Source organism: Phaeobacter sp. BS52 (genome assembly GCF_045040595.1).
GTDB lineage: Bacteria > Pseudomonadota > Alphaproteobacteria > Rhodobacterales > Rhodobacteraceae > Phaeobacter > Phaeobacter piscinae.
Window position 1 is genome coordinate 573,399 of the sequence record NZ_CP090662.1, and the last position, 57,671, is coordinate 631,069.

At 60.7% G+C, this 57,671-nt stretch carries 43 protein-coding genes, 2 tRNA genes, 1 other RNA gene and 10 pseudogenes (2 of these 56 cut by a window edge); 27 read left to right on the plus strand and 29 right to left on the minus strand.

Annotated elements, in window-relative coordinates:
- The 6 genes and pseudogenes from L0Z65_RS02790 to L0Z65_RS02815 all read left to right on the plus strand — a co-directional run.
- Positions 1-951, plus strand: the 3' end of a protein-coding gene (locus tag L0Z65_RS02790) for a bifunctional salicylyl-CoA 5-hydroxylase/oxidoreductase (protein ID WP_405110572.1). Its footprint begins 1,344 nt before the window's first position; only the last 951 of its 2,295 coding nucleotides appear in the window; its start codon lies off the left edge, out of view; its stop codon occupies positions 949-951.
- Entirely contained in the window at positions 948-1,721 is a 774-nt protein-coding gene (locus L0Z65_RS02795; protein ID WP_405110575.1) for an SDR family NAD(P)-dependent oxidoreductase, read from the plus strand. Before L0Z65_RS02790 ends, L0Z65_RS02795 begins: the two co-directional genes overlap by 4 nt.
- Positions 1,721-2,178: pseudogene (locus tag L0Z65_RS02800) on the plus strand (MarR family winged helix-turn-helix transcriptional regulator). The gene L0Z65_RS02795 and the pseudogene L0Z65_RS02800 overlap by 1 nt, the downstream one beginning before the upstream one ends.
- Positions 2,175-2,978 carry an enoyl-CoA hydratase family protein gene (locus L0Z65_RS02805; RefSeq protein ID WP_405110578.1) on the plus strand — a complete coding sequence of 268 codons (804 nt, stop codon included), beginning with the start codon at positions 2,175-2,177 and terminating at the stop codon, positions 2,976-2,978. The pseudogene L0Z65_RS02800 and the gene L0Z65_RS02805 overlap by 4 nt, the downstream one beginning before the upstream one ends.
- Positions 2,979-3,083: 105 nt before the next feature.
- Positions 3,084-4,244, plus strand: coding sequence for an acyl-CoA dehydrogenase family protein (locus L0Z65_RS02810; protein WP_405110580.1), 1,161 nt, complete (start codon positions 3,084-3,086; stop codon positions 4,242-4,244).
- Between the two features lies 1 nt (position 4,245).
- Positions 4,246-5,863: pseudogene (locus tag L0Z65_RS02815) on the plus strand (AMP-binding protein).
- Between the two features lie 32 nt (positions 5,864-5,895).
- On the opposite strand, the gene L0Z65_RS02820 reads toward L0Z65_RS02815, so the two are convergent.
- Together L0Z65_RS02820 and L0Z65_RS02825 are read right to left on the minus strand one after the other, a co-directional pair.
- Entirely contained in the window at positions 5,896-7,017 is a 1,122-nt protein-coding gene (locus L0Z65_RS02820; protein ID WP_405110583.1) for a glycosyltransferase family 2 protein, read from the minus strand.
- Positions 7,018-7,020: 3 nt separating this feature from the next.
- Positions 7,021-10,338 carry a glycosyltransferase family 2 protein gene (locus tag L0Z65_RS02825; RefSeq protein WP_405110586.1) on the minus strand — a complete coding sequence of 1,106 codons (3,318 nt, stop codon included), beginning with the start codon at positions 10,336-10,338 and terminating at the stop codon, positions 7,021-7,023.
- A 443-nt stretch (positions 10,339-10,781) separates the two neighbouring features.
- Between L0Z65_RS02825 and L0Z65_RS02830 the strand changes: the two genes are divergently transcribed.
- Positions 10,782-11,462, plus strand: a complete 681-nt coding sequence (locus L0Z65_RS02830; protein ID WP_405110589.1) for a hypothetical protein — start codon at positions 10,782-10,784, stop codon at positions 11,460-11,462.
- A 272-nt stretch (positions 11,463-11,734) separates the two neighbouring features.
- Here the strand turns inward: L0Z65_RS02830 and L0Z65_RS02835 are convergent.
- The 5 genes and pseudogenes from L0Z65_RS02835 to L0Z65_RS02855 form a co-directional block, all read right to left on the minus strand.
- Positions 11,735-11,808: transfer RNA gene (locus L0Z65_RS02835), tRNA-Cys, on the minus strand.
- A gap of 257 nt (positions 11,809-12,065) precedes the next feature.
- Positions 12,066-12,815 carry a sirohydrochlorin chelatase gene (locus L0Z65_RS02840; RefSeq protein ID WP_405110592.1) on the minus strand — a complete coding sequence of 250 codons (750 nt, stop codon included), beginning with the start codon at positions 12,813-12,815 and terminating at the stop codon, positions 12,066-12,068.
- 197 nt (positions 12,816-13,012) lie between these two features.
- Positions 13,013-15,282, minus strand: a pseudogene (locus L0Z65_RS02845) (PAS-domain containing protein).
- Complete coding sequence (locus tag L0Z65_RS02850; protein ID WP_102896666.1) at positions 15,279-16,532, minus strand: FIST N-terminal domain-containing protein; 1,254 nt, start codon at positions 16,530-16,532, stop codon at positions 15,279-15,281. The pseudogene L0Z65_RS02845 and the gene L0Z65_RS02850 overlap by 4 nt, the downstream one beginning before the upstream one ends.
- A 17-nt stretch (positions 16,533-16,549) precedes the next feature.
- Complete coding sequence (locus tag L0Z65_RS02855) at positions 16,550-17,266, minus strand: response regulator transcription factor (RefSeq protein ID WP_102896667.1); 717 nt, start codon at positions 17,264-17,266, stop codon at positions 16,550-16,552.
- A gap of 348 nt (positions 17,267-17,614) precedes the next feature.
- On the opposite strand from L0Z65_RS02855, the gene L0Z65_RS02860 reads away from it, so the two are divergent.
- The 5 genes and pseudogenes from L0Z65_RS02860 to L0Z65_RS02880 all read left to right on the plus strand — a co-directional run bounded on the left by L0Z65_RS02860 (position 17,615) and on the right by L0Z65_RS02880 (position 23,505).
- Positions 17,615-18,118 carry a CoxG family protein gene (locus L0Z65_RS02860; RefSeq protein WP_405110596.1) on the plus strand — a complete coding sequence of 168 codons (504 nt, stop codon included), beginning with the start codon at positions 17,615-17,617 and terminating at the stop codon, positions 18,116-18,118.
- 167 nt (positions 18,119-18,285) lie between these two features.
- A tRNA-Gly gene (locus L0Z65_RS02865) sits at positions 18,286-18,359 on the plus strand.
- Positions 18,360-18,560: 201 nt separating this feature from the next.
- Positions 18,561-20,360: an ABC transporter transmembrane domain-containing protein gene (locus tag L0Z65_RS02870; protein WP_405110599.1), complete on the plus strand. Its 1,800-nt coding sequence runs from the start codon at positions 18,561-18,563 to the stop codon at positions 20,358-20,360.
- Between the two features lie 181 nt (positions 20,361-20,541).
- Positions 20,542-22,439: pseudogene (locus L0Z65_RS02875) on the plus strand (acyl-CoA synthetase).
- 139 nt (positions 22,440-22,578) lie between these two features.
- Positions 22,579-23,505, plus strand: a complete 927-nt coding sequence (locus L0Z65_RS02880; protein ID WP_405110602.1) for an alpha/beta hydrolase — start codon at positions 22,579-22,581, stop codon at positions 23,503-23,505.
- Positions 23,506-23,513: 8 nt separating this feature from the next.
- On the opposite strand, the gene L0Z65_RS02885 is transcribed toward L0Z65_RS02880, so the two are convergent.
- The 15 genes and pseudogenes from L0Z65_RS02885 to L0Z65_RS02955 form a co-directional block, all read right to left on the minus strand.
- On the minus strand, positions 23,514-24,077 hold the full coding sequence (locus L0Z65_RS02885; protein WP_405110605.1) for a DUF4453 domain-containing protein: 564 nt from the start codon (positions 24,075-24,077) through the stop codon (positions 23,514-23,516).
- Positions 24,078-24,133: 56 nt separating this feature from the next.
- Entirely contained in the window at positions 24,134-24,970 is an 837-nt protein-coding gene (locus L0Z65_RS02890) for an alkaline phosphatase family protein (RefSeq protein WP_405110608.1), read from the minus strand.
- 132 nt (positions 24,971-25,102) lie between these two features.
- A complete protein-coding gene (locus L0Z65_RS02895; RefSeq protein WP_405110611.1) occupies positions 25,103-26,734 on the minus strand; it encodes an ABC transporter ATP-binding protein in 1,632 nt (543 codons plus the stop codon).
- Complete coding sequence (locus tag L0Z65_RS02900; RefSeq protein WP_040170368.1) at positions 26,731-27,546, minus strand: ABC transporter permease; 816 nt, start codon at positions 27,544-27,546, stop codon at positions 26,731-26,733. Before L0Z65_RS02900 ends, L0Z65_RS02895 begins: the two co-directional genes overlap by 4 nt.
- A complete protein-coding gene (locus tag L0Z65_RS02905) occupies positions 27,543-28,499 on the minus strand; it encodes an ABC transporter permease (protein WP_040180303.1) in 957 nt (318 codons plus the stop codon). The genes L0Z65_RS02900 and L0Z65_RS02905 overlap by 4 nt, the downstream gene beginning before the upstream one ends.
- Before the next feature lie 30 nt (positions 28,500-28,529).
- Entirely contained in the window at positions 28,530-30,101 is a 1,572-nt protein-coding gene (locus tag L0Z65_RS02910) for an ABC transporter substrate-binding protein (RefSeq protein WP_405110615.1), read from the minus strand.
- Between the two features lie 455 nt (positions 30,102-30,556).
- Positions 30,557-31,003, minus strand: a complete 447-nt coding sequence (gene dtd / locus L0Z65_RS02915) for a D-aminoacyl-tRNA deacylase (protein ID WP_096871757.1) — start codon at positions 31,001-31,003, stop codon at positions 30,557-30,559.
- 27 nt (positions 31,004-31,030) lie between these two features.
- The gene (locus L0Z65_RS02920; protein ID WP_096871756.1) at positions 31,031-31,705 is read right to left on the minus strand and encodes a nitroreductase; all 675 of its coding nucleotides are present in this window, start codon (positions 31,703-31,705) and stop codon (positions 31,031-31,033) included.
- Positions 31,706-31,767: 62 nt separating this feature from the next.
- Positions 31,768-32,923 (minus strand): annotated as a pseudogene (locus L0Z65_RS02925) (TFIIB-type zinc finger domain-containing protein).
- A 9-nt stretch (positions 32,924-32,932) separates the two neighbouring features.
- A complete protein-coding gene (locus L0Z65_RS02930; RefSeq protein WP_405110620.1) occupies positions 32,933-33,460 on the minus strand; it encodes a cytochrome b in 528 nt (175 codons plus the stop codon).
- 86 nt (positions 33,461-33,546) lie between these two features.
- Positions 33,547-34,740 carry an SPFH domain-containing protein gene (locus tag L0Z65_RS02935; RefSeq protein WP_096869838.1) on the minus strand — a complete coding sequence of 398 codons (1,194 nt, stop codon included), beginning with the start codon at positions 34,738-34,740 and terminating at the stop codon, positions 33,547-33,549.
- A 98-nt stretch (positions 34,741-34,838) separates the two neighbouring features.
- A complete protein-coding gene (locus tag L0Z65_RS02940) occupies positions 34,839-35,723 on the minus strand; it encodes a DUF2927 domain-containing protein (protein ID WP_405112438.1) in 885 nt (294 codons plus the stop codon).
- A gap of 86 nt (positions 35,724-35,809) precedes the next feature.
- Positions 35,810-37,006: a toxic anion resistance protein gene (locus L0Z65_RS02945; protein WP_405110623.1), complete on the minus strand. Its 1,197-nt coding sequence runs from the start codon at positions 37,004-37,006 to the stop codon at positions 35,810-35,812.
- A gap of 22 nt (positions 37,007-37,028) precedes the next feature.
- Positions 37,029-37,946: a 5-bromo-4-chloroindolyl phosphate hydrolysis family protein gene (locus L0Z65_RS02950; protein ID WP_405110626.1), complete on the minus strand. Its 918-nt coding sequence runs from the start codon at positions 37,944-37,946 to the stop codon at positions 37,029-37,031.
- A 190-nt stretch (positions 37,947-38,136) separates the two neighbouring features.
- A pseudogene (locus tag L0Z65_RS02955) lies at positions 38,137-39,442 on the minus strand (pseudouridine synthase).
- A 62-nt stretch (positions 39,443-39,504) separates the two neighbouring features.
- Between L0Z65_RS02955 and L0Z65_RS02960 the strand changes: the two are divergent.
- Both L0Z65_RS02960 and L0Z65_RS02965 read left to right on the plus strand, forming a co-directional pair.
- On the plus strand, positions 39,505-39,966 hold the full coding sequence (locus L0Z65_RS02960) for a nucleoside deaminase (RefSeq protein ID WP_405110629.1): 462 nt from the start codon (positions 39,505-39,507) through the stop codon (positions 39,964-39,966).
- 74 nt (positions 39,967-40,040) lie between these two features.
- Positions 40,041-40,664, plus strand: coding sequence for a DNA-3-methyladenine glycosylase I (locus L0Z65_RS02965; protein WP_405110632.1), 624 nt, complete (start codon positions 40,041-40,043; stop codon positions 40,662-40,664).
- 38 nt (positions 40,665-40,702) lie between these two features.
- On the opposite strand, the gene L0Z65_RS02970 is transcribed toward L0Z65_RS02965, so the two are convergent.
- Positions 40,703-41,395 (minus strand): metal-dependent hydrolase, encoded by a 693-nt coding sequence (locus L0Z65_RS02970; RefSeq protein WP_102896678.1) that lies wholly within the window; start codon positions 41,393-41,395, stop codon positions 40,703-40,705.
- Between the two features lie 195 nt (positions 41,396-41,590).
- Here L0Z65_RS02970 and gatC point away from each other — a divergent pair, with 195 nt between their 5' ends.
- The 6 genes from gatC (at position 41,591) to rpmG (ending at position 45,767) form a co-directional block, all read left to right on the plus strand.
- A complete protein-coding gene (gene gatC / locus L0Z65_RS02975) occupies positions 41,591-41,878 on the plus strand; it encodes an Asp-tRNA(Asn)/Glu-tRNA(Gln) amidotransferase subunit GatC (protein ID WP_008561736.1) in 288 nt (95 codons plus the stop codon).
- A 3-nt stretch (positions 41,879-41,881) separates the two neighbouring features.
- Entirely contained in the window at positions 41,882-43,369 is a 1,488-nt protein-coding gene (gene gatA, locus L0Z65_RS02980; RefSeq protein ID WP_405110637.1) for an Asp-tRNA(Asn)/Glu-tRNA(Gln) amidotransferase subunit GatA, read from the plus strand.
- 39 nt (positions 43,370-43,408) lie between these two features.
- A complete protein-coding gene (locus tag L0Z65_RS02985; RefSeq protein ID WP_405110640.1) occupies positions 43,409-44,182 on the plus strand; it encodes a hypothetical protein in 774 nt (257 codons plus the stop codon).
- 16 nt (positions 44,183-44,198) lie between these two features.
- Positions 44,199-44,912: an N-acetylmuramoyl-L-alanine amidase gene (locus tag L0Z65_RS02990; protein ID WP_405110643.1), complete on the plus strand. Its 714-nt coding sequence runs from the start codon at positions 44,199-44,201 to the stop codon at positions 44,910-44,912.
- Between the two features lie 159 nt (positions 44,913-45,071).
- An RNA gene (gene rnpB, locus L0Z65_RS02995) (RNase P RNA component class A) lies at positions 45,072-45,492 on the plus strand.
- A gap of 107 nt (positions 45,493-45,599) precedes the next feature.
- Positions 45,600-45,767 carry a 50S ribosomal protein L33 gene (gene rpmG, locus L0Z65_RS03000; RefSeq protein ID WP_007814563.1) on the plus strand — a complete coding sequence of 56 codons (168 nt, stop codon included), beginning with the start codon at positions 45,600-45,602 and terminating at the stop codon, positions 45,765-45,767.
- A 401-nt stretch (positions 45,768-46,168) separates the two neighbouring features.
- Here rpmG and L0Z65_RS03005 read toward each other — a convergent pair whose 3' ends face one another.
- The 4 genes from L0Z65_RS03005 to L0Z65_RS03020 all read right to left on the minus strand — a co-directional run bounded on the left by L0Z65_RS03005 (position 46,169) and on the right by L0Z65_RS03020 (position 48,762).
- Positions 46,169-46,642, minus strand: a complete 474-nt coding sequence (locus L0Z65_RS03005) for a GNAT family N-acetyltransferase (protein WP_102896679.1) — start codon at positions 46,640-46,642, stop codon at positions 46,169-46,171.
- 124 nt (positions 46,643-46,766) lie between these two features.
- On the minus strand, positions 46,767-47,543 hold the full coding sequence (locus L0Z65_RS03010; protein WP_040170397.1) for a Bax inhibitor-1/YccA family protein: 777 nt from the start codon (positions 47,541-47,543) through the stop codon (positions 46,767-46,769).
- Positions 47,544-47,898: 355 nt separating this feature from the next.
- Entirely contained in the window at positions 47,899-48,270 is a 372-nt protein-coding gene (locus tag L0Z65_RS03015; protein ID WP_102896680.1) for a hypothetical protein, read from the minus strand.
- Between the two features lie 276 nt (positions 48,271-48,546).
- Positions 48,547-48,762, minus strand: a complete 216-nt coding sequence (locus L0Z65_RS03020; protein ID WP_096869080.1) for a DUF1127 domain-containing protein — start codon at positions 48,760-48,762, stop codon at positions 48,547-48,549.
- A 127-nt stretch (positions 48,763-48,889) separates the two neighbouring features.
- Here L0Z65_RS03020 and L0Z65_RS03025 point away from each other — a divergent pair, with 127 nt between their 5' ends.
- A complete protein-coding gene (locus L0Z65_RS03025) occupies positions 48,890-49,783 on the plus strand; it encodes a LysR family transcriptional regulator (RefSeq protein ID WP_096873163.1) in 894 nt (297 codons plus the stop codon).
- Between the two features lie 119 nt (positions 49,784-49,902).
- Here L0Z65_RS03025 and L0Z65_RS03030 read toward each other — a convergent pair.
- Positions 49,903-50,875 (minus strand): annotated as a pseudogene (locus tag L0Z65_RS03030) (NADPH:quinone oxidoreductase family protein).
- A gap of 366 nt (positions 50,876-51,241) precedes the next feature.
- Here L0Z65_RS03030 and L0Z65_RS03035 point away from each other — a divergent pair.
- The 3 genes and pseudogenes from L0Z65_RS03035 (at position 51,242) to L0Z65_RS03045 (ending at position 53,925) form a co-directional block, all read left to right on the plus strand.
- Complete coding sequence (locus L0Z65_RS03035) at positions 51,242-51,613, plus strand: helix-turn-helix domain-containing protein (RefSeq protein ID WP_014875187.1); 372 nt, start codon at positions 51,242-51,244, stop codon at positions 51,611-51,613.
- Positions 51,614-51,720: 107 nt separating this feature from the next.
- Positions 51,721-52,472: pseudogene (hisN, locus tag L0Z65_RS03040) on the plus strand (histidinol-phosphatase).
- Positions 52,473-52,584: 112 nt separating this feature from the next.
- Positions 52,585-53,925, plus strand: a complete 1,341-nt coding sequence (locus L0Z65_RS03045; protein ID WP_405110652.1) for an 8-oxoguanine deaminase — start codon at positions 52,585-52,587, stop codon at positions 53,923-53,925.
- Positions 53,926-54,054: 129 nt separating this feature from the next.
- Here the strand turns inward: L0Z65_RS03045 and guaD are convergent, their stop codons facing one another.
- A complete protein-coding gene (guaD, locus tag L0Z65_RS03050) occupies positions 54,055-55,341 on the minus strand; it encodes a guanine deaminase (protein ID WP_405110655.1) in 1,287 nt (428 codons plus the stop codon).
- Positions 55,342-55,477: 136 nt separating this feature from the next.
- Between guaD and mgtE the strand changes: the two are divergent.
- The 3 genes and pseudogenes from mgtE to L0Z65_RS03065 form a co-directional block, all read left to right on the plus strand.
- Positions 55,478-56,867, plus strand: a pseudogene (gene mgtE, locus L0Z65_RS03055) (magnesium transporter).
- A gap of 63 nt (positions 56,868-56,930) precedes the next feature.
- On the plus strand, positions 56,931-57,494 hold the full coding sequence (locus L0Z65_RS03060; protein ID WP_096871741.1) for a 5-formyltetrahydrofolate cyclo-ligase: 564 nt from the start codon (positions 56,931-56,933) through the stop codon (positions 57,492-57,494).
- A gap of 113 nt (positions 57,495-57,607) precedes the next feature.
- Positions 57,608-57,671 (plus strand): annotated as a pseudogene (locus L0Z65_RS03065) (TIGR00282 family metallophosphoesterase) (it continues 751 nt past the right edge of the window).

Genomic DNA, 57,671 nt, shown 5'->3' on the forward strand with positions numbered 1-57,671 from the left:
GAAATGACCTGTGTCTCGGCTGAAGGGCGGATAACGCCCGGCTGTCCCGGCCTATACGCCCCAGAGCATGAGACGGCTTGGACGCGGCTGACGGATTTTATTCATGCTGAGACCGACGCGAAGATCTGCTGTCAGATTGGCCATTCCGGTCGCAAGGGATCCACCCAATTGGGCTGGGAGACCATGGACGCACCGCTGCGGGACGGGAACTGGGAAACGGTCTCCGCCTCGGCCATTGCGTGGTCTGATGGCAACCCGGCCCCGCGGGAGATCACGCGGGCGGAAATGGACGCAATCAAGGATGAATTCGTTGCCGCAGCGCAGATGGCTGAACGGGCGGGGTTTGACATGATCGAACTCCATGCGGCGCATGGCTATCTGATTTCTTCCTTCATTTCTCCAAAATCCAACATTCGGACCGATATCTATGGCGGGTCGCTGGAGAACCGGCTGCGCTATCCGCTGGAGGTGTTTGACGCCATGCGCGCGGTTTGGCCTGCGGACAAACCAATGTCCGTCCGTATTTCCGCCAATGATTGGGTTGGCGATGAAGGGGTGACGCCAGAGGAGGCGGTGGAGATCGCACGGGCCTTCACCGCGGCGGGGGCGGATATCATCGATGTGTCTGCGGGGCAGACATCAACGGAGGCGCAGCCGGTCTATGGCCGCATGTTCCAGACGCCGTTTTCGGACCGGATCCGCAATGATGCCGGGATCGCGACCATGGCGGTGGGCAATATCTATGAGGCGGATCACGCCAATTCCATCCTGATGGCCGGGCGGGCCGATCTGGTCTGTGTTGGGCGTCCGCATCTGGCGGATCCCTATTGGACCCTGCATGAGGCAAGCCGGATCGGCGACCGTCATGCAGATTGGCCGCTGCCGTATCTGGCGGGGCGGGATCAGGCCTGGCGTCTGGCAGACCGCGATGCAGAGGTGATCCGGGCATGAGCGATCTGGCGGGTAGAGAGCTAGCGGACAAACATGTGGTGATCACCGGTGGTGGCTCCGGTGTTGGCGCTGCATTGGCGCGCAGCTTTGCCGGGCGCGGCGCGCGGCTCACGCTACTTGGTCGGCGGATCGAACCGCTGCAGGAGGTGGCCGCTGAAACGGGCGCCCTGCCAGTTGCCTGTGACGTGACCGAGGCAGAGGCGGTGCGGGCGGCACTTGATACGGCGCGACAGCTGCATGGGCCGGTGAGTGTTGCTATTGCCAATGCAGGTGCTGCGCCGTCGAAACCCTTTGCCAAGATGGATCTGGCGGATTTCGAGGCGGCTTTGGCTGTCAACCTGTCGGGGGTGTTCAACCTGTGGCAGGCCGCGCTCCCTGATATGAAGTCGGCAGGCTGGGGGCGGATGATTGCCGTTGCCTCAACTGCCGGGCTCAAGGGGTATCCTTATGTTTCGGGGTATTGCGCGGCAAAACATGGGGTTCTGGGCCTCACGCGGTCGCTGGCGCTGGAACTGGCGCGCAGTGGGATCACCGTAAATGCAATTTGTCCGGGTTTCATTGAGACGCCGCTGCTTGAGCGTTCGATTGCGACCATTGTGTCCACCACCGGGATGAGCGAGGAAGCGGCGGCAAAATCGCTGCGCGCAGGCAACCCGCAAGGCCGCTTTATCCAGCCGGAAGAGGTGGCGGATGCGGCGCTGTTCCTTGCCTCCTCTTCAGCAGCGTCCATCAATGGCAGCGCGCTGCCCATCACCGGAGGTGAGATCTGATGCAAACCGACCGCTCCAAAGACCGGCTGCGGCTGTGGCTGAAAGTGCTCAAGGCAACCCGCGCCGTTGAAAGCGAAATTCGCGAGAACCTGCGACAGGAATTTACCACCACGCTGCCGCGGTTTGACGTGATGGCAGCCCTGAGCCAGCATCTTGATGGGCTGAAGATGAGCGAGCTGTCTGGCGTGCTGAAAGTGTCCAATGGCAATGTCACCGGGATCGTCGAACGGCTGGTGGATGACGGCCATGTGCAGCGCGAGAAGGTCCCGGAGATCGCCGTGCCAGCCGGGTAAGGCTGACGGAGGCGGGGATCGCGGAATTTTCCCGTCAGGCCGCCGCCCATGAGGCCTGGATTGACCAGATGTTTGACAGCGTGCCCGAAGCCGAGGTTCAGACGCTCTCTGATGCGTTGGATCAGGTGGCCAGACGGCTTGAAAATGAAGGACGCGACAAATGATTTCGACGGATACCAAGTATTTTCTGTGCAGTGTTGAGGACGGTATCGCCACCGTGGCGCTGGACCGCCCCGAGCGAAAGAACCCTCTGAGCTTTGACAGCTATGCAGAGCTGCGGGACTGGTTTCGCGACCTGCACTATGACGACGATGTGAAAGCGGTGATCTTTGCGCCCAATGGCGGCAACTTCAGCTCTGGCGGCGATGTCCATGATATCATTGGACCCTTGACCAGAATGTCGATGAAGGAGTTGCTGGCCTTTACCCGGATGACCGGCGATCTGGTCAAGGCAATGGTGAATTGCGGCAAGCCGATCATCGCAGCGCTGGACGGTGTTTGCGTGGGGGCTAGCGCGATCATTGCTATGGCGTCGGACATCCGGATCGCCACGCCGGACACCAAGACGGCGTTTCTATTCACCCGTGTTGGGCTGGCGGGCTGCGACATGGGGGCCTGTGCGATCCTGCCGCGCATCATTGGCCAGGGACGGGCGGCAGAACTGCTTTATACCGGGCGGTCGATGAGCGCTGAGGAAGGGCAGGCCTGGGGGTTTCACAACAAGGTGGTGTCGGCAGTTGCCTTGCTGGGTGAGGCACGCAGCTGGGCCGAGCGGATCGCGGCGGGGCCGAATTTTGGTCACATGATGACCAAGACGATGCTGGCACAGGAGTGGTCGATGTCGATTGAGCAGGCCATCGAGGCAGAAGCACAGGCGCAGGCGATTTGCATGCAGACCGCTGATTTCGAACGTGCCTACCAAGCCTTTGTAAAAAAAGAAAAGCCCTTGTTCGAAGGGGATTGATCTGGCCCTTGCAGGCCGCAGCACCGGAGGAGGGTGCGGTGGCCTCCGGCGGGAGTATTTGGAGAAAGATGACAGGCGGCGGATGCCGCTGCCGGGAGGAGCGATATGGCGGATAAGACCTTTCTGAGCTGGCCGTTTTTTGAGGACCGCCACCGCGCACTGGCGGCGGATCTGGACAGTTGGGCACAGGACGCGCTGGCAGATATTGACCACAGCGATACTGATGCTGCCTGCCGCGCGCTGGTGTCGGCCTTGGGGTCTGCGGGCTGGGCGCAGCATTCCGGTGCCATGACCGGCGAGGCGCTGGACGTGCGCACATTGTGCCTGATCCGAGAGACATTGGCCCGCCACGATGGGCTGGCGGATTTTGCCTTTGCCATGCAGGGGTTGGGAACCGGGGCGATTTCACTGTTTGGGACTGATGCACAGCAGGCGGAATGGCTGCCGCTCACACGCAGCGGCAAGGCGATTTCAGCCTTTGCCCTGACCGAACCGCAATCAGGATCCGATGTAGCCAATTCCACCATGACCGCGGTGCGGGATGGGGATCACTATGTTCTGAATGGTGAGAAGACCTGGATCTCCAACGGCGGTATTGCTGATGTCTATACGCTGTTTGCCCGTACCGGCGAGGGGCCGGGGGCCAGGGGGCTCTCGGCTTTTGTTGTGCCTGCAGGGCTGCCGGGCTTTGAAGTGGTGGAACGGTTGGAGACGCTGGCGCCACACCCTCTTGCGACCCTGCGGTTCAGTGATTGTCGGATCCCGCGCAGCGCAGTGCTGGGCGAGGCGGGCGCGGGCTTCAAGATTGCGATGTCGGTGCTGGATGTGTTCCGATCCACCGTGGCGGCGGCCGCACTGGGGTTTGCGCGCCGAGCCTTGGATGAGGCATTGGCACGCGTGACAAGCCGCCATGTGCAGGGGGCGCCGCTGGCAGATCTGCAGATGGTGCAGGGACATATCGCAGATATGGCGCTGGATGTGGATGCAAGTGCCCTGCTGGTCTATCGCGCAGCCTGGGCCAAGGACAGTGGTGCTGCGCGCATCACCCGGGAGGCCGCGATGGCGAAGCTGTTCTCCACCGATCAGGCGCAGAAGGTGATCGACAAAGCCGTCCAGTTGCATGGCGGAGATGGCGTGCGGCAGGGTCAGAAGGTGGAGGAACTCTACCGCGATATCAGAGCGTTGCGGATCTACGAAGGGGCATCTGACGTCCAACGTGTGGTGATTGCCCGTCAGGCGATTTCCACATTCCAGAAGGGAGCCTGAGATGCTGGGTCCAAGCGCACATATCGATACATTCACCCGTGATAACCTGCCGCCGAGCGGATCAGTGGCCGGAGTTCCTGACCGGCGAATACGCCTACCCTGAGCGATTGAATGCGGCGGTGGAACTGACCGATGCCATGGTGGAGAAAGGGTTCGGGGATCATACCGCCCTGATCGGCAATGGGCGGCGACGGACCTACAAGGAGCTGGCGGATTGGACTAACCGGCTTGCCCATGTGCTGGTCGAGGATCTGGGGGTGCAGCCCGGCAACCGGGTGCTGATCCGTTCCGCCAATAACCCGGCGATGGTGGCCTGCTGGCTGGCGGCGACCAAGGCGGGCGCTGTGGTGGTGAACACCATGCCGATGCTGCGGGCAGGTGAGCTGGCGAAGATCATCGACAAGGCAGAGATCAGCCATGCGCTGTGTGATACACGGCTGATGGAGGAACTGGTGGCCTGTGCCAAAACCTCGGCGCATCTGAAGTCCGTCGTTGGGTTCGACGGCACCTCCAACCACGATGCGGAACTGGACCGGCTGGCGCTGGAAAAACCGGTGCGGTTCGAGGCGGTGGCAACGGGCCGAGATGATGTGGCTCTCCTGGGGTTTACTTCAGGCACCACGGGGTCACCGAAGGCGACGATGCATTTTCACCGCGATCTCTTGATGATTGCCGATGGCTATGCGGCGGAGGTGCTTGCGGTCACGCCTGAGGATATCTTTGTCGGGTCTCCACCATTGGCGTTTACGTTCGGGCTGGGTGGGCTGGCGATTTTCCCGCTGCGGTTTGGGGCCGCGGCGACCTTGCTGGAGAATGCCTCGCCGCCCAATCTGATCGAGATTATCGAGACGTATAAGGCGACCGTCTGCTTTACCGCGCCGACCGCCTATCGGGTGATGCTGCGCGCGATGGAGGAGGGGGCGGATCTGTCATCACTCAGGGCGGCGGTATCCGCCGGGGAAACCCTGCCAGCACCCGTTTATGACGAATGGATCGCCCAGACTGGCAAGCCGATGCTGGATGGGATCGGGGCGACGGAGATGCTGCATATCTTCATCTCCAACCGGTTCGACGACCATCGCCCCGCCTGCACCGGTAAGCCTGTGCAGGGCTATCAGGTGCGGGTTCTGGACAAGGATGGCAATGAAGCGCCGCGCGGAGAGGTTGGTCGCCTGGCGGTCAAGGGACCCACCGGCTGCCGCTATCTCGCGGATGCGCGGCAGGGCGAATACGTCAAGGATGGCTGGAACATTACGGGCGACAGTTTTGTGATGGATGCTGACGGCTATCTGCATTTTGCCGCGCGCAACGATGATATGATCGTCTCCGCCGGGTATAATATCGCGGGTCCCGAGGTCGAGGCGGCGCTCTTGTCCCATGAGCTGGTGGCGGAATGTGCGGTGATCGGCGCCAGTGATGATGCGCGCGGGGAGATCGTGCAGGCCCATGTGGTGCTGACCGGGGGTACGCAGGCGTCGGAGGTCCTGACCAAGGCGCTGCAGGATCACGTCAAGGCAACCATCGCGCCTTATAAGTACCCTCGCGACATCGTCTATACTGACGCCCTTCCCAAGACCGAAACCGGCAAGATCCAGCGGTTTCGGTTGAAATCGACGTAAGAGGCGGTGGGTGCCAATCTCTGATCCTGATGTTAGAGCACTGGAACCTGTTCCAGCCGGTCTATCAGGTCGGCAGAAATCGCATCGGGGCCGTCGTTGAACTGTGCACGGGAGACAAAGTTCAGATGCCGTGACAGAAGCGTCAGCTTGGGCGAGGTGATCTCTTCGTAGAATATCTTCATATCCTCACGGGCCATCAGCTCTGTGATCTTGCTGCGGTGGGCGGTGACGGCGGCCTCATGCAGTGATTTGATGCCTTTAAGACGCTTGAGCCGTGTTAGCTCTTTTTTCGTGGCGGAGAGGCGGCGCTGAATGGAGGTATCTTGCTCCATGTTGAAGTTCATGCGCATCCAATACGCCAACCCCTGATCACGTTCCACATGGTTGACGCGGCCACGGTCGCGTTTGACGAGAAAGCTTTCGGTGCTGCGCACAGCGTAGTGGTTGAGGGTGACCATGTCATAGCCATGGTCGCGAATACCAAAGCGCCAGCCCTGATCTGCCATATCCTCGGGCACCGGTCGGCCGGTACCCGCAACCCAGATTGGCATATCTGCAATGCGCCGCTTCAGCGGGCGGTGGACACCGATGCGGTCATAGGCGCCAGCAACATAGTCGCCAGCGGTCTTGAACATCGTCTTGATGCCCCAAGCCTGGATCGGAGCAGGGCAGTATTTTGGCGCGCAGTAGCTGTGCTCTTGCGTCAGAAGTACGTCGCTGTAGCTGTCTCGAAAGCTGTTGCCGAACAGGCGCCACTGCATGGAGATCATGTCAGGATCATTGGTGGCGGCAAAGAGACTGTCGAGATCCCCATCCCCGACGTGAATATTGACGAATTCATCGACGTCGGAGACAAGAACCCACTCTGCGTTGCGGACCAGATCAAGGCTCTCGGCGTATTTGAGCGCACCTTTTTGCGGGTTATAGCCGCTCCCCATCTCCTGATAGGGGTTGTCCATGCGGGTGACATAGCCGCGCTCTGCCAGCCCATCCAGCAGTTCAACCGTGCCGTCGTCGCAGTCGTTCGTGAAAACCAGCATATGGTCAAATCCGATAGCGCGGTGGTGGGCGACCCATTCCAGGATGAAGGGACCTTCGTTCTTCATACAAGTGATGATCAGGCGCTTTGCGGTGGCGGTTGGGGCAGCGGTCATGGCTTATCCTTCCGCTTCTGCAAGTTCGGCGCGGAGACGGTTAAGGGAATTGCGGATGTTCTTGGCATCGCGTTTTTTCAACGTGTATTCACAGACTTGAATGGCGAGCTTTGGGTGGTTCTTCTCCTCAGCCTTCATCAGCAGATCATGCTGAAAACGGGGGAGATCACGACGGGCGCGCAGCAACTGGTAGAACCGTTGGGCGGTAAGGCGACCCTCAAAAATCTCACTCAGTATCGGTTTTAGGATGCCCATATTGACAAGCGCCTGCGGCAGCTGGTGGCCGAAGAATGGCATTCTCAACTTGCGGATATTGTCACCTTTCAGGCGATTGACCTGCTGCACATCCGGGTCGAAGTAGGGATCATAGAGAACCACCATATCGTCAGCGAGATGGGTTGCCTCTGAGGCGTCCGCATAGCGATCATCCCAGTCCAGACGCGCGGTCCAACCCCAGCGGTCATCGTCGGGCAGAATGCGGCGGTCCAGCGTGGTTTGCGGCGCGATGGCGAGCACCTTGGCGCCCGGTGCGCATTGCGAATAGGTCAGCGCGCCATAGGCGCCCATGGAGGCGCCGTAGAACAAGACTTCATCGAATTGATCAAAGAAACCACTGTCGCGCAGGTGGTCAAAACTATCATGAACAAAGGGGCTGCGGAACCAATTGCGCTTGGAGCCGATCACACCAAGGACCGAACAGCCCAGCGTTTGCGATAGCAGTTTGTAGCCCCAAGGCCATCGCTGTCCCTCCTTTTGCTGAACCACATGGATATTGTCGAAAGTGACCACAAGCCGCTTGCCAAAAGGCTCGAAGAACAGCGCGTTTTCATCGCTCTCCCAGAAAAAGCCAGCGCGCTGAGCAGCATGGGTCCGCATGTCCGTGAACCTTGGGTCACCAGCAGCGGGCGCCGCGGTGTCTGGAGCTTTGGGAAGCCAGATCGGCACATGATCAAGCCTATGCTGATCGCTCGAAACAGGCGCGGCGGGTGCGACTTTGACCACACGGTTTGCAGCGGACGCTGGATTGGTTGCAGCGGTGACGGCCTGAGGCGCCTGCTGCATCTTCTGGGCCAGATCTGAGACATCCATCGACACGCCCAGCTCTGCTTCGCGACCGCGCAGATCCCCAACACGGATCTTGCCTTGTACCATCTCCTTAAGCAGCCGTGTCTTTGCCTCAATCTGTTCGGGTGAGAGCAGCAGGGCTTCGGGCTCGGGTATCTGGACATCCGCCGGGGTTCCGGCCTCAGCCTGGTCTTCCAGCTTGGTGAGATAGATCGCATCCGGGCGTGCGATTTCGGTCAGGTTTTCGTATAGTGCGGCGTATTCTGGTTTTGATTTCAGATCAGCGATCTTGGCTTCGTGCCATTGAACCGCTTCCGCATGTAGATTTGCCAGCTTCGCGTCGGCCATCAGCGTGTCCAACTCAGCACGCATCATTGGTACGCGGTTGTGCATGCGTGCGTCGGTTTCAGAGGCGTAGTTGCGTCGCGCCCAGTAGTCGATACCCTGATCTTGATCCGTATGGTTGATGCGGCCTCGGTCCCGTTTCACCAGAAAGCTGTCCGCGGAGCGCAGCACGTAGTGGTTGAGCGTCGCCATGCGATACCCAAGTGACCGCTTGGTGGAGCGCCAGCCATTGTTGGTTAGCAGCATCTCCGGCATGACGCGACCGGATCCGTTGACCCAGCGCACCTGCGAGATGTTTTCTTCGTCGTCGATTTTCAATGGACGGTGTACGCCGATCTTTGTGTAAGGCGCGGACTTGTGCAGCATGCTTTTGAAGCCCCAACCCAGTCGTGGCTTGGGAATGAACTCTGGCGCGCAGGCGGTGAACTGTTCGATGATCGGGCGGTCTTCATAGTTGGCAACGCCACCATTGCCAAAAAATTTCCAGGTGAAGGAGATGACGTTGGGGTCACCAGCCGCTTTGAACAGATCGGCAAAACGTCCTTCGCCGACGTGGATGTTCACAAATTCATCGACATCAATGGTCAGAACCCAATCCGCCCCCTTGTACACGGGTTGCTGCATCGCGTCTGCCAGCGCTACATGCTGAGGCTTCTTACCGGAGGTCGGATCCCAGGGATTGGCGACGCGGGTGACCAGATCCAGCTGAGCCAAGCGATCCAAAATCTCATTTGTGTTGTCGCTGCAATCGTTGGTGTAGACGAGGAAATGCTTAGCCCCGATCGCCTTGTGATAGGCAATCCACTCCAGAATGAACGGCGCCTCGTTCTTCATTGAGGTCAGGATTAGGATGTTATCGTTTGAGATTGGCTCTGACAGCGGTGAGAGCCGGTCGCCAATGGTCTCTGTGCGCAACTCAAGGTTGTTGATCGCGCGTTGGTAGTGCGGGCTCTGCACCAGTTGATCCAGCGGCATGCTGAGATGCGGGTGGGCTGAGTGCCCAGCGGCAGGGGGAGGGGCTTTGGCCGCCGGGGTGGAGGCTTTGGCTTTTGCCAGCTCAGCCTGTGTCGGTTTTCCCGCAGGTGGGCGGTCCGGGATCGGGGCAGCAGCAGCATCAATGTCGTGACGGACCAAGGCGCGGCCGAGATAGCTCTCAGGATGCGGAATGCCACCCTCATGAGTGATCAGGCGGCGGCTCAGCCGACGATTCCAGAGGTGCACACCATAGCAGCCATCATCAATCTTCTTCTCAACAATATAACCCGGCGATAGCAGATTGCGGCGCTCCTTGAATGAAATCTGGAAAAACGCCATCTGTGGTTTCACATGGGCCATCTCGCCTGTTTCATTGAGGAAATGCGTCAATGCTGAGGGCCCCCAGACGCCCCATTTCAGCTCGGATACATGCACCGGGTTACCAGCCGCATGTGCGGCCTCAAGCTGTGTGCGTTCTTCCCCCTTTGCCCAAGGCGGGATCGGGTATTCGTTTTCGCAGAAGGCATTGAGCCGCTGCAGCGTTCGGGAGAACCGGGGCAGACCGAGGACGGCATTGCAGACCAGACGCCCGGTTTTTTCCCAGCCAAAAACCCATTGATCCTGAAAATCCCAGGGCTTCACGCAGAGAACATCTGCGTCCACCCAAATGACATTCTGCATCGAGATCATCTTGTAGCGAAAGGCATCGGCGTGAACGGCCGGGGAACCAGACACCTTGTGGCGGATGAAGTCTGACGCCGGAAAAATACGGTTCGCGTCCATCAGCTCAACACCGGGTGGGCAATTGTCTACGGTTTCATAGGTGTAAAGAAGGGTGCGATGTCCGTGATCGGCAAATGATTTGAGACAGGTTTGTTCAAGATAACTCAGATTTCCCCCAATCCAGAGGGAGGCGATTACTGGGAGGTCAGACATAATATTCCGCACTGCTTCGTTGTTTTTATGAAAAAGGCCAAGAGGGCGATCGTTGGGTCGCTCGAAAATCGTATCTTTCGCTGGGCGAAATTGACGACTTGCAAAATCGAGCCTGAAAAACTGCTCCCTGTCCAGAAGTGCCTCGTTCGACACTCATCCTTGTTACCACAAGGGGGCTCCGTGGGTATGTCGACACGGGTCCTCAGCGCTGGTGCCGTTCGTGCGTATTCATACCTGCCTTATCAACCTCTTGGGCCGGTTATCGACCTGCCTGTGATCATTGCCCGAGCTAACCCCGCATGCCATAAGCGAAAGATACCCTACCTTCTGAGTGCGTTCAAATGATTGTAAGCCACAAACATAACTTTGTTTACGTGAAGCCGGGGAAGACCGCTGGCAGCTCAATCGAACTCGCGATCAGCAGATATTGCGGCCCGCAGGATATGATAACCAAATTGCGCCCGCGTGAGGAAAGCCAGCGGGTGGATTGCGTCGCGCGGGTAGAAAATCCGCGATTTGTGAATATCAATTCCGGTGAAGTGATTGAGCTGCAAAACCACTCCAGATATTCTGATGCGCTGCGCATCTACGGTGAGGATATCGTGGATTACGATGTGGTCTGCACCGAGCGAAATCCGTGGGAGAAGGCAATTTCCTCGTTTTTCTGGAAGGGCAATCGGCGCCCAGAGCGCCCGGTAGCGCCCCGGTTCAAAAGGTTCGTCAGCGATGGCCGCTGGCCGCAGGATTTTGACGTCTATTCGCTAGATGGTGTCTGCGTCGCGGATCACATCATCCGGGTCGAACGCCTAAAGGATGACTACCGCGACTTTTTGAGGTCCCTCGAGATCCCTGTGGAGGGAGGGATTGTGTTTCCATCGTCCAAGGGTTTCCAACGCCCGAAGGAAGCGACACGCGAGGCGATGTATACGCGTCCTTGGGTGGTGCGGGCTGTGTTTGAGCATACTGAGGACCTGCGCGCGGTATTGCCTTACCGTTTTGAAGACCGCTCCGCGCCAGATATCCAACTGAATGAGGACCGCCGGGCGGCGCGCTACAGGTTCCTCGAAGACAATGACTGCGGCCCGGTCTACTGGGAGCCGGTTCAGGCATCCGCCTCGGTTTAGCGGTAGGCGTAGCGAACCCCAGACTACGGCCGCGTCGCGAGCGTGTGCGACGGTCTAGCTAAGATGCCTTACGACGCTCATATGCGAAGCTGCGCTTATTTACCCACGCCACCAAAAAGACAATCTCGAAGGATGCAGGAGAGGCCGGTCAGGCCATGCGCGCACGTCAAGCATCGAAGGAGTGTCTATAAGCAGAACAGGGCGATAACTCGAATGAGATGCCCTGGTGATAACATCAAGGTCTAAAGTTCTTTTCAACTCATTGATTTTAGTGGAGGCGAGTACCGGAATCGAACCGGTGTACACGGATTTGCAATCCGCTGCGTCACCACTCCGCCAACTCGCCTTACCGGTGGTGTGAGGCGTGATTAATCACATGCGGGGGGGCGGTGCAAGGGCCGCTGTGCGGAACCGGGCGGAAAAATGAAAAATTCTGTTGTGGCACTGTCTTGTTCTTATGGGCACGCTCTTCCCCAGGTCTGGGGAGAGCAAGACTGACGCCTGTAACAGTGGCATGTGTTCGAATGACAATCCACCTGGGACCAAACACGGCAAAGAGGCGTAGCTGCGGGCAATGTGCAGGAGCGCCCCGCTGCCCTCAGATCAGGTTGGCATGACACCGGGGCCGGAAAGGGCTTTATTGAGCGCGTTTGCAATCAGCTGTGGCACCTGCGGGAGTGCTCCGAGAACCGGCAGGGTATCGCCGCCAAAGCCTGCATCGGCCAGCGCATCGGGAATGTCATCGCGCACGTGCTCGCCCGCTTGCGCAAAAAACGGCAGGCAGAGGCTGGGCCGCGCTGGGGCGGTGTCTTCGAACACTCGGGCGGTCGTTGCGATGCGCGGGTCTTCCTCAACGTAACCGGTGGCCAGCGTGGTGCCGGGAAGGCGGTCGCGCATCGCTGTTGCAAAGGCCTCTGCCGCCTCTGCGGCCTTGGGGCCACGGGCTGAGCCATGTGCCGCGAGCAGAATACGGGTTTGGGAAAGGGACCAGCCGCGTGCGGCGCAGGCCAGGGCAAGCGCATCGCAGGCAAGGCCGGGCAGGTTGGGGTCAAGCCCAAAGGGCGGAAGATGATAAACGTCGTGCCCTTGCAGCCGCCGTGGCAGCACAGAACTGGTAAACCAGCCATTTGCCATAAAGAACGGATAAACCAGCGCGCCCTGCGGTGTCACCTGTTCCAGCCGGTCGGAGGTGGCAAGGGTGGCCGAACGGACATCCCAGTCCGGCAACAGGGTTGCGACCGCATCTGCAAGCTCTGCCAGCGCGCGTTCCTGAGGGGCGGGATCGGAGGGCTGGCCGTGTGCGGTGATGACGGCGGTGGGCCGGTGCACCGGCATAGCGTGGGGAGAGGTCATCTGGCGTGGTTTTTCCGACTGTGCGATGATCTGGACGGCGAGTGCGGGCTAGATATCGCAGATAGGGGTTTTGTTGTGGATTTACTACGTTGTGCTTTCACCCACGGATCACTTTTGCATCGGCAGAGCGTGGCGCGTCACTCGGTTGCCTTTGTCAGGGCAGCGGCGGATTCAGGCAAGGGCGCGCTGATCGGGCATCAAACCTGCGGAGAGCGCAGATCGTTGAGAAAGCTGCGCAGCTGCTCCGTGTGGATCGGCTTTGTGAACAGCTGGGCATCCAGTCCTTGCGCCAGCGTGGTGATGTCTGGGTTGGGGGGGCGGACATGAGGCATGCAGGGAGAGGACCAAGATCGCGACGCAGATCGTCAATGACTTTGGCGCCGCTTAGGTTTGACCCTAGGTGCAGGTCGATCAGCAGAACATCCGGGGCGACCTCAATTTCGGCCAGCAAGGTCCGGGCTTCACCCTCGCTGGCGCAGGGCAGCACGTCGATCTGCCATTGTTCCATAGTGAGGCTCAGCGCCTGCCGCAGGTCTGTATCGGCAACAATCAGCAGCGCGATCAATTGCGGCAGCTGCGCAGCGGCAGGGCGAGGGGGCGCCGCGTCAAGAAGCAATGCCTCGCCGATTGTCGGCTGGGCGGCGTCGCGGGGCAGGTCAATGGCAAAGACCGTTCCACGCCCGACCTCAGATCTGAGTGTCAGGGGGTGGCCAAGCAGCGCGCAGGCACGCTCCACAATGGCCAGCCCCAGCCCCATTCCGTCAGCAGCACTCGCCGTGGCATTGAGGCGCTGGAACTCAGCGAAAATGCGGCCGCGATCTTGTTCTGCAATGCCGGGCCCCGTGTCCCAGACCTCAACCCGGACGGAGGCGTGACGGGGCCGTACGCCAACCAGGACACCACCTTGATCCGTGTAGCGCAGCGCGTTGGAGATCAGGTTCTGTAGGATACGCCTCAGATAGGTCACATCACTCAGCACGCGCGCCTGACTGGGGCTGAGGCGCAGGGTCAGCCCCTTGGCATCGGCCATTGGACGCATCTCGTCCTGAAGCTGACCCAACAGGTCGCCCAGATCGACGGAGGCCACATGGACCTCGGCGCGACCGGAATCCAGCCTTGAGATATCGAGGAGAGCGGAGACCAGCGTTTCGACACTGTCCAGCGCATTGGCCGCCTTATGCAACGTGTCCTGAGGCGCACCGCCGGGAAGTTCGCTTTCCAGAGCGGCGACAAAGAGTTTTGCGGCAGATAAGGGTTGCAGCAGATCATGGGAGGCGGCAGCGACAAAGCGGGATTTGGACGCATTGGCCCGTTCAGCGGCCTGGAGCGCGTCTTCCAGCTCCAGCGTTCGCTCCAGCACGCGTTGTTCCAGGGTGTCGCGTGCCTCGCTCATGGCGCGGGCGGCCTGCCGTTCGGCGGTGACATCGGTGAAGCTGATCACAAAGCCGCCATCGGGCATATCCTGCATAAACACCGTCAGAACCCGCGTCGCACCCTGCTGAATATCGAAAGAGAGCGGAGCCCGCGCGCGCTGATCGGCAGCGGTCTTTGCGGAAGCTGAACTGGCCTCCAATACGGTGCGCGGGCGCGCCCAGTCTGCGACTTGATCGGCGATATCCGCCTGCGCAAAGGTAAAGGTCTCGCGCAGGCGCTCAAAAATACTCTCAAACCGGCTGCCGATGCGAAATCGCCCGATCGGGATCGACAGCAGATCCCCCATCAGCCGGTTCCACCCGACCAACCGGGCCTGCTGATCGAAGATGCAGACCCCCTGGTTCAGATGTTCCAATGTGGCGCGGATCAGGCGGGCCTGATCGTCGAGAATTCGTTCACGCTCCTGATGCTGGATCCGCATGATATCCGTGACATCGGTCTGCAGGATGACCGTGCCGCCATCCGGCGTCCGGTGCTCACTCACCTGCACCCAGCGATTGCCGGTCATGCGGACGTTGAACATGACGCTGCGGTCCTGATGTCGGGCCAGTCTGCGCGCAGCCCAAGTGGTGGGGGGCGTGCCTGTGGGCAGCGACAGGGCCGTGCTGGAACTGACCAGCTGCACGTAGCTGTCAAACCTCAATCCCGGACGCAGATCAGCGCAGATGTCCGGCATGTGCATGCCAAATCGGCTGTTGCACATCACCAGCACATCCTGCGGATTGAAGAGCGCGAACCCTTCCTGCACGGTTTCAATGGCATTGGCGAGGTTGGCGCGTGCGGCTTCGGTTTCGCGGTTGGCCTCGGCGAGCTTGGCGTTCGAGAGATTGAGCAGATCCAGCGTGCGCTCCAGATCGCGGGTGCGGCTGCGGATTTCCTCTTCCAGCAAAGCAGCGCGTTCGAACTGCGCATAGGCAAGGCCGGAGGCATCGGTATCCTGTTCCACCCGGCGCATCAGGGTTGCGGTGATTTTCAGCAGTTTTTCATTCTGCCGTTCCAGTGAATCGCGCGGATCAATCAGGCCTTCGGTCATGGCCTGACCGCAGTGTCGTCTGTTTCGGGCGGGTAGATGGCCACTCCCGTCAGGGTCTGGTTCACATGGATGGAGTTCACCTGCTCTCCGTAGGTGCAAAACCCAACCGCGCGGTGTTTGGCCAGCAGGGCGGAGATCTGTGGGGTCAGCTGTTTCTGCTGGGCCTCCATCCGTCGCAGCAGGCAATCGCAGGCCAGGATCACATCCGGTGTCCGGGTCTCTCCCAGCGCAGAGAGCGCCCGGTCGAGATGATCCACCATATCGAGAGGTTCTGCCAACGTCAGCACGACCCCTTCGTCGATGGCGGAGAAAAACACAAGATCGCCAGTGTCTGCGACCTGTTGGATCGCGCGCACATGATGCTGGCCACCAATGCGCACCACGACGGGATGGGCGGCAAAGGTGAAGGTGGTCAGCTGTTCCGGATCCTTGCCCAGCAGGCGCGCATATTCCCGCGCTGCCGGTTCGGCGTTGATCTCATGGACCAGTCTGCGAGCAGGATCAGCCCCAGTTACCACCATGCGCTGGGCCGTCGGTACCAGATGATCGGTGTTGAAGACTTCGATCGGGCAGTTGCTGCGGATCTGTAGAAGGACCGCTGCGTTCTGCCGTGCCTTCCCATCACAGAGGACATATGTCGCGCCAAAATCGCTGCTATCCCCGGCGGATCCGCCAAACAGTGGCACCGGGCCAAGCCCCGGCGCAAGATCGGCGGTGAGCGCGTCCTCCTTGACCGACAGCCCATCAATCAACAGGAAGGCAAATTCGGATCCCCACTGCGGTGTCTCCCGCGCCATGTCGTTGCGATTGCGAATGATCTGGTCGATCTGGCTCTGGGCGTCATAGGCGTTCAGATCGTCAATCGGCAGAACACGGGCGCAGAAATGGCTGCGCGGAAGGCCGATGGCGACAATCTCTCCATCTGTGTAACCGGCCTCGCCGATTTCGCCTGCGGTGGTACAGCCAACCACCTGTGCGGGACCCAGATCATGGGCGGCCGCCGCGCTGAGCGCATCGATATCGGCCTGGGGAGAGACAAAGAGAATGATCAACTCAAGCTCATCCAGCGGCGCCAGCATCTGTGCCAACCTCGCCAGCGCATCAGGCGCGTCGGCGTCTGCAAAACCGGTGCGGGTGATGCGACCGGCGTGATGCAATGCGGCAGCCATAGCTGGCAGGGTGCGCTCGGCCTCCGCCTGTGCGGCTGCGGGGATATCGGTGTTGGCGCGGGGACGGGCAGGGCGTGTCATGCTGGATGGTAGGCAGTTCAGCCCAGATCTTGCAAGACGTTTGCAAAGCTGGTTTCCTTTGCGATCAGAACTGCTTGGGTGCGGCTTTGCACACCGAGTTTGCGCATGATTGCGGTGACATGAGCCTTGACCGTGGTTTCAGCGATGGACAGGTCATAGGCGATCTGCTTGTTCAGTTTGCCAGCACAGATCAGTTGCAGGATGCGCGCCTGCTGATTGGTCAGTGTCGCCAGTCGCCCCGTCGCGTCCTGCGTTTCGCTGTCGCGCGGCAACAGCACATAGCCGGGCGGGACAAAGGGCGTGCCCTTTGCGATGGCATCGAACGCGCTGATGTAGATCTCGCGCTGGCTGTGCTTGGGGACGAAACCTGCAGCACCGGCGTGAATGGCGGCACTGATCACCCGATTGTCCGCCATGGATGAGACGACTAGGATCGGCGCGCTGGTGGCATTGCGCAACCGGATAAGCCCGTCCAGCCCATGAACGTCTGGCAGATTCAGATCCAGAACCACCGCATCGGGGGCCGCTTTATAGGCGATCTCGGCCATGGCCCGTTCCAGTGTCGGTGCGGTTGCGATGGTGCTAATCCCGACTGTCGCGCGCAAGGTCATCGCCAAGGCGTCGCAGAACAGCGGATGATCCTCGACGATCAACGCGGTGACAAAGCGGGCCAAGCCTTGCGGATCGGCGGTGGCGCTCTGCGTCGTGGCTGTTGTGGGGGACGTCTGTGTCATCAGGCTCCTGAGGTCGGGCGGCTGGTTCTGTGGCATAGGTCGGGCAGTTGCAGTGGCTTAAGCGCTGCTTCCGGCGAGAATCATGCTAACAGCACAGATGCGGACCTACCAATAGGCGAAAGGTCGAAGGTGATGATCATGGTCTGCGATCTGGTCCGGCAATGGCCTGGAACAAGCTGACGGCGCAGGTTGACCGAAAGCGTTAAGGTGGGGTAGCCGACCGTCGGTCTGCAACCAATGTCGCATATCGGGGCGGTTCCGGTTTAGACTATGCAATGTCATGCAGGCCGTCCGCTGTCTGCCAGGATTGAGATCCCCAGCCGATCGCCAGAAGAAGGAATAGCGCTTATGAAACTTGCCGATACCCGCACCATAGCTGCCTCGCGCGCCGAGGTCTGGCAGGGGTTGCTGGATGCCGAAACCCTGAAGAACGCGGTGCCGGGCTGTCAGGAGATGGATGGCTCCGCCGAGGATGGCTTCACGGCGGTCGTCGTGCAGAAAGTGGGTCCGGTGAAGGCGACGTTTCGCGGGACTGTGACGCTTTCAGATCTTGATGCGCCAAACAGCCTGACCCTGCGCGGTGAAGGGAAGGGCGGCGCTGCCGGTTTTGCCAAAGGGGATGCCCATGTGACTTTGAGCGACGGCGAAGATGGGCAGACACTTCTGAGCTATGAGGTGGAGGCCAAAGTTGGTGGCAAGCTGGCGCAGCTGGGCAGCCGTATCATTGATGGCTTTGCCAAGAAAATGGCCGATCAGTTCTTCGAACGGTTTCAGAGCGCTGTTGAAGCCGATGAGCCAGCTGGCAGCCGGCGCGGAGGCAAACGACGCGGACACCGAAAACCCCACCGATGACGACGCGCCGCGCAAGGGATGGATTGGCCGCGTGCTGGGCAGCTGACACGGCCAAAGATCAGATCTGCGGCAGTCGTTGGTTCCAAGCGACGCTGCGAAATGTGAGATTTTCACACCAGATCCGCTTGACGCTCAGAAAGCACCGATTTATAGACCAAATTCCCTGAGCGGGTATGGTGAAATGGTATCATAAGAGCCTTCCAAGCTTAAGGTGCGGGTTCGATTCCCGCTACCCGCTCCAGGATTTCCGACATCAGCTGATATTTGGGACGCCTGCGCAGTTACCCGTCACGACGCGGCACGTCTGGTTGATCTACGGCATGCGGCGCTATGGCCGGGGATGATGGTCTCTGTGCGCTTGACCTTAGAGGTTTGCGCAGTCATGAACCTTGGCGATGCGCAGGCTCGAGAACCTGCCACACGGAACGTCGAAGGAGCTGACATGGCGGGAAATCAAGCGGTCCCGACTGCGGATGTAGAGCGCGAGAAATCACGCAAAGTTGGTGTTCTCTCCGCACTATGGCCATTCATGCGCCCCTATCGTGTGCTGATGGCCATGGCGACGCTGGCGCTGGTGTTGACAGCGGGTCTATCGCTGACCCTGCCGCTGGCGGTACGTCGGGTTGTCGACAATTTCCGGATCTCCGAAGCCGCGCTCCTCAATCAGTATTTTGCCGCTGCCCTTGTGATCGCTGCGCTGTTGGCGGCAGGCACCGGGCTGCGTTACGCGCTGGTCACACGGCTGGGCGAACGGGTGGTTGCCGATATCCGCAAGGCGGTGTTTGACCGCGTCATTGGCATGAGCCCGGCGTTCTATGAACAGATCATGACCGGCGAGGTGCTGAGCCGGATCACCACAGATACCACACTGATCCAGTCGGTTCTGGGGTCCTCCGTGTCGATTGCCCTGCGCAACATGCTGATCTTCATCGGTGGTCTGGCGCTGATGCTGCTGACCTCGGCCAAGCTGACCAGCCTCGTGCTGCTGATCGTGCCTGCGGTGATTGTGCCGATCCTGGTGCTGGGGCGGCGCCTGCGCAAGATCAGCCGCGAGAACCAGGATTGGATCGCGGCCTCATCCGGCAATGCGGGGGAGGCGCTGGGCGCAGTTCAGACGGTTCAGGCCTACACCCATGAAGGTGCAAGCCGGAGCGAATTCAGCCGTCTGACCGAAACCGCCTTTGACGTGTCGATGCGACGGATCCAGACACGCGCCTTTCTGACTGTCATCGTGATCTTCCTGGTGTTCTCCGGGGTGGTTGGTGTGTTGTGGATGGGCGCCAATGACGTGCGCGCGGGCGTGATGACCGAGGGCACCTTGGTTCAGTTTGTGATTTATGCGGTTCTCGTTGCGGGCTCGGTCGCGGCGCTGTCGGAAATCTGGAGCGAATTGCAGCGGGCCGTCGGCGCGACCGAGCGGCTGGTGGAGCTGCTGACGGCGATAGATCAGGTCCAGGATCCCAAGCGGCCTCAAACACTTGTCACACCAGTGCGCGGGGAAATCCGGTTTGACAACGTATCCTTCCGCTATCCGGCGCGCCCACAGATCCCGGCGTTGGTGGATGTTTCGCTCACCGTGCAGCCGGGGGAAACAGTTGCTTTTGTCGGGCCGTCTGGTGCGGGTAAGACAACGATCATCCAGATGATCCAGCGGTTTTATGATCCGACGTCTGGTGCCGTTTGCCTGGATGGTATGCCGTTGCGGGATCTGCAACGGGATGATTTTCGCAAACATATCGCCTTGGTGCCGCAGGATCCGGTCATTTTTGCGCTGTCCGCGCGTGACAACATTCGCTTTGGCCGCCCCGGTGCCAGCGACGCTGAGGTTGAGGCCGCTGCCCGAGCTGCGGCGGCGCATGAGTTTATCACCGCACTGCCCGAAGGCTACGACAGCCAGGTTGGTGAGCGCGGTGTCATGCTCTCGGGTGGGCAGAAACAGCGGATCGCGATTGCCCGTGCCATTCTGCGTGATGCGCCGGTGCTGCTGCTGGACGAGGCGACATCTGCGCTTGACGCGGAAAGCGAACGTCTGGTGCAGGCGGCTGTAGACGAGCTGAGCCAGGGGCGCACCACATTGATCGTGGCGCACCGGCTGGCGACCGTGAAGAAGGCAGACCGTATCGTGGTCATGGAAGAGGGGCGCATTGTGGCCACCGGCACCCATGACCAACTGGTCGCTGAAGACGGTCTTTATGCTCGTCTGGCGCGGCTGCAGTTCACCGATGGACTGGCTGCAGAATAGACAAATCCCGCCTCAAACGGTCAGTATTTCGGTTTCAAGGTTGAAAACGGTCAAATGTCGCTGCGTCAAAGCGCAGGCTTCCTTGACGTGACCCTGTCGGCGCGCTTGCACGACAGGCCGTTTCAAATCATTTTGTGTTAACTGAAATTCCCCGGCACAAGGGGACTAGGGGAGGAAACCAATGGGATTTGCCACGGCCGCGGACTGCTTGGCACTAGTGAATGAAATGCCCTTCGGGCAGCGAAACATGCCGACAACGCTCTATGGGTTGTTGTCCCGTACGGCCGGGAAGTTTCCTGACAACAAGGCGATCAGCTATCAGATCTTCTCGGGCCCGACCGACAAGGCCGAGACCCTGACCTGGCGCCAGCTGAAGGATAAGGTCACCCAGGCGGCGAATATGTTCCGCTCCATGGGGATCGGAGAGAAGGACGTCGTTGCCTATATCCTGCCCAACTGTAACGAAACGGTTGTGACACTGCTGGGCGGCGCTGTGGCCGGGATCGCCAATCCGATCAACCCATTGCTTGAGCCGGAGCAGATCGCCTCCATCCTGCGCGAGACCGGGGCAAAGGTGGTGGTGACGCTGAAGCCGTTCCCGAAGACCGACGTGGCCCAAAAGGTCGCCGAGGCGGTGCGCCACGCGCCTAAGGTAAACACGGTTCTGGAAATTGACCTTAACCGCTATCTGACCCCGCCGAAGTCTTGGATTGTGCCGATGATCCGCCCCAAGCTCGAGGGCAAGGACAAGCTGGCGCATGCGGACTACAAGAACTTCAACAAAGAGCTGCGTAAGCATCCCACCGAGCTGACCTTTGCGGATTCCGACAGCGACCGCGTGGCCTGCTATTTCCACACTGGCGGCACCACCGGCATGCCCAAGGTGGCACAGCACACCTATTCCGGCATGAACTACAACGGTTGGCTGGGCAGCAAGCTGCTGTTCACTGCCGAAGACAACATCATGTGCCCGTTGCCGCTGTTCCATGTCTTTGCCTGCCATGTGATCCTGATGGCGGCTGTTGCCTCCGGTGCGCATGTCGTGTTCCCGACACCACAGGGCTATCGCGGCGACGGTGTCTTTGACAGTTTCTGGAAGTTGATCGAGCGCTGGAAGATTTCCTTCATCATCACGGTGCCCACGGCGATCTCGGCAAAGATGCAGCGGCCGGTGGATGCGGATGTCTCCACAGTGAAAACCGCCTTCTCCGGTTCGGCCCCCTTGCCGGTCGAGCTGTTCAAACGGTTTGAAGAGGCAACCGGCGTCAAGATCGTCGAAGGGTACGGCCTGACCGAGGCAACCTGTCTGGTGTCCTGTAATCCGGTTGAGGGTGAGAAGAAAATCGGCTCGATCGGTATTCCGCTGCCCTATACGGATGTGAAGATCGTCAAAGGAACCGACAGTGGCACGGTTGAGTTGGGGGTGGATGAGATTGGCGAGATCTGCATCTCCAGCCCCGGTGTCTACGCCGGTCACACCTATACCGAAGTCGAGAAAAACGACGGTCTGTTCTACAAGGATCAATACCTGCGCACTGGCGACCTTGGGAAGCTGGACAGCGACGGGTACCTCTGGATCACCGGTCGTGCCAAGGATCTGATCATTCGCGGTGGTCACAATATCGACCCGGCCGAGATTGAAGAGGCGCTTCTGGGGCATGAGGCTGTGGCCTTTGCCTAGCGCCATCGGCCAGCCGGATGCCCATGCCGGCGAGGTGCCTTGTGCCTTTGTCGAATTGGTGGACGGCGCAACTGTGACGCCTGACGAGCTTCTGGCTTATTGTCAGATCCACGTACATGAGCGGGCAGCGATCCCGAAACATGTCACCGTGATGGATGAGCTGCCAAAAACCGCCGTGGGCAAGGTCTTCAAACCGGATCTACGTAAGAATGCCATCACCCGGATCTACAACGACGCGCTGCTCAAGGCGGGTCTGCTAAGCCCGTGTCGAACATGTGGTCGATGACAAAGGTCGCGGGCTGGTCGCACAGGTCGAAGAAAACGGTGCCAAGGCCTCGGATATCTCCGACGTGCTGGGGGTCTTTACCCGCCCGTGGGAGCCCATGCCGAAGGCGTGATCGCCCGCCTTCGGCACTGGTCCTTGAACGAGATAGAGAAAGCGCTCCACCGGGGCGCTTTTTTTCAATTCTGGGGCATGGTTTTTGACCGCCGCGCTGCTAGGCTCATCCGACGCACTACGACACAGGGAACGGCGAGATGAACTACGAACGGCTGATCGACGAGGAAACCTGGGCCTTTATCCGCAAGACGGGCGAATGTTACCCGGATGATGCGGTGGATCTGTCGATTGCCGAGCAGCGCAAGGTCTATGACGCCATGGCGGCTGAGTTTCGCGCCGCGCGTCCTGATAGTGTCAGCTGCAAGGATCGTCTGGTGGGTGCCGTTCCGGTGCGGATCTACACCGCCGGAGAACCGGGCTGCACGGTGATGTACTGTCATGGCGGCGGGTTCGTGGTTGGCGGGCTGGACAGCCATGATGATGTCTGTGCCGAGCTTTGCGCGCAAACCGGTTATCGCGTGGTCGCAGTGGACTACCGGCTGTCTCCCGAACACCTGCATCCTGCGGCCTTTGAAGATGCCTGGGCGGTCAGTCAGTGGATCTCTGCCAGCTTCGATGGCGATCTGGTCCTGGCCGGGGACAGCGCCGGTGCCAATCTCTGTGCTGCGGTGGCGCATCATGCCCGTGGACGGCTCAAGGGGCTGGTCGGTCAGGTGCTGATCTACGGGGCCTTTGGCGGTGACATCAACGAAGGCTCTTATCTGGAACATGCGCAGGCCCCAATGCTGACGCGGGATGACATTCTGTTCTATGGACAGCTGCGGCGCCCGGAGGGGAGTGAGGTCGGTACTGACCCGACATTGGAACCGCTTGCTGACAATGATTTCTCAGATCTACCTGCCACGGTGCTGGTCACCGCTGATTGCGATCCCGTGCGCGACGATTCCCGTCACTACCGCGACAAGATTTTGGCAGCTGGCGGCAAGGCACATTGGATCAATGAGCCGGGGTTGGTCCACGGCTATCTGCGGGCCCGCCACAGCGTCGGCCGCGCCCGCGACAGTTTTGAGAGGATTTCCGTTGCAGTGGAAGCGCTGGGGCAGGGGCTCTGGCCTTATGAGTGACGCCGACCCTAGCCTGCAAAGTCACGGCATTGTTCAGGTGCGGCACTGCGGTCGTACCATCCACCGCTTTTGACGCGCCAGTCGCTCGTGTGGGTGGTCACATAAGACCAGTTGCCCACCGGGAGATGGGAATACCCGATGACATCGCCGGGCTGGATCACTCCAATGCGCGCCGTTCCTGCACTGTGACCTGAGTAGCGCGGCACCGGACCACCAAGCCAACCAAGGCAGGCGCTTTCAAATTCATCGCGGATCGGCAGATCGACAAGGAGGCGGCGCAGGTGGGTGTCATTCAGTGCCAGTTGACGGCGCTTGGTATTGACCTTGCAGCCGTGAAACTGCTCTAGTCCCCGGATTTCCTGCACCTGTCGATTGCTGTGTGGGTCAAGCGCGACCGATTTGCCCAGACAGTCGCTATTGTCAAAGACGCTTTGCCCCAGTGTCGGCCCAAAGCAATAACCGGCCCGGTCCATGATCAGATTCCGCGTGAACCAAAGATCGTCACAGCCATCCTGCGCCAATGCGGGCAGCGGCAGAAGCAGCAGTATCAGGGCAAGGCAATGTCGGGTCATGGCAGGCTCCTGTCGGGCGAAGTTATCGATCACCCAAAGAAGCCTGCCACGGATCCTCAGCTGAGGAAAGATTTTGCCTTCATCGTGTCGACAATTGGCGCACCGAGACGGCTGAGAATGGTGGGGGCCAGTTGCAGCTGATCAATCACCACGCCCTCTGCGGGGCCTGTCGCATCGCCAAAGTAATAAAGCGCGGTTTCCTGTTGCAGGGGGCTGCGCCCGCCGTGGTGGCCGCGCTCATCCTGGCCATGATCTGCGGTGACAATGATCTCATAGCCCATGTCGCGCCATTTGATAATGAACGGGGCCAGCATCTCGTCCATCACGAAACAGGCGTGATCCATCTCCTGACAGTCGTGAAAGAACCGGTGTCCCATACAATCCAGCGTGCAGGTGTGCAGCATGCCGTAGTTGAGGCCAAAGCGCAGGCAAAGATTGGTCAGCGTGCCAAAGAGGTCCACGTCGGAGGGGGTCATCTGGTTGACCAGCCCGTAGCCGGTCATCGAATGGAACCGTCCGTGATTGATCGTGGCGCTGTCGGCCTCGTCATATTCCACATCGCGCACCGGATCATAGGGGTGGCGATTGAAGAAGGAGGACCAGAAGCTATGGGCAACTGCACCTGTCACACCACCACCCTGACGTACCTGACTGAACACATCCTTGTGCCCCAGACGAAAGACATTGCCATTGCCGGTGCAGCCGTGCTCAGCCGGGACCACGCCGGTGTGGATCGAGGCATAGCAGCTGGCGGAAATCGACGGCAGCACCGCCCGGTGTTTCCAGACCCGTGCCTCGCCGCTGTCGACCCAGCCTTCCAGATTGCCAAACAGCCGACGGAAATTGCGCCAGGGGACGCCGTCCAAGATGATGAGGAGAAGTTTGTTGTCCATCGCAGAACCCAGGGTCTTATAAAGGTGAGTTAAAAAGGCGGCCGTGAGGATTGTACCTGCGACCGCCTTTGGGAGCGTCCCGCCGCAGTCGCCTGCGACGAGAGGTGATATGCACTGCCTGCTTGCTAGTTGCTAGGCGCTTTCCATCTTGCGGTTGGCGATGACCTCTTCCAGCCAGCCCAGACGCATTTCCGGCACTGAGCTAAGCAACAGGTCGGTATAGTCGTCAAAGGGCGGCGACAGTACTTCGGTCTTGCCGCCATAGCGCTGCACGCGCCCCTGATACATCACCGCGATATTGTCCGAAATCGCCCGCACTGTGGCAAGGTCATGGGTGATGAAGAGGAAGGCGACATTCTCGATCTTCTGCAATTCTAGCAGCAGTTTGAGGATACCATCCGCCACCAGCGGATCCAGCGCCGAGGTGACCTCATCGCAGATGATCATCTTTGGCTTGGCAGCCAAGGCGCGGGCAATACAGACACGCTGTTTCTGCCCACCCGACAGCTCTGCCGGGTAGCGATCCATGAAGCTTTCGCCCAGTTCGATCTCATCCAGCAGTTCGATGATCCGCTTGCGCTTCTCCGCGCCTTTCATGCCGAAGTAGAACTCCAGCGGGCGCCCGATGATGGTGCCCACGGTCTGGCGCGGGTTCATGGCCACATCTGCCATCTGGTAGATCATCTGCAACTCGCGCAGATCTTCGCGGCTGCGCCCCGCCAGATCGGATGACAGGGTGCGGCCTGCGAACGCGATCTCGCCCTCGCGCGGCGGCAAGAGGCCGGTGATCACCCGTGCGAGTGTCGATTTCCCAGAGCCGGATTCCCCAACCACCGCCAATGTCTGACCGGGGTGCAGGTCAACATTCACATTGTGCAGCACGTCGAACTTGGTGCCCTTGTAGCGCGCGGTGATATTGCGCACGCTCAGCACCGGTTCCGGGGTGGGGGCCTTTTCCTCATGGGTGATGGAGCGGACCGAGACCAGGGCCTGGGTATACTCCTCCTGCGGTGCGTTGATGATCTGATCAACAGGGCCGTATTCCACCATATTGCCGTGGCGCAGCACCATGATGTCGTCGCTCACCTGCGCCACAACCGCGAGGTCGTGGGTGATATAGAGCGCGGCGACACCGGTGTCGCGGATGGCTTCCTTTATCGCCATCAGCACCTCAATCTGGGTGGTCACATCCAGCGCCGTTGTCGGCTCGTCAAACACCACCAAATCCGGCTCCGGGCAAAGCGCCAGCGCGGTCATGCAGCGCTGCAGCTGGCCGCCGGAGACCTGATGCGGGTAACGCTCGCCGATATTATCGGGATCCGGCAGGCCCAGCTTGGCAAAGAGGGTCCGCGCGCGCGCCTCGGCCTCTTTCTTGGAGAATTTGCCCTGCTCAACCGCCGCTTCGATCACCTGTTCCATGATCTTTTTGGCCGGGTTGAAGGAGGCAGCAGCCGATTGCGACACATAGGTCACCTCGCCACCGCGCAGACGGCGGATATCGCGCAGTTTTGACTGCAGGATATCGCGACCGTTCACCCAGACTTCGCCGCCGGTGATTTTGACCCCACCGCGGCCATAGGCCATGGAGGCCAGACCGATGGTGGATTTACCCGCGCCGGATTCCCCGATCAGCCCCAGCACCTTGCCCGGTTGCAGGTCAAAGCTGACACCATGCACGATTTCGATGTCATGCGGCTTTTCACCCGGCGGGTAGACAGTTGCGCCGATCTTCAGATTGCGCACTTTCATAAGAGGTTCGCTCATCCGCGGCCTCCTTTCAGAGAAGTTGTGCGGTTCAGAACCCAGTCCGCCACAAGGTTGACCGAGATCGCAAGGGTGGCGATGGCAATGGCGGGCAGCAGAGCCGCCGGGATACCATAGACGATGCCTTCCTTGTTTTCCTTCACGATGCCGCCCCAATCGGCTTCCGGCGGTTGTACGCCAAGGCCGAGGAAGGAGAGCGTCGAGACGAAGAGCACCATGAAGATGAACCGCAGACCCATTTCGGCCACCAGCGGTGACAGAGCGTTCGGCAGGATCTCACGGAAGATGATCCAAGCGGTTCTCTCCCCGCGCAGGCGGGCCGCTTCGACGTAGTCCATGACCTCGATATCCACCGCGACGGCACGGGCCAGACGATAGACCCGTGTGGAGTCCAGCAGCCCCATGACCACGATCAGCACCGGTACCGTGACGGGCATGACCGACAGAACGACAAGGGCGAAGATCAGCGTTGGGATCGACATGATGAGATCCACCAGCCGCGACATGACCTGATCGACCCAGCCGCCCGCAACAGCGGCAAAGAAGCCAAGGATTGATCCCGTGGTAAACGACAGGATCGTGGCTGCGGTGGCGATGAAGATGGTTGTGCGACCACCGTAGATCATCCGGCTCAGCAGATCGCGGCCAATGTTGTCGGTGCCCAGAAGATGCTCCGCAGAACGCGGCTCCCAGACGTCACCAACGATTTCCGCCATGCCATAGGGCGCCAACAGCGGCGCAAAGATCGCCATCAGAAAGTACAGGGCCGTGAAGAACAGCCCGATCATTGCAGAGATAGGGATATTCTTCATTTCGGATGCCTCAGACGCGGGTTGGACAGGATAGCGACAATGTCAGCGATCATGTTCAGAACAATGTAGACAGCGGCAAAGATCAGACCGCAGGCCTGCACCACAGGCACGTCACGTTTGGACACATGGTCGACCAGATACTGCCCCATGCCGGGGTAGACAAAGACCACTTCGATCACCACGACGCCCACCACCAGATAGGCAAGGTTCAGCATCACCACATTGACGATCGGTGCAATGGCGTTGGGAAATGCATGGCGCGCAATCACGTGAAAGGTGCTGAGGCCTTTCAGCTCTGCGGTCTCAATATAGGCCGACTGCATCACATTGAGGATCGCCGCACGGGTCATCCGCATCATATGCGCCAAAACCACCAGCGTCAGCACTGCAACAGGCAGGGCAATGGCGTTGAGTTTCTCTAGCAAGCTCATGGAATCGTTGATCATTGCGACAGAACTGAACCAGCCCATCTGCACCGCAACGAAATAGATCAGCAGATAGCCAATCAGAAATTCCGGGATCGAGATCGAGGCCAGCGTCACGGCCGAGATCAGTTTGTCAGGCCAGCGGTCGCGGTAGCGCACCGCCAGAAGGCCCAGAAAGATTGCCAGCGGAACCGAGATAACAGCAGCCCAGAAGGCCAGGAACAGCGTATTGCCAAGGCGGCGGCCGATGCTGGTTGCGATGTCCTGACCATTGGTCAGAGCAGTGCCCAGATCCCCCTGCAAAGCGCCGAACAGCCAGTCGAAATAGCGCAGTATGGCAGGTTCATTCAGGCCCAGTTCTTCCCGCAGATTGGCGAGCGCCTCAGGGGTGGCCGACTGGCCCAGAATGGACTGCGCCACATCGCCGGGCAGGATCAGGGTGCCCATGAAAATGAGCACGGATGCGGCAATCAAGAGAATTAGTCCCAGCGCTAGGCGCTGGGACACAAGTTTTACGACGGGGTGCATGGCATAGACCTCTATCAGGCCAACCAGCACTTATGCGACCACTTGCCTAGCCATGGTGTCGCCGGTGGAATCCACCACCCAACCCTGAACCTTGCTGCTGGTCGCTTCGATGAAGTCGTTGAACATCGGGCAGATCAGACCGCCTTCGTCGCGCACCATCATGCCCATCTGGCTGTAGAGCGCCTTGCGCTTGGCTTCGTCCAGCTCACCGCGCGCGGCAAACAACAGCTTGTCGAAGTCTTCGCGCTTGAAGCGGGTGTCGTTCCAGTCTGCGGTCGACAGATACGCGGTCGAATACATCTGGTCCTGCACCGGACGGCCACCCCAGTAGGAGGCGCAGAAGGGCTGTGCATTCCAAACTTCCGACCAGTAGCCATCGCCGGGTTCACGCTTCAGCTCCAGCGGGATGCCAGCTGCGTTCGCGGACTGCTGGAACAGCTGGGCTGCATCCAAGGCACCAGGGAAGGCAACATCCGACACCCGCAGGGTGATCGGGCTGCCGTCGTGGCCGGATTTCTTGTAGTGCTCAGCCGCCTTGGCCGGATCAAACGGGCGCTGCGGAATGCTGTCGTCAAACAGCGGGTAGGCTGCGTTGACAGGCATGTCGTTGCCGACAGAGCCGTAGCCGCGCAGCACTTTATCGACCATTTCTTCGCGGTTGATGGCGTATTTCAGCGCCAGACGCAGTTCATTGTTATCGAACGGCGCTGTGTCGCAATGCATGATGAACACATAGTGACCCGGACCCGCGGCATTGCGCACAGTCAGGTTCGGCGCGCGATCCAGCAGGCCTGCGACCTTCGGCTCAACACGGTTGGCGATGTGGACCTGACCGGACTGCAGCGCTGCCATACGGGCGGTGGCGTCGTTGATCACGACGATCTCGACCTCATCTACATGGCCACGGCTGTCATCCCAGTAGTTGGGGTTTTTCTTCCACATGTGGCGCACGCCGGGCTCATCCGCTTCCAGCATATAGGCGCCGGAGCCGATGCCTGCTGCCGGGTTGTCAAAGCCACCATCGGGTTGGATCATCAGGTGATAATCAGCCATCAGATAAGGCAGGTCGGCGTTGGGTGTGGTCAGCGAAACGACGAAGTTGTCACCATCGGCTTTCATGCTTTCGATGCCACGCATAATGCCCAGAGCGCCGGATTTACTGTCTTCGTTGGAGTGGCGCTCCATGGTGCGCATCACATCCTCGGCGGTCACCGGCTTGCCGTTGTGGAACTCAACACCCTTGCGGATTTTGAAGGTCCAAGTCTTGGCGTCAGCGCTGGCTTCGACGCTTTCGGCGACGCGATTTTCGATGCCACCCTCGGGCGTTACATTCACCAGCGTTTCGCCGAACTGGTAGAGGTTGTGATAAGGTACCTGGCTGGCGGCCACTGCCGGATCCAGCGAGTCGGTGCTGCCACCGCCGATGGAGCCGAGCTTCAGCGTGCCCCCCTTGACCGGGCCTGCGGCCTCGGCTGCGCGGGCAAACATGCTGCCTGCAACAGCGGCGCTGATCCCCAGTGCTGCGGTTTTGCCCATGAATTCACGCCGGGTCATTTTACCGGAGGTGACGCTTTGCGTCATGAAATCAAGTTGGTCTTTCATTGCGGACTCCCTGTCGTATTTAGACGCTGAACACGTCATTTCTTGAATTGTCATTCAAGGTTTGCGCATTTGATGCGACCTCGCAACCCTTATTAGCGTCCTTTTTGGCGCCAGCGGGGACGGCGAAGTCTTCAAGAGACGGTGATCCCGTCGTCTTTTGAGACTGGTATGTCGTATTTGGCTGGAAGTGAATGCTTGGCGGGACAATATGTGGAAAAAAGCCTCCCGGATCTGAGACCAAATATTATCCCGCTCCCACCGAGGTATTCGCCAATGGCTGGCGAAAATCAGCGCATTTTCTGCTAGAACGGGTCCATGGAGGGGATCATAGACCCGTTAAGGGTCACTGGCATCAGGCCGGGATTTCGCGCCTTTATCGCAGTTTTTCGTGGTGAGGCAGGGCGGATTGCATCGGCTCGGACCGGACGAAACGCGACATTCGCGCCTGTGCAAACTCACCAGTCGGCACTGTCCATCCAGATGGTCACCGGGCCGGAATTGACCAAAGCGACCTGCATATCCGCCCCAAAGGATCCGCGCGCCACAGGCACATCCAGCGCCGCCAGTTGGTCGGCAAATCTGGTATACAGCGCGCGCCCCAGGTCCGGGGCGGCAGCATTGGAAAACCCGGGACGATTGCCCCGGCGGGTGTCGGCGGCAAGGGTGAACTGGCTGACGACCAAGGCGCTGCCGCCGATGTCTTTCACGGAGCGGTTCATCTTGCCTGCTTCATCGCGAAAAATCCGCAGCTTGCTGATCTTGGCCGCCATCTGATCGGCTTCTGCTTCGCTGTCGCCTTCCATGGCGCAGATCAGGATCAGTAGGCCGGGACCGATATCGCCGATGACCTCACCGTCAACACGGACAGAGGCCTCAGAAACGCGTTGGATCAGAGAACGCATAATCTCTCCTATTCTGGGGTCGGGGCGTCAGTCGCGCCAGCTGGTAAATTCGTCCAATTCGGCGCGCTCGGTTCGAAACTGATTGGCAGGATGGTCTGGATCGCCGTAGCCGAAGGACAGCGCGCAGAGGATCGTGCGGTCTTCTGGTATGTCGCAGAATTCATGCAGCATCGGCGCATATGTGGCAACCGCAGCCTGCGCGATGGTGGCCACACCGGCAGCTGTTGCGGCCAGCGTGAAACCGGTAACAAATCCACCGCAATCGAGCGCGCCGTAAGGGCCAAGCTCCTTGGGGCTGGTCAGAATGGCACAATGGGGGGCGTCAAACAGGGTGAAATTGCGCATCATCTGCTGGTGTGACGCCGCGCGATCGCCGCGTTCGACACCCACCGCCTCATATAACGCCCAGCCGCAGGCCTGGCGGCGGGTTTTGTATTCGCCGCTGTAGCGTTCGGGAAAGGGCAGATCCGGTGCAACGGGATCTTTCATCACCGATTCCATCAGCGCAGATCGCAGCGCGTTGGTAGCCGCACCGCTGAACAGCGTCACCTGCCAGGGTTGGGCATTGCACCAGGACGGAACTTTCTGTGCGCAGCGCAGTATATCCTCGATCACCGCGCGCGGCACCGGATCCGGGCGAAACGCACGGCAGCTGTGGCGCGCCCGCAGCAGCGCATCAAGGGCGGGAAGGGTGGTCGTCATGATGCGTCCTCATCCTGTATTTGCGACGGGGGTATTCAGGCGCCCTGCGCCGCGTGGCCGTTCTAGCGGGTGCCAAAATAGGCAATGGCGGCACCGATCACCATGGCCACTGCAACGGCTGCGGCGATCTTCCATGCGGAGTAGGGGCGTTCCCCCTGCACCCGGCCCGATTGTCCGTTGACCACAAACCGATAGGTTTTGCCCCGATACTTATAGGCCGCGAGCCATACGGGCAGCAGCACATGTTTGAACGTGATATCGGAGAAGTTGCTGTCGATATATTCAATGCGTTGCCGGTCGCCGCCGATATCGAACCGCACATCGCGTTCGATCACCCGGCGCATCCGTGCATTGGCTTCGCTGTAACCGTCGGCCAGCTCCACCGCATAGGCCTCCGCCCGGAACCCGGCCAGATACTGCGGCTGATAAGGTTCCAGCGCCGACAGATCCCAAGGTTCCAGCGCGTCGGTGTTCTTTTTCGGCAGGCTCTTGGAGGCCAGCACCAGAACATCGTCAAAGAACCGCTGTACCCGCCCTGAGGCAGGCCGCCAGCGCACCTTCGGCACCTGCCGGGACTGGCGTTTGCCATCAACCACGATGGTTTCGGTGACATAGTAGACCGTGCCGCGCTGGCCGCGATACTGGGAGTGGGTTTCAGCATCGAAGGTCCAATAGGGCACATAGATCCCGTCCATCCGCCGCCCTTTGCGGGCATATTGCTGCAAACCGTTTGGCGCAAACCACAGCTGACCCAGCCAGTCCGCCATCGCCTTGTGGGCGCTGCGCTCATCAAAGGCGAAGGGCAGCACACCCTTTGGCTTGATATGGCGATGGGTGCCGGTATCCGTGACCATGGGCGTGGCGCAGAAGGGGCATTCGCCGAGCGTGGTCCTTTGGGTCCAGCTCCACCTGAGCGGCGCAATTGGGGCAGCGCAGCACACGGGTTTCTTCCATGTCGGCCTCAGCCAGACCAGATGATAGCGCGGTATCGAAATCCAACTCGCGCAGACTGCCACCGCGCCATGGGCCAGATCGGATCGCCTCCTGATGGCCGCAGTGATCGCAGGTCAGCGTGCCGTTTTGCGGGTCATAGCGATAATCTGCACCGCATTGCTCACAGGGAAAACGGTGGTCTTCCAGCGGGGGCTGGGCCTTGGTCGTATCAGAGCTTTCGACAACAAGCGGACCGGGCGGCGGCGGAGGTGGGGTCGGGGTCACGGGGGAGCCTCAAAGATATTTATGCAGCGGTTTTGGCACCATGATGCGCAGGGCGTTGTCCTTCAACAGGAAATGACGCCAAAGATGAAAGACCCCGTGCAGCACAATGACGATGAGCAGTGTGTCAAAGGCGATTTCATGCAGCTCTTCAGCCAATTCATGCAGGCTGCGGCTGCCGACGCCGGGGTTGATCGGAACAACACCAAAGGCGTGGATCGCAAAGGGGGCCAGCAATCCGGCGAGCGCCCCGGTGGCAACCATGACCGGTAAGCCGAATTGCAATGCGCGGTGGTTCAGCCCGTGGAACCGCTTGGCCCAGCCTGGCAGCTTCGGACCAGCGCGCCCCGCCAGCCCCTTGCGCAGATAGATCGCGGTCCAGAACAGTACGACCACTGACAGGATCAGCCCAACCCCGGCATGGGTCGCCAACGCCAGCCCTGGGGGGAGGCTGTTGTCGTCTGGCTCCACCAGATAGAAGTAGATGATAAGAGCCAGGCTGAGCCAGTGGAGCCATTTGAGCGCGCTGCGGCGTGTCATACCTGCGGGATCCTTCGTGGCGAGAGGGCTGCGATGTCCGCGAGACAGGGCGCCGAATGTCGTGGCGCCCCATGTGTGATCGGGTGTCAGCCCGCCGGGGCAGGTGGCGGCGGTGGTGGCGGCGGGGGCAGAATTGTGAAGAGTTGCGCCAGCTCCATCACATCACCGGCGGCTTTCCAACCATCCTGACCGGGGGTCCACACCAGACTGTCGCGGCGCAGCGCGCCCTCCTGCGCCATCCGTCCAAGGCGGGCCTTAGAGAAAGGGCCGCTGGTCTGGCCATTTTCAGCGATGTGCCAGACATGTTCCACCGGTGGTGGTGGTGGGGCCACCGGAGCGGCCTGCGGTGCCGGTTGCGGGGCAGCGGGTGCGGGCCGTGCGCCCCAGGGACCGGCGGGCTGACCCGCTGCATGACTGGCGGCACCCGGTTGCGCCATCTGCGCCATCTGTTGGGCCATCGCCATGCCCATCCCCATACCCATGCCGGCCCCCATACCACTGTTGGGCGTCTGGGCGGCGGCGGTCATCGCCTCGGCGGCAGAAAATTGCGTGTAGCGGCCAAGATCACCGACGATCCCCATCTGGGTGCGCTTGTCCAGCGCCTGTTCGACGGCGGCGGGGAGTGAGATATTCTCGATATAGAGTTCCGGGATCGCGATGCCGTACTCAGCGACCGTGGCGGAAATCTCCGCCGCGACCAGCTTGCCCAGATCAGCCGTATTGGCCGCCATGTCCAGCACCGGGATGCCAGAGCCTGCCAAGACCCGGCTCACCTGTTGCACGATGATATTGCGGATCTGGAAGGAGATTTCATCCATGGTGAATTCGCCATCGGTGCCAACGATCTCGGTCAGGAACCGGGCCGGGTCCACCACTCGGATACTATAGGTGCCAAAGGCACGCAGACGCACGGGGCCGAACTCCGGGTCGCGAGCCATGATCGGGTTCTTGGTGCCCCATTTCAGATCGTTGAACCGGGTGGTGTCGACGAAGTAGATCTCCGATTTGAATGGCGACTGAAACCCGTGATCCCAATGCTGCAACGTCGTCATGATCGGCATGTTATTGGTCTCCAGCATGTAGAGACCGGGGGTGAAGACATCCGCCAGCTGACCCTCATGAACAAAGACCGCCGCCTGACCTTCGCGGACCGTCAGCTTGGCGCCGTATTTGATCGCATGGCCTTCGCGCTCAAAGCGCCAGACCAGCGTGTCATTGGTGTCGTCGGTCCAGTGGATGACGTCGATGAACTCTCCCTTGAGAAAGTCGAAAATACCCATGGTTTCATCCTCCTTCGGCGATGCGGCTGGCATCATGGCGGGCGTGCAGGGCAGCACAATGTTGGGCGCGCCGAGGCGCGGGCGGGAGACAGCCGCGCTTAGCGCGGTTCCCCCATGATATCATAGGCAATCGCCTGCACGATGGGCCGGGCCTCATCGGCGGACATGCCGGGGCGCAGGCGCGGATGGTACAGGATTTGAAGAAGTTTTTCGTCCTGACTGGTCAGCAGCGCAAATTCATCATCATCGTTGAAGATTGACGGCCGCGCATGCGGGCTGTCATTGCGCAGGCCAAGGCCCTGAGCGATCTCCTCGTGGATACAGCTCCGGCGGGCCAGATCGGGGTGTTCCGCGCGGATAAGAGCCACTCCGCGCATATAGGATGACGGATCCGCTTGCAGCCCCCCGGCGCGCACCAGGCAATAATAGCTCTGCGGCGGGTTGGCAAAGACCTGAAGATCGGCGTCGCTGATCGACGGCAGGATGTCCCGCACCCGCCCTGCCACATAGGCGCTGTCATCCGCGCCAGCAAAGATCACATTGAAGTTGGCGCGGGCGCGGCTGGTGGTGGTGCTGATTGGATGACCGGTGATCCGGGCCAGACGGGCGGCGTAGGCCTCCAGCGTTGCTCGGTCTTTCTGCTGTTGCTCCGCGCTGACGGAGGGGCCGAAGTCGGCCCGCAGACGCACCGGCCCCTGCCAGCGTCCCAACGCCCCGGAGGTGCGCAGGTTATTGCTGCCATATTCGTCGTAAAAGGCAATCTGTTCGAAATTCCGGCGCAGATCGTCCGCATCATAAGGCGTCTCCGGCCCGCCACCATCGGTGCGCAACAGCCCACGGGTCAGCAGATCCTGCTGCAGTGCGCCGTAGTAGCGGGCCAGACGCTGGCTTTCGGCAGAAGGGGGCTTTGGCGCGGGCGCGAGACCTGCGGGCCGCGTCGGCGGCACCAGCGAGGTGCGCTGAGCCAGTGGATCGCACCCCATCAGAAGCGCCGTCCCAGCGAGCGTGGCGAGCACCGCTGGGATCAATCGCCGCCGGGGCGGCCGTGGCCTTATGGGGTGGGCCTTGCTCATGCGGTGCCGGGGACCGCCGTGGCCGCTGTGTCGCCAACACCGTCGCGGCGCGCTTTGGCGGCGGCCAATGTGTCGCGCAGCTCGGCTTCCATCTTTTTCAAATCCTCCTCAGCCGCAGCGCGTTTGGCCTTGCCGTCGTCGGCGATCTGCAGGCTTTCCTGGATGGTTCCGATCAGATCGGCATTGGCCTGCTTCACCGCTTCGATGTCGAAAACGCCGCGCTCCATCTCCTGACGGATCACCTTGTTGGTTTCGCGCAGATTGGCAGCGTTGGAGGTCAGCAGCTCATTGGTCAGATCATTGGCATCACGCACGGCGGCCGCAGCCTCGGCTGAGCGCTGGATGGTGACCGCCTGCGCCAGCTGTGTCTCCCAGAGCGGAACCGTGTTCACCAACGTTGAGTTGATCTTGGTCACCAGCGATTTGTCGTTCTCCTGAACCAGCCGGATCGAAGGCAGCGACTGCATGGTGACCTGACGCGTCAGTTTCAGATCATGCACCCGACGCTCCAGATCGTCGCGGGCGGCGCGCATGTCGCGCAGCTCCTGTGCGCGCATCACCTGATCGCTCTCAGGCGCAGCGGCAACAGCGGCCTCCAGGGTCGGAATTTCATTGGCATCCAGCTCGGCCAGCTTGGCCTCTCCTGCGGCAATATAAAGCGCCAGCTCATCATAGAAACTCAGCGTCTTGGCATAGAGCAGATCCAGCGATTTGATATCCTTGAGCAGCTGATGCTCATGGCCGAGGAGATTGTCGGTAATTCGGTCGATCTGGCCCTGAACATCCTCAAACCGGGCGGTGAACTTGGCAAAAGGCGCCGCGCGCCCCAGCAGGCGTTCCCAGAAACTGCGCTTGCGGCGCACATCCAGTTCGGACACCGAGAACCCGCGAATGGTGGTTACGATATTGCGCAGGCTGTCACCGGCCGGGCCAACGTCCTTGTTGCGGACATCCGTCAGCATGGCCTGGCTGATCTGCTGCAATTCCGCCTGGGCACCGGATCCAAAGTGGATGATTGAGTTGCTGTCCGACATGTCGATCTGCGCCATACGGGACTGGATATCGGCGCTGGTGGCCTCATCGGCCTGCTCCAGAGACTGGATCTCAGCCACCGGTTCCGGCAGTTCAATCGCGGTGATCTCGGAAACGATTTGCGTTTCCTTGGCGGCTTTCTTCTGGGTCGTCTCGGACATGTGCAAATTCCTTATGGCTGTGTCAGCGGGTGTCCAGATGAACGCCCTCGCGCTGCAAACGATCCCGCAGCACGTCGATTTCAACGGTCAGATCGGTGCGATCTTCCAGCAGCATCTTGCGGGTGCGGGCGGCAAAGTTCTCTTCAAGATCGCGCAGCAGAGTCAGATAGTCCTCGCGCGATTTGGTGTCTCCACTGCGGGTATAGATATCGGCAAATTTGATCGTCGCATCGCGCGCGCCCATCAAATAGACGGTGAGATAGCGCCGCGCACCGGTCAAATCGCGGGGGTCTTCCTCAACCGTGCGAAAGAGGTCACGCGCCACCTCCTGAAAGGCCTCGACCCGCTGTTCGACCTGACGATCCCGGGCGCGCAGGGCGGCATCGGTCATCGCGGCGAGATAGGTTTCGGCCTCGTCTACAACACGGGCGACGCGATCACGCTGGAAATCATCAATGCCCTCGGCGCCCTTATCCCGCAGGGGATCGAGGCCAAAGGCGGCGAGATGCAGGCCAGCTGTCGCCGCGGCATAAATCAGCGCGCTGAGTGCGCCGGGATCCTGTCGCCAGGCCGCAAATAGGGCGCCGACACCGCAGAGTAGGGCGGCCAGGATTTTGCGTGGCAGGGCAGGGCGGCGGGCAACTTTGCGATCATCATAGGCGGCTTCAGCCCGCAGACCATCGCGCAGCAGATAGGCCGAACCGGCCCAAGTGGCTGCGGCAAGCAGGCCAAACGCCAGACCAGCTGTGTCCGAGAAGACAGACATCAGCGCCACCAGTCCCGCAGGCAGCGCCATCAGATTGGCGCGCATGCCGACGGGGTCGACTTTGGCGCTGCGGTAGCTGTTGGCGCTTGAGGTGCTGTGACCGGAGGCGGGGTCTTTATCGGCCCCTTTGTCGCGGCCATCTGGGCTGTATTTGCCGCCAAAACGCTGTGCCATGGGATCAGCCTCCGACCAGCCAGCCGGTTGCGAGGCCAATCATCAGGATCAGCAAGGCCACAAAGGCGAGTTTCTGCACGTCTGTTCCCCCAAGATGAGCGCTGCAAGCAGTTGGAAACTTAGGATATGCAGCGCCATCTTGCTAGGGGGAACTCTGAGAAGGCGGGCGCAGTTTCTCAGGGCAGGGCGCTCAGCGGCGCGTTGGTTTGCCGCCACCACGCGGCGCGGGACCTTTTCCAGAGCTTCGGCCGGGACCGCGCCCGGTATCGCGCCCTGCGTCCCGGCTGGCGCCGCCACCTGCGGGTTTGCTGCCGAATTTGCCGGCTGGCTTGCCGCCGAATTTGCCCGCAGGCTTGCCGCCGGGTCTGTCTGCGGTGCGGTCAGCTGCCCGGCCTGCGGGTTTGCCCTTGCCAGCAAATTTGCCGTCTGGTTTTCCAGTGGAGCGGCCACCGGATCGCTCGCTGCCTTTGTCGCCCGGGCGATCTGATGCGCCGAAGGATCGCCCTGATGGTTTCCCGCCCGGTTGTTTCCCACCCGGTTGTTTCCCCCCTGGCCTGCCGCCAGATTTGAAATCTGGTTTCACGCCGGGCGCTGTCCCAGGTTTGCCCGCGCCGGGGCGTCCACGCGCCGGACGGGTCGGGCGTTTGGGCTTCTCGTCTGCCTCGGTCTCCGGCGTCTCCAGCCCCAGTTGATCGCGCACCACGCGGGGGCGCAGCTCTTCGACTTCGCCAGGTTTGAGGCTGCCCAGCTGGAACGGACCGTAAGACAGCCGCAGCAGGCGGTTCACGGTAAATCCGATGTCTTCGATGGCACGGCGGATTTCGCGGTTCTTGCCCTCGCGCAGGCCAATGGTCAGCCAGGCGTTGGCCCCCTGCTGCCGGTCCAGCGCGACGGTCATCGGCTGAAAACGCTCTCCCTCAATCACCAATCCCTGACGCAGCGGTTCAAAATCGGTGTCTTTGGGACGCCCGTTGATGCGCACGCGGTAGCGGCGCAGCCAGCCGGTGGACGGCAGCTCCAGCTGTCGCTTGATGCCGCCGTCATTGGTCAGCAGCAGCAGCCCTTCGGAGTTGAGGTCCAGCCGCCCCACGGTCATCACGCGGGGCATGTCTTCGGGCAGTTCGTCAAAGATGGTCTTGCGGTCCAGCTCGTCACTGGTGGTGGTCACCAGGCCCGACGGCTTGTGATAGAGCCACAGCCGGGGCGGTTCCGGATCCTGCACAGGGGCGCCATCCACCGCAATCCGATCCTTCCCCAACACGACATTCAGCGCCGGGCTGTCGATGATCTTGCCGTTTACCGCAACGCGCCCTTCGGCGATCATCCGCTCGGCCTCGCGCCGCGAGGCGACAGCCAGCCCGTGACAGGACCTTGGCAATGCGGTCGCCCTCGGGGCTGTCACCGGTCGCAGCTGTATCTGTCGGTTTCTTGCTGGCGCGGGCGGGTTTCGCCGCACCGGGGCGCTGGCCCCTGGGGGAAAATGGTGTTTTGCTCATACTGAGGCCATAGATCATTCCGCGCAGTTGCGAAAGCTCCCATTCTGGGGCAGGGAGGGGCTATGCCGTTTCGTTCTCACATGGATATCGCCCTTGCCGAAGCCCGCGCCGCAGCCGCGCGCGGAGAGGTGCCGGTGGGGGCCGCCCTGATCTCCCCGGAGGGGCAGGTGGTGGCCCGTGCAGGCAACCGCACCCGAGAGCGGAGCGATCCCACCGCCCATGCCGAGGTGCTGGTGATCCGCGAGGCCTGCGCTGCCGCCGGGTCGGAGCGCCTCACTGGCCATGACCTCTATGTAACGCTGGAACCTTGTGCGATGTGCGCCGCCGCCATTGCTGCTGCCCGCATTCGCCGTGTCTACTACGGGGCGTCTGATCCCAAGTCCGGCGGTGTCGCTCATGGCGCTTGCGTATTTTCGCATCCGCAGGCGCATCACGCGCCAGAGGTCTATGAGGGGATCAGTGCCGAACCGGCTGAAACCCTTCTGAAGGCATTCTTTGCCGCCCGCCGCTCAGGCGATGGTTGACCCGGCAGATGTGAGGGTCGTAGCGTGACATTTTGGTTGCGCCACCCGGTCGCGCCGCAGGAGGGCAGAGAGATATGAGCAAGGATTTTCTAGCCCCTGACGGGCAGTTGCGCTGTGGCTGGGCCGGATCCGTTCCGGAGTTTCTGCCCTATCATGATCACGAATGGGGCTATCCGGTGGCGGATGATCAGCGCCTTTTTGAGAAGATCTGCCTTGAGAGTTTTCAGTCAGGCCTGAGCTGGCGCACCATTCTGGCCAAACGCGAGAATTTCCGGGCAGCTTTCGCAGGGTTCGACTGGACCTTGGTCGCCCGGTTCGGCCCTCAGGACGTGGACCGCCTGTTGCAGGATGCAGGCATAATCCGCCATCGCGGCAAGATCGAAGCGGTGATCAACAATGCTCGCCGCGCTGAGGAAATGGTTGCGGCGGAAGGATCACTTGCAGCTTTTTTCTGGAGCTACGAACCCGGCCCTGACGATCAGGTGCCGCCGCAGACGGCCTCCATCACGCCGCAGTCGATTGCGCTGTCAAAGGAGCTGAAAAAACGCGGCTGGACATTCGTCGGACCCACCACCTGCTTTGCCTTCATGCAGGCGATGGGGTTGGTGAATGACCACGCAACAGACTGTATCTGCAGACAAAAATCGGCCAAAGCCCGCGCCGCCTTCACCTCCCCCGCTGTGCAACAGGCGGGCTGAGGCCCTAACCCGCAGGTCATCTGGTGCCCCGGCGGCGCTTATAGCTTGATCGCCTCCAGCACCTGCGGTTCGATCACTGTCACCTCCGGCAGGGCATCCGCCAGTTTCTCAGCGCTCTGCTCCAGGATCGGGAAGGTGCGGTAGTGGCAGGGTATCAACGTCTTGAAATTGAAATACCGTTTCGCCGCATAGGCCGTCTGCGCCATATCCATGGTGAAATGCCCCCCAGCGCTCAGGATGCCGATGTCGGGTTTGTAGTAATCGCCGATCCAATCCATATCCGCCATCAACCCGGTATCGCCTGAGATATAGAGCGTTTTCCCTTCGCTCATCAGCATATACCCCACCTCGCTGCCTGCTGTTCGCAACCCATCCTGCGTCGCAAAAGTTGAGCTGTGAGAGGCCGGAACCATGGCGAGGTTCGGCCCGTCCAGATTAACGGTTCCGCCCTTGTTGAAGCCGATGGTGGTCACATCTTCGGTCTCGCCCCAGAGGCCCATCAGATCATATTGGCCCACAATCGGCACAGTCAGCCGCCGCGCCAGCGCCAGCACGTCAATGACATGGTCAAAATGGGCATGGGTCAGGATAATATGGGTGGCGCCTGCGATGGCGGCCTCGTGCTGATCGTCGCGCAGCATCGGATTGCCGGTCAGCCAGGGATCAACCAGCAGAACCTGTCCTGCGGTCTCGATGCGAAAACTGCCATGGCCCAGCCAGATGATCTCCATGTCCTATACTCCCTCACTGCTGTTGCGATCCGGCCCGGTCGGGGCGTCGTCCTGCCTCAAGCCTATCGTGACGGAGGCAAAAATCCACAGGCTCAGGTGCCTTGGGGCCGAATTCCCGGGGCTTTCACGCGCCCGCAGGCTTGCGGCGGCGGCGGTGCGGCGGTAAATGCGTGCTAACACGAGATGAGGGTTTCCATGTCGATTGACCAAAGCACCGCCGCCAAAGTGGCCAAACTGGCCCGTATCAAGGTCGAAGAGGACGCGCTGCCCGCTCTGGCAGATGAGTTCAACACCATCCTCGGCTTTATCGAGCAGCTGAACGAGGTGGACGTCGAAGGCGTCGAGCCAATGACCTCCGTAACACCGCAGCGGCTGAAGCGCCGGGTGGATGAGGTCACGGATGGCAATCAGCAGGACAAGATCCTCGCCAATGCTCCCGATGCCCGCGAAGGCTTTTTCGCAGTGCCCAAGGTGGTTGAATAACACATGACCGAACTGAACAAACTGACCCTGTCCGACGCTCGTGACGCATTGCGCAAGGGCGAAACCACCTCTGTCGAGCTGACCGAGGCCTGCCTCAAGGCGATTGACGCCGCAGATGCGCTGAACGCTTTCGTGCACAAGACGCCCGAGATTGCGCTGGAACGCGCCAAGGCGGCGGACGCACGGATCAAGGCAGGCGACGCGCCTGCCATGTGCGGCCTTCCCATTGGCATCAAGGATCTGTTCTGCACCAAAGGTGTCGACAGCCAGGCGGCCTCCGGCATCCTGGAAGGCTTCAAGCCCGAGTATGAATCCACCGTCTCCCAGCAGTTGCAGGACTCTGGTGCGGTTATGCTGGGCAAGCTGAACATGGATGAATTCGCGATGGGTTCTTCCAACGAGACGTCGGTCTATGGCAACGCAGTTAGCCCTTGGCGGCGGGAGGGCGATGAGGCCCAGCTGACACCGGGCGGCTCCTCCGGTGGGTCGGCATCTGCTGTGGCGGCTGATCTGTGCCTCGCGGCAACCGGCACCGATACCGGCGGCTCGATTCGTCAGCCTGCGGCCTTTACCGGCATCACCGGCATCAAACCCACCTACGGGCGTTGCTCGCGCTGGGGGGTGGTGGCTTTTGCCTCTTCGCTTGATCAGGCCGGTCCGATGACCAAATCTGTGCGCGATGCGGCGATGATGCTTGAGGCGATGTGTGGCCACGACCCCAAGGACAGCACCAGCGCCGATCTGGCGGTGCCGAATTTTGAGGCAATGCTGACCGGTGACATCAAAGGCAAGAAAATCGGCATCCCGCGCGAATACCGCATGGATGGCATGCCTGCGGAGATTGAGAAACTCTGGTCCGAAGGGGCGGAGATGCTGCGCGCAGCAGGCGCCGAGATTGTCGATATCTCTCTGCCGCACACCAAATACGCGCTGCCTGCCTACTACGTGATTGCGCTAGCTGAGGCGTCATCGAACCTCGCACGCTACGACGGTGTGCGCTACGGTCAGCGCGCCACGCTGGAGGGCGGCGACGGTATCACTGAGATGTACGAGAAAACCCGCGCTGCGGGCTTTGGTCACGAAGTGCAGCGCCGTGTGATGGTGGGCACCTATGTGCTCTCCGCAGGTTTCTATGACGCCTATTACAACCGCGCCCGCAAGGTCCGTACCCTGATCAAGAAGGACTTCGAGGATGTTTTTGCGCAGGGTATCGACGCGATCCTGACGCCGGCTACGCCCTCTGCGGCTTTTGGTCTGGGCGAAATGATCGACGCGGATCCGGTGCAGATGTATCTGAACGACGTCTTCACCGTGACCGTGAACCTCGCCGGTCTGCCGGGGATTTCCGTGCCTGCTGGTGTTGATGCCAAAGGGCTTCCGCTGGGTCTGCAACTGATTGGCCGCCCTTGGGAAGAGGGCGATCTGCTGAATACAGCCTATGCGCTGGAAGAGGCTGCCGGATTTGTGGCCAAGCCCGGGCATTGGTGGTAAACCCGGTTCTGATCTGAGCAGAACAAACAGGTGGTGATCATGCGTGCATTCCGGTCCATCCTTGCGACCAGCAGCCTTGTCCTGCTGGCCGCGTGCCAACCCCCGGTGCCCGACAGCGGGCCAGAGGCCGGGTTTGGCTCCAGCCCCTTTGACGGGGCGCCTGCGACCGGCACCACCATCAACGGCGATCCGCTGGTGCCACCGGCACGGGTCGCCAGCGAACCTCTGCCGCGCGTGGTGCAGCCCGCGCCCCGCGTGGCGGCGCGCACCAGTGGTGCGGGAACACTCGCATCCTCCGGCGGCACCAGCGATGACATCGCGCGGGAGACCGCAGCGGCACTAGAGGCGGCACGCAGCAACTCCGGCACCGCCCCGATTGAGGCCAGCCCCTCCAACCCGGCACCGGCGCTTGCGGGCAATCCGCAGATTTCGGACGAGAATGACTTTGACGCGGTTGCCTCGCGTCAGAGCATAGAAAGCGACGCAGAGCGGCTGGCCCGTCAGCGCGCGCAATATCAGGTGGTGAGCCCGACTGCCGTGCCCACCCGCAGCGGCAGCCGTGATCCCAATATCGTCCGCTACGCGCTGAGCACCTCCAATCCGCGCGGGCAGCGCATCTATTCGCGCTCGGGCATCAATCTTGCGGCGCGCTCCTCGCGCAATTGCGCGGGCTTTGCGTCGCCAGAACTGGCCCAGATCGCCTTTCTTGCAGCAGGGGGGCCAAAGCGTGACCGTCAGGCACTTGATCCCGATGGCGATGGCTACGCTTGCGGTTGGGATCCAGCGCCTTATCGCCTCGCGGTGCAGAACTGACGCCGGGCGGCGTGGCGTGACCGAGGTTCCGAGCAATCCTGAGGAGGGCAAGGCCGCCATCTGGCATCCGAGCCCCAACTTCAATGCGCGTCGAAATGCGCTGCACCCAGAGCTGGTCGTCCTTCACTACACCGCAATGGAGCACGCGGAGGCGGCTCTGGCACGGCTCTGTGACCCGCAATACGAAGTCTCCGCCCATTACCTGATCGGCGCTGACGGAACGCTGTGGCAAATGGTACGCGAGGCGGATCGCGCCTGGCATGCGGGTGCAGGCGAATGGTGCGGGCAGGGCGATATCAATTCACGTTCCATTGGGATCGAACTCGACAATCGGGGGGATCACCCCTTTTCTGCGCCGCAGATGGCGCGATTGGAGACGCTCTTGCCCGCCATCCTGCAACGTTGGGAGATCTCGCCGTCAGGGGTGATCGGTCACTCTTGCATGGCGCCCGGCCGCAAATACGATCCCGGTCCGCGCTTCGACTGGGCGCGTCTGGCGCGGCAAGGACTGGCAGCGCCTGTCCAGAAGGTCACCGCCGCTGCTCCACCCATTCCGCAGGAGCCACGGGCGCGCGCGGAGCTCTTTCGCGCTCTCGCGCAGGCACGCGGCTTCACCGCAGATGTTGACGACGCCACGCTGCTGCAGGCGGTGCGTCTCAGGTTTCGGCCCTGGCAACGCGGACCGTTGAGCGATGCGGATATCCAACTGCTTCTGGCTGACAATCCCTGAAGGTATCCCAACGCGCCGCCCATCTTCTGGCGAAAAACATCCTGAGGTGACTTGGCCCTGATCCTGAGGGGGCAAGAGGGGCAACGGCCCATCCCTGTCCTTACGGCGCTCACACAATCTGCTTGACGCCGGGCGCGGTTGTTCCTAGGCGATCAGGGCGCAGAGGGCTGGATGGCCGCGGGAGGCCGCAAGGCATCACGAGGAAAGTCCGGACTCTACAAAACGACGGTGCCGGGTAACGCCCGGGCAGAGTGATCTGACGGAGAGCGCCACAGAAAACAGACCGCCCGCACGTGCCTGCCTGTCAGGCGATCCCGTGTGGGTAAGGGTGAAACGGTGGGGTAAGAGCCCACCGCGCCACTGGCAACAGGGGCGGCATGGCAAGCCCCACCGGGAGCAATGCCAAATAGGACCCCCGCGCGGGCCGGTCGGCGTCAGCCGATACCGCCGCTAGGCATGTTTTGGCCAAGAGGGGTCGGGTTGGCAGCTGGAGGTGCGCAGCAATGCGCATCCTAGATGAATGGTCGTCGAAGGGGCCTTGGCCCCGGAACAAAATCCGGCTTATAGGCCCTCTGCGCAAAATATCCCGGCGAACCCTCTTGACTCGCAGGGTGGTGCAGGTAAAAGCGCACGCTCATATAGGAATTTACCGAGAGGCCCCTGCCTTTTCGGACGCAGGAGAATACCATGGCGAAGCCGACCACAATCAAGATCCGCCTGAACTCGACCGCGGGCACGGGCCACTTCTACGTGACCAAGAAAAACGCACGCACCATGACCGAGAAAATGGTTGTGCGTAAGTACGACCCGGTCGTGCGCAAGCACGTTGAATACAAAGAAGGCAAAATTAAATAAGCCTCTTGATGTCGCGCAGCCGCTGGCCGCGATATCGCCCCGATATTCGGGACAGTAGATAAGAAGGGTCGCACATCTGTGCGGCCCTTTTTTCTTGGCGCAGAAGATCTTGCGCGACGCACCATAAATTTTATGAAAATCCGGTAAATGAAATCCCGGCCTGTGGGGGGCTTTGGCCTGAAAATGCCACATTTCCCCGCGACAAGTGATCCCGGGATGTGGGTGAGAGAGTGGCGCCGAGGTGCCTCGCCGGAAGTGCAAGGTCTCAGGCGGTCACAGCACCACAGGTCGGCTCGGGGGAGCGACCAGAGCAGGAGGCAGCGGTGGGGCTGCCTCCTGTTTTTTTTATGGGGCGCAGCGCGCGTCGTTGGTGGCTTTCAGAGCGGCCGGAGATACCTGTGTCAGCCGCGCCACTCGGCCATGATCATGACCGGCTCCATTCCCATACGCGCCATCAATGCGGCGGAGGCGCTGTTGAACGGCGCATATGTGGTGGCAACGACCTGGATGCCTTGGAGCGCCACAGCGCGTTTCAGATCCGCGATCAGCGCCGATCCCACGCCCATGCGCCGCCAGCTTTCTGATACGGCGATGTGATGCAGCATCGCGCGGGTTTCAGCCCGGCGCACAGGCAGGGCAGGGCGGTGTTCAATCCCATAGATCATATAGCCCATCACGCTGCCCTGCGGGCTGACCGCAGCGCGGGCGGTCACGCTGCTATCGCTCAGCCATTCTTCCAGCCAGCGGGTCAATGCGGCGGCGTCTGGATCTGCCGGGTAGCGATCTGGCTGATGGGCCACGTGCAATGCATGCAGGTCCTGCAGCAGGGGGATCAAACGGTGGGCGTCTGCGGGGGTAATATCGATCAGGTCCATGGGGGTCTCAAATACAGCGGTGAAGAGAGGCCTGCAGGGCGGCGGCAGGTCGGCTGGGCAGCAAAGAAAAAGGGCGGATCGTGATGATCCGCCCCGGTCGTGCTTAGGTCTGGAAGATGTCGCGTTATTCGCGGTTTCCAAGCAGCTGGAGCAGCATCATGAACATATTGATGAAGTCCAGATAGAGGCTCAGCGCGCCCATGATGGCGGATTTGGCGAGCCATTCCTGGTCGCCCATATGGGCGTGCTGGAGATACTCATTCTTGATCCGCTGGGTGTCATAGGCGGTGAGACCGGCAAAGATCAGCACGCCAATCACCGAGATTGCGAAAGCCATCGCCGAGGAGGCAAGGAAGATGTTCACAACCGACGCCACGATGAGACCGATCAGACCCATGATCAGGAAGGCGCCCATGCCGGAAAGGTCCTTCTTGGTGGTGTAACCCACCAGCGACAGACCCGCAAAGGCGATAGAGGTGATCAGGAACACCTGCACGATGCTCTCGCCGGTGAACACCAGGAAGATCGAGCTGATGGACACACCCATCACGGTGGCGAAAACATAGAACAGCAGCTGGACGCCAGCGGCCGACATGCGATTTGCCGCCGCGCCGATGCCAAAGACAAAGGCCAGCGGTGCAAACATGACAACCCATTTCAGCGGCGAGGCATAAAGTGCATAGCCGATGCTGGTCAGATATTTGTCAGCGCTCAGCTGGGCAGCGGCGTTGGCCGGGTCCGTGGTGACCGCCAGGCCGGAAATGGCCCAGGCCGCCAGAAAAGTGATGAATGTGCCTACGGCCATGGTGCCGTAGACCTTGTTCATGTGGGCGCGCAGGCCCGCATCGATCTCCGCAGAGCGTGCGCCTGCTGTGGATCGGATGGTGTCAAACTGTGCCATGTATCATGGTCTCCGTCTCTAAACTCCCTCGCGCAGGTTCCCTGCTGCGTGCAGAGACCTGGCGTTCCTCGCAAATATCGGGTGAAGCGGGGCGCGGTTCAAGCCTGTAGATCGAAGTTTCGACGCAATTATCGACAAAAAGCGGCGGAAGGTGGGGCGCAGGGTGGGGTGGCCATCCTGAACTCGACATAAACCGGGCAGGCGCCCATCCGGGGTACATAGAAATATCAGTACGTCGCGGGATGAGGGTGGCTCTTCAGAGTGGGCTCCTTCAGCGCACGCAACCGAATATAGGGGCTGCGTAACGCCTTGAACTGTCGGAACGCAGAGGCTTCACCTGGCGATTGGAGCGTATTCAGTCTGCTCTGAGAAATCTGCCGATATCATCGTCGGTGCGTGCAATCTTTCGTGCGTATCGGCATAGTTTCTGAGGATCGTCTGTGCTCACGCCGCTCATGGTCAACGTTATATGCCCCAACCGCGTCAGATTTTCTCTGTTTCCGTAATAGAGGATACGCAGCAATCGCTGCTCGCGTAAACTATCACGCGCTACACCGATAGAGACGGCGTCTTGGCCTGAATAGGTCGTCACGCCTTTGCAGGTCTGGGCAATCAGGGATGACGCCATGTACTGGCCCCAGAATGCATCATACTTGTTTTGGGCTGTTGAGGCTGTCGTAGACGCGAAGAAGAGAAAAAAGGCGAGAGAGAAACGTCCAAAATACATGCGAAATCCACTGGCTGTATAACTTCCAAAAAGAGAATACCCAAGAATAGCATCCCCATCGCTTTGGCATCAATGAGATCTGTGGTGTGGCGCAGTTTCGCGATCACAGATCCGGGTAGAGGGAAACAGCCCGATTTTTACTCGAAGGGGTACCGACGTGGTGCGCCACCTTTGAGCAGCTGCATAGGTGAGCGCGCTTCGCGCAGGTAATACGACGCAAAAAAGGCCCGCAGTGCGGACCTTTTTTCGTCTTACACCCTCTGCGACGCGTTGGTGTTAGCGGGTCCAGTTGTTCGGGGCGTCCCAGATCGGACGGCGGGCTTCTGCCTCGGCGTCGCGTTGGCTGATGCCCATGTCCTCAAGCGCGGAGGGATCCAGCTGCGCCAGCATCCGGCGTTCGCGCCAGACGGCGAGGGCATGGGCCACGGTTGCCAGGATGGAACGGCGGGGGGCGCAGGAGGTGGAGCGCAGGCTGTTGTCCATATAGGTCATAATTTGCGTCCTTTTCTGGATCTATGATGGTGTGGTGTGTTGTTATCAATTCTGTTGATGTATATGGCGCAGTGTGATTGATATGAAAAACGAATGTTTATGATTTCAACTATCAAGGATTGTGATGATGCGGAATCTCGATATCACCACGCTGCGCTCCTTTGTGGCGGTTGCGGATAATGGCGGGGTGACCCGTGCCGCCGGTTTTCTGCATCTGACCCAGTCTGCGGTGTCCATGCAGTTGAAACGGCTTGAGGAGCTGTTGGGCCTGCAACTGCTGGATCGCTCTGGCCGGACGATTGCGCTGACGGCCTCGGGGGAGCAGCTGCTGGCCTATGCGCGGCGGATGGTGGCACTGAATGACGAGGTGATCGGGCGGCTCACCGATCAGGCCTATGAAGGCGAGATTGTCCTTGGGGTGCCGCATGACATTGTCTACCCGGCGATCCCGCAGGTGCTGCAGCGTTTCAATGCGTCGTTCCCGCGGGTAAAGGTGCAGCTGATCTCCAGTTTTACCCGCTCGCTGAAGGAGCAGTTCTCGCGCGGCGAGTGCGATCTGATCCTGACCACTGAAACCACCACCTCGGAAAATGGCGAAACACTGGCCGAACGTCCGCTCTGCTGGATCGGGGCTCCCAACGGGTCTGCTTGGCGGCAGCGTCCGCTGAAACTGGCCTTTGGTCGGTACTGCACCTTCAGGCCCAAGGTGGTGGGCGCGCTGGATGCGGCGGGTATTTCCTGGGAGATGGTGGTGGAAACCGACAGTGACCGCACGATTGAGGCAACCGTCAGCGCCGATCTTGCGATTCATACGATGATTGAGGGGACCGAACCGCCGCATCTGGTGCAGATCGACCATGGCGGCAACCTGCCGGAGTTGCCGGTCCAACTGATCAATCTTTACGGGGCGGAGACCTCGGGCTCCCCCATGGTGAGCGAGCTGGCGTTTCTTGTGCGTAAGGCGTTTCAGAACATCAGCGCCCCGCTGGCTGCCGCGCAGGCGCATTGGACCGCCGCCTGAGGTCTCACCTCAGACCAAGACCCGCGCCGCCCTTACTTGCGGTGCGGGTTCTCATTGCATGACATGACCTGGTGGCACGTGGGAGGGCTAAGCAGGACAGGGCTGCAGCCAGGCTGTCGTTAGTCCTGATCTGGTCGGATCATGATCACCACCTTGCCCGTTGCCTGCCTGCTGCGCAGCAGCTCCAGCCCGTCAGCGACCTGATCCAGCGGCAGCCTGTGGCTGATATGCGGGCGCAATGAACCGTCGCGGTACCACTGAAGCAAGCGTTTGATCGCCCCTTGGATCACCGCCGGATGGCTCTTGAGGTAGCCGCCGAAGTAAAATCCGATCACGCTGAGGTTTTTGACCAGCAGATGGTTCGCAGGGATCTGCGGCACCTCACCGCCGGCAAAGCCGATGGGCAGCAACCGCCCGCCGGGGTTGGTGGCGCGAAAGGCGGCGGTCCAGACTTCGCCGCCGATGGCCTCATAAACCACATCCGCGCCGCCCAGATCCTTGACCGATTGGCGCAGATCATCGCTGGCATCGATCAGATGGTCCGCACCAGCAGCCTTGGCCACCGCCAGTTTCTCGGCACCGCGGGCATGGGCAATCACCCGCGCGCCCAGCCGCTTGCCGATCTCAACCGCCGTGAGGCCAGCGCCCCCCGCAGCGCCAGTGACCAGCAGCGTCTCCCCCGGCTGGAGTCGTGCGCAGTGATCAAGGGCCACAAGCCCGGTGCCATAGGTGATCTGAAACGCCGCCGCATCGGCAAAGGACATCTCATCCGGGATGCGCGTGACCCGATCGGCTGGGAAAACTCCGGCCTCGGCCAGGCCGCCCTGACCGGAAAAGACTGCAACCCGGTCGCCAACGGCCAGCTCATCCACATCTGCGCCAACCGCCTCGATCACGCTCGGCCAGTTCCAACCCCGGCACAAACGGCAGGTCCGGGGTGTCCTGATATTTCCCACGCAGCAGAAGAAGATCCGCAAAATTCAACCCACAGGCGTATATTGCAACTGCAACCTCTCCGCTTTTCGGTGATCTAACGTCAACCTCTGCGATAGTCGGTGAGATGTCGAAGCTGCTAACACTGTAGGCGCGCATATCATTTTTCCATATCTGGCATGGGGTAAGGTGATTCTGAGTGGCAAAATCATGCCAGATTCGTCTTCAGTACACCTCACTATTTATGGGGAGGTGCGGAACATGTGTAAAACATGCAAAAAAGTGAAATAAAATTGGTGCATGAAATCATGCGTTTGACGCACAGGCGCTGATTGTGGCGAGAGTGGCCGCTTGAATTCAACCGTTAAGGTCGTACACTCAACCTCAATGGGAGCGCCTTGTTCGTTTGCACAGGGACTTGCGGGTTTTTTGGCAACATTGGTCTTGCACGGTATTTGCCGGGTGGGCGGGGGTTAAGAAAGACGGCTAGGGTGGCACCCAGTTTGTAAATCTTAGGAGAAACGCATGGCTCATCCAGTGGACGTGCACGTGGGGAAACGCATCCGGCATCGCCGGTGGCTCATCGGCATGACGCAACAACAGCTCGCAGAGCTGGTTGGTATCAAATTTCAACAAATCCAAAAATACGAAACCGGTGCAAACCGGGTCAGCGCCTCTCGGCTCTGGGATATTTCCGACGCGCTCAGCGTGCCGGTCAGCTTCTTCTTCGAAGGGCTGCAGGACGATGATGCGCCAGCATCAGACAAGGCACAGGTGCCTGACGATCTGATGGGCGATAAGGAAGCACTGGATCTGGTGCGTTCCTACTACGCGATTCCTGAGAACCAGCGCCGACGTCTGTTCGAACTGGCGCGCGTGCTCAGCGACGCGGCCTGATTTTCCGGTCCCAAGTGGGGGCTTGGGGCTTGAAAAATGCGCGGTTGAATGTCACGCCTTCGGGTATGACTTCAGCCGCGTTTTCAGATCTGGAGGTTGCCCATCGGATGGCCGATGCTGCACGCCAGGCGATCCTGCCCTATTTCCGTTCTGCCGGACTGCAATCCGACAATAAGCTGGACGAGGGTTTTGATCCTGTCACCATTGCTGATCGCGCTGCCGAACAGGCGATGCGGTCCGTACTTGCCGAATTGCGCCCCGAGGACAGCATCCTGGGCGAGGAATACGGCGAGACCACCGGCCAGTCCGGGCGCATCTGGGTCCTTGATCCGATTGACGGCACCCGCGGCTTTATCAGCGGCACCCCGACCTGGGGCGTTCTGATCGCACTTGGGGACAACCGCGGCCCCTTTCTTGGCATCATCGACCAGCCCTATATTGGCGAACGTTTTGTCGGTACACCCGATGGCGCCAGCCTGACCGGTCCCTTGGGAGAGCAGGGGCTCTCTGCCCGCGCGACAGCCAACCTGTCAGAGGCAACGCTGTTCACCACATTCCCAGAAGTCGGCAGCGACGACGAACGGGCGGCCTTTCAACGCGTCGCCAGCCAGGTGCAGCTGACCCGTTACGGTATGGATTGCTACGCCTATGCGCTGCTGGCGGCGGGGCAATGTGATCTGGTGATCGAAGCGGGTCTGAACGCCTATGACATTCAGGCGCCGATTGCGGTCATTCAGGCGGCAGGCGGCGTGGTGACCAACTGGCAGGGCGCGCCTGCGCATGAGGGGGGCAGGTGCTTGCAGCAGCCACGCCCGAGTTACATGCCGCAGCGCTTGCACTGATCCAGCAAACCGCTTGAACTGCCTGCATACAATCCGCTAAACCACTCCAACGCGCCGAGTCCTTTGCCCGTATTCTGTCGGCGCGTCTTCACACTTCACCGAAATGGGCGGCCTGATGGAGTGTGACCTGTGCCTGAAATTCTGATTCAAAATGTTGATATCGCGCTGACAATGGATGATCAGCGCCGCCAGCTGTCGGCTGTGGATCTGCGCCTGCGTGACGGAATTATTGCTGAGATTGGCAGTGATCTCAGCACCACAGGTGAGCGGATCAGCGGCCGCGGCTGCGTCGTGACGCCCGGTCTCGTGAACACCCACCACCATCTCTACCAGAACCTCACCCGCGCGGTGCCGGGCGCGCAGGATGCGTTGCTGTTTGGCTGGCTGAAACGGCTCTATCCGATCTGGTCCGCCTTCACGCCGGATGATATCCATGTCTCCGCCCAGCTGGGCTTGGCGGAGCTGGCCTTCTCGGGCTGCACGCTCACCTCTGATCACCTCTACCTCTATCCCAACGGCAGCAGGCTTGAGGATACGATTGAGGCGGCTGGCGATATCGGCCTGCGCTTCCAGCCGACCCGTGGCGCCATGAGCATCGGCGAAAGCGCGGGGGGCCTGCCGCCAGACAGCTTGGTTGAGGATGAACGCGCCATTCTCGACGATATGATCCGGGTGGTGGACCGGTTCCATGATGCCTCTGAAGGCTCCATGTGCCGGGTCGCATTGGCGCCCTGTTCGCCGTTTTCTGTCAGCCGGGAGCTGATGCGGGACAGCGCCCTTCTGGCGCGGGACAAGGGCGTGATGTTGCACACTCATCTGGCCGAAAATGACGAAGATATCGCCTATTCCCTTGCGCAGTTCGGCTGCCGACCCGGCCAATACGCCGAGGATCTGGGTTGGACCGGCCCTGACGTCTGGCACGCCCATTGTGTGAAACTGGACGCCGAGGAGATTGATCTCTTCGCCCGGACCCGTACCGGCGTGGCCCATTGCCCCTGTTCCAATTGTCGGCTCGGCAGCGGTATCGCGCCGCTGCGCGCCATGCGCGATGCGCGGGTACCCGTTGGGCTGGGGGTGGATGGATCTGCCAGCAATGATATGGCCAGCCTGATCAGTGAGGCGCGTCAGGCGATGCTGCTGCAGCGGGTCGCGCAGGGCGCCGATGCCATGAGCGCCTATGAGGCGTTGGAAATCGCCACGCGCGGCGGGGCAGAGGTGCTGGGACGGCCCGATGTGGGGCAGCTTGCGGTCGGCAAACGCGCCGATATCGCCATCTGGGATGTCACCGGTGTGGCCTCCAGCGGCAGCTGGGATCCGGCGGCCCTGTTGCTGGCAGGGCCTGCACAGGTGAAACATCTCTTCGTTGAGGGGCGTCAGATCATCCGCGACGGCACCTTGGCGACCATGGATCTGCCAGGGCTCCTGGAACGGCACCAAAAAGCCACCACACGTCTGATGCAGTTGGCTTGATGCGACTGGTCTGACGCAGCTGGCCAAACCGGGCAGCAGCGCTTCGCCCAGCTTCTGGCGCCAAATTTCCCGCCGGAGGCAGAGGCGCGTCAGCGCCTCCCTCGCTTTGTCCTCATGTCGCGACGTGCTTCAGTCGCGTGCGCCGTTGATCCAGACCTCTGCAACCGCCCGGTCATCGCCCATCATGACGGTGGCAAAAACCGCCTCCCAGAGATCTTTCGCCCCGGCGCTGCGCTGCGCAATGGCAGGGGTTGAGGCCAGATTCAGCACCACCAGATCCGCCTCCATGCCGGGGGCGATATTGCCGATCTGGTCTCCCATATGCAGCGCGCGGGCCGAGCCTTGCGTCGCAAGCCATAGCAATTGCGCGGCGTGCAGCGGCGTGCCGCGCAGCTGACCAACCTCATAGGCCGCCGCCATGGTGCGCAGCATTGAAAAACTGGAGCCACCGCCAGTGTCCGTGGCCAGGCCGATCCGTTGCCCCTCCGCCATCAGCCCGGCCATATCAAACAGACCGGAGCCGATGAAGGTGTTGGAGGTCGGGCAATGCACAAGCGCCGCGCCAACCTCGCGTAGGCGCGCACGCTCGCGGTCTTCCAGATGGATGGCATGACCATAAAGGCCGCGCGCGCCCAACAGGCCAAATTGCTCATAGGTATCCAGATAATCGCGGGCCTTGGGAAAGAGCGACTTCACCCAGGCAATCTCATCCGTTTGCTCGCTCAGATGGGTCTGCATCAGGCAGTCCGGATGATCGGCCCAAAGCGCGCCCATGGCCTCCAGCTGTTCGGGTGTCGAGGTGGGAGAGAACCGTGGCGTGATCGCATAAGACAGCCGGTCAACCCCATGCCAGCGCGCAATCAGCGCCGCACTGTCGTCATGGGCCGATTGCGCGGTGTCGCGCAGCCCGTCCGGGGCGTTGCGATCCATGCAGGTCTTGCCCGCGACGACCCGTTGGCTCCGCGCCTGAGCGGCGGCGAAAAACGCATCCACGCTTTCGGGATGGATGGTGCAATAGCTGCACATGGTGGTGGTGCCATTGGCGCGGGTCAGATCCAGATAACGCCCGGCGATCTCATCAGCATAAGACCGATCACCAAACTGCATCTCCTCGGGGAAGGTATAGCTGTTCAGCCAGTCAATCAGCCGTTTGCCCCAGCTGGCAATAATCGCGGTCTGGGGGAAATGCACATGAGCATCGACAAACCCCGCAAGGATCAGCCGGTCGCCGTGGTCCACCAGTTCTGCCGCCGGATGGGCCTTGCGCAGGCCCTCCCATGCGCCCAGCTCCAGCACCTTGCCACCACCGATGGCGACCGCCTCATGCAGCTTTGCCGCCGCCTCCGGGCTGTCGCCACCAAAGGGGGTGTCTGTAAACGAAAGAACCTGTCCTCGTAAGATATAGTCTGCCTGCATAAGACGCGGTCCTTTCTTGCCAAACTGCGGTCCACAGGATACGCGCAGCATCATCGGCGGTAAATTACGTCATTGTCATTGTTTTTCGGTAACTGCTTCTTTTATTCCAGAAGCAACCGCGAAAAAGGGGCCTCAGATGATTGCAGACGACCACCAAGAGCCAGTCGATCCCGCGTCCGAGGATGCCTATGAGCTGGATCGCAAACGGGTCGGCCAGATTCTTGAGGCAGTGGAGGCCGCGGATCAGGCGCAGCTGACCGCGCTGATGGAGCCGCTGCACGCGGCGGATATCGCTGACCTGCTGGAACAGATCAGCGCCTTTGACCGGGGCCAGCTGATCCGGCTGTACGACCGCGAATTCGACGGTGAGATCCTGTCGGAACTGGATGAGAGCATCCGCGAAGAGGTGATCTCGCAGCTTGCGCCACAGGTTTTGGCTGAGGCGGTGCGTGATCTTGAAAGCGATGACGTTGTTGACCTGCTGGAGGATCTGGAAGAGCCGCAGCAGGAGGCCATTCTCAACACACTGGAAGATGCGGACCGGGTCGCGGTCGAACAATCGCTGAGCTATCCTGAGAACTCCGCTCAGCCGTCTGATGCAGCGCGAGGTGGTGATGGCACCGGACCACTGGACGGTCGGGCAGGCAATTGATTTCATGCGGGAATCCGATCATCTCCCGGATCAATTCTACCATGTCGTTCTGGTCGATCCGCGGCTACACCCCGTCGGCAATGTCACGCTTGGCCGCATCATGTCCTCCAAACGGGAGGTGCCGCTGGGTGACATCGTCGAGGAGACGTTTCAGATCATCCCTGCCGATCAGGACGAGGAAGATGTGGCCTATGCCTTCAACCAGTACCACCTGATCTCGGCCCCCGTGGTCGATGATGAGGGACGGCTGGTGGGCGTCATCACCATGGATGATGCCATGGTGGTGCTGGACGAAGAGCACGAAGAAGACATCCTGCGCCTCGCGGGGGTCGGCGAGGGCAGCCTTGCTGACCGGGTGATGGCCACGACGAAGCAGCGCTTTCCCTGGCTGGCGGTGAACCTTGCCACCGCAATTCTGGCCTCGCTGGTGATTGCCCAGTTTGAGGCGACGATTGCCGAATTTGTGGCGCTGGCGGTGCTAATGCCAATCGTGGCCTCCATGGGTGGCAATGCCGGCACGCAATCGCTAACGGTGGCAGTGCGCGCGCTGGCGACCCGCGACCTCACCGGATCCAACGTCTGGCGGGTGATCCGGCGGGAGGTTCTGGTGGGGCTGGTCAACGGCCTTGCCTTTGCCCTGATCATGGGCGTGGTGGGGATCTTGTGGTTCGGCTCACCCGTGCTGGGCGTGGTGATTGCCGTCGCTATGGTGATCAATCTGGTCGTCGCGGGGCTGGCGGGAACCGTGGTGCCGATTATTCTGGAAAAAATCGGCGTCGATCCGGCGCTGGCCTCTGGTGCCTTTGTGACAACGGTCACGGATATTGTCGGATTTTTTGCTTTTCTTGGGCTGGCCGGGGCGATGTTGCTCTGACCTGCGCCGTTTTTGCTGCCTGCCGGTGCGGGCGGTGTCTTTCGTTCTGACAGGATCGCACTCATGGATGACCTCACCCGGATCAAGGCCGACGCCCGCAAAGCTGCCTTCCAGCGCCGCAAGGCCGCATATGAGATGAACAAGCCGGGGGTCGCGGGCCATCTGTCCGAGGTGCTGGCCGGATATCGCGGTGTGCCGCTTTCAGGTTATATGCCGATCCGCACGGAGATTGACCCGCTCCCTGCCATGGCTGAGGCGGCGGCCCATGGTCCGGTTGGTGTGCCAGTGATCCAGGCCAAGGAGACACCGCTGAAATTCAGTCGCTGGCAGCCGGAAGGCGCGCTGCGCGACGGCCCCTTTGGCGCCAGAGTGCCCGAGGTGGATGATTATTTTGAACCCGAGATCCTGATTGTGCCGCTGGTCGCCTTTGATGCGCGGGGCGGGCGGCTTGGATATGGGGGCGGCTTTTACGACCGCACCTTGGAATTGCTGCGCGGTAAACGCGCGACATTGGCCATTGGGTTTGCTTTTGACGCTCAAGAGGCGGACGACCTACCACTGGAACCAACGGATCAGCCGCTGGATATGCTGATCACCGAAAGCCGGGTGTTGCAGTTCAGCCGATAGCGCTGCGGCTGATCGCTCAGATTTTTGAAAAAATCTGGGCAACACTTTTCAAAAAGTTTTGGTCCATCAACGCGGGCCTTGTCCTGAGCCCTGCAACGGCGTACCACGCCTGGATGCGACTATTATTTCTTGGCGATGTCATGGGCCGTGCGGGACGCAAGGCCATTTCCGAACACC

Bases quoted from the DNA above. Each gene is read 5' to 3' on its own strand.
- L0Z65_RS02890 (WP_405110608.1), bottom strand. From the start codon at position 24,970: ATGGACAACAAACTTCTCCTCATCATCTTGGACGGCGTCCCCTGGCGC.
- L0Z65_RS02960 (WP_405110629.1), top strand. From the start codon at position 39,505: ATGCCGTTTCGTTCTCACATGGATATCGCCCTTGCCGAAGCCCGCGCC.
- L0Z65_RS03035 (WP_014875187.1), top strand. From the start codon at position 51,242: ATGGCTCATCCAGTGGACGTGCACGTGGGGAAACGCATCCGGCATCGC.
- L0Z65_RS02795 (WP_405110575.1), top strand. From the start codon at position 948: ATGAGCGATCTGGCGGGTAGAGAGCTAGCGGACAAACATGTGGTGATC.
- L0Z65_RS02900 (WP_040170368.1), bottom strand. From the start codon at position 27,546: ATGAAGAATATCCCTATCTCTGCAATGATCGGGCTGTTCTTCACGGCC.
- L0Z65_RS02855 (WP_102896667.1), bottom strand. From the start codon at position 17,266: ATGACACAGACGTCCCCCACAACAGCCACGACGCAGAGCGCCACCGCC.
- L0Z65_RS03060 (WP_096871741.1), top strand. From the start codon at position 56,931: ATGGATGACCTCACCCGGATCAAGGCCGACGCCCGCAAAGCTGCCTTC.
- L0Z65_RS02935 (WP_096869838.1), bottom strand. From the start codon at position 34,740: ATGGGTATTTTCGACTTTCTCAAGGGAGAGTTCATCGACGTCATCCAC.
- L0Z65_RS02805 (WP_405110578.1), top strand. From the start codon at position 2,175: ATGATTTCGACGGATACCAAGTATTTTCTGTGCAGTGTTGAGGACGGT.
- L0Z65_RS02970 (WP_102896678.1), bottom strand. From the start codon at position 41,395: ATGGAGATCATCTGGCTGGGCCATGGCAGTTTTCGCATCGAGACCGCA.
- L0Z65_RS02945 (WP_405110623.1), bottom strand. From the start codon at position 37,006: ATGTCCGAGACGACCCAGAAGAAAGCCGCCAAGGAAACGCAAATCGTT.
- L0Z65_RS02930 (WP_405110620.1), bottom strand. From the start codon at position 33,460: ATGACACGCCGCAGCGCGCTCAAATGGCTCCACTGGCTCAGCCTGGCT.
- L0Z65_RS02860 (WP_405110596.1), top strand. From the start codon at position 17,615: ATGAAACTTGCCGATACCCGCACCATAGCTGCCTCGCGCGCCGAGGTC.
- L0Z65_RS02965 (WP_405110632.1), top strand. From the start codon at position 40,041: ATGAGCAAGGATTTTCTAGCCCCTGACGGGCAGTTGCGCTGTGGCTGG.
- guaD (WP_405110655.1), bottom strand. From the start codon at position 55,341: ATGCAGGCAGACTATATCTTACGAGGACAGGTTCTTTCGTTTACAGAC.
- dtd (WP_096871757.1), bottom strand. From the start codon at position 31,003: ATGCGTTCTCTGATCCAACGCGTTTCTGAGGCCTCTGTCCGTGTTGAC.
- L0Z65_RS02905 (WP_040180303.1), bottom strand. From the start codon at position 28,499: ATGCACCCCGTCGTAAAACTTGTGTCCCAGCGCCTAGCGCTGGGACTA.
- L0Z65_RS02985 (WP_405110640.1), top strand. From the start codon at position 43,409: ATGCGTGCATTCCGGTCCATCCTTGCGACCAGCAGCCTTGTCCTGCTG.
- L0Z65_RS02830 (WP_405110589.1), top strand. From the start codon at position 10,782: ATGATAACCAAATTGCGCCCGCGTGAGGAAAGCCAGCGGGTGGATTGC.
- L0Z65_RS02950 (WP_405110626.1), bottom strand. From the start codon at position 37,946: ATGGCACAGCGTTTTGGCGGCAAATACAGCCCAGATGGCCGCGACAAA.
- L0Z65_RS02825 (WP_405110586.1), bottom strand. From the start codon at position 10,338: ATGTCTGACCTCCCAGTAATCGCCTCCCTCTGGATTGGGGGAAATCTG.
- gatC (WP_008561736.1), top strand. From the start codon at position 41,591: ATGTCGATTGACCAAAGCACCGCCGCCAAAGTGGCCAAACTGGCCCGT.
- L0Z65_RS03025 (WP_096873163.1), top strand. From the start codon at position 48,890: ATGCGGAATCTCGATATCACCACGCTGCGCTCCTTTGTGGCGGTTGCG.
- L0Z65_RS02885 (WP_405110605.1), bottom strand. From the start codon at position 24,077: ATGACCCGACATTGCCTTGCCCTGATACTGCTGCTTCTGCCGCTGCCC.
- gatA (WP_405110637.1), top strand. From the start codon at position 41,882: ATGACCGAACTGAACAAACTGACCCTGTCCGACGCTCGTGACGCATTG.
- L0Z65_RS03020 (WP_096869080.1), bottom strand. From the start codon at position 48,762: ATGACCTATATGGACAACAGCCTGCGCTCCACCTCCTGCGCCCCCCGC.
- L0Z65_RS02895 (WP_405110611.1), bottom strand. From the start codon at position 26,734: ATGAGCGAACCTCTTATGAAAGTGCGCAATCTGAAGATCGGCGCAACT.
- L0Z65_RS02850 (WP_102896666.1), bottom strand. From the start codon at position 16,532: ATGACACGCCCTGCCCGTCCCCGCGCCAACACCGATATCCCCGCAGCC.
- L0Z65_RS03005 (WP_102896679.1), bottom strand. From the start codon at position 46,642: ATGGACCTGATCGATATTACCCCCGCAGACGCCCACCGTTTGATCCCC.
- rpmG (WP_007814563.1), top strand. From the start codon at position 45,600: ATGGCGAAGCCGACCACAATCAAGATCCGCCTGAACTCGACCGCGGGC.
- L0Z65_RS02810 (WP_405110580.1), top strand. From the start codon at position 3,084: ATGGCGGATAAGACCTTTCTGAGCTGGCCGTTTTTTGAGGACCGCCAC.
- L0Z65_RS02940 (WP_405112438.1), bottom strand. From the start codon at position 35,723: ATGGGGTGCGATCCACTGGCTCAGCGCACCTCGCTGGTGCCGCCGACG.
- L0Z65_RS02910 (WP_405110615.1), bottom strand. From the start codon at position 30,101: ATGAAAGACCAACTTGATTTCATGACGCAAAGCGTCACCTCCGGTAAA.
- L0Z65_RS03015 (WP_102896680.1), bottom strand. From the start codon at position 48,270: ATGTATTTTGGACGTTTCTCTCTCGCCTTTTTTCTCTTCTTCGCGTCT.
- L0Z65_RS02840 (WP_405110592.1), bottom strand. From the start codon at position 12,815: ATGACCTCTCCCCACGCTATGCCGGTGCACCGGCCCACCGCCGTCATC.
- L0Z65_RS03010 (WP_040170397.1), bottom strand. From the start codon at position 47,543: ATGGCACAGTTTGACACCATCCGATCCACAGCAGGCGCACGCTCTGCG.
- L0Z65_RS02870 (WP_405110599.1), top strand. From the start codon at position 18,561: ATGGCGGGAAATCAAGCGGTCCCGACTGCGGATGTAGAGCGCGAGAAA.
- L0Z65_RS02880 (WP_405110602.1), top strand. From the start codon at position 22,579: ATGAACTACGAACGGCTGATCGACGAGGAAACCTGGGCCTTTATCCGC.
- L0Z65_RS02920 (WP_096871756.1), bottom strand. From the start codon at position 31,705: ATGACGACCACCCTTCCCGCCCTTGATGCGCTGCTGCGGGCGCGCCAC.
- L0Z65_RS02820 (WP_405110583.1), bottom strand. From the start codon at position 7,017: ATGACCGCTGCCCCAACCGCCACCGCAAAGCGCCTGATCATCACTTGT.